The organism is Flavobacteriales bacterium (assembly GCA_025210805.1).
GTDB lineage: Bacteria > Bacteroidota > Bacteroidia > Flavobacteriales > CAJXXR01 > JAOAQX01.
Genome location: JAOAQX010000023.1, coordinates 1 through 57,671, shown reverse-complemented (window position 1 = coordinate 57,671; position 57,671 = coordinate 1). Strand labels below are relative to the sequence as shown.

Genomic DNA, 57,671 nt, shown 5'->3' with positions numbered 1-57,671 from the left:
TTACTATATTATTGCTGTTGTATAGGCCCACACATTTCTATTACAACGATGAAGACCAAGTTATTATCATTAGATCTCGAAGAATATTTCTTGGTAATTTTCTTTTTAAAAGAAATGTTAATCTTGATCTACCCAAAAGAAAAATACGTAGAGCCCGATTACATAGAAAATTTTTAAGACCTTATTTGTCTATAACAATAAACAGTAAACGTTCATTAAAAAGAAGTAGATCTGTAGATTTAATTCTTTTAACAAGAACTGAGCGTAAAGCCGTATTAAGAGGTCTCCAAAGTATAGCCACACACCAAAATGCCGACGAAGAATATGGAAGAACCGTATCAAAATAACTCATCAGAAAATATTGAAAGCATCAAGAATGTTTCTGGGCATTTCAAAGATTGGTTTTTGGATTATGCCTCCTATGTAATTCTTGAAAGAGCCGTTCCAGCCTTAGAAGATGGATTAAAACCTGTTCATAGGCGAATTCTTCATTCTATGAAAGAAATTGACGATGGAAGATATCACAAGGTTGCAAATATCATTGGGCATACCATGAAATATCATCCACATGGAGACACTTCTATTGGAGATGCACTAGTTCATATTGGTCAAAAAAACTTATTAATAGATACGCAAGGTAACTGGGGAAATATCTTTACAGGGGATCGAGCAGCCGCTTCAAGATATATAGAAGCTCGCCTTACCCCTTTTGCATTAGAAACTCTTTTTAATCATAAAATTACCAATTGGTTAAGTTCTTATGACGGAAGAGGAAAAGAACCTGAAGTTCTCCCTGCAAAGTACCCAATACTTCTGTATCATGGTGTAGAGGGAATTGCTGTTGGACTTTCTACTAAAGTAATGCCTCATAATTTTAATGAGCTTATTGATGCAAGTATTGCCATTCTAAAAAATCGTTCTTTTAAACTAGTACCTGATTTCCCAACAGCAGGTTTGGCTGATTTTTCAAACTATAATGATGGGAAAAAGGGAGGAAAAATTAAAGTTCGAGCAAGAATTTCTATAGAGGACAATAAAACACTCAAAATAAGCGAAATTCCTTTTGGGACAACAACATCCTCTCTTATTGATTCTATCCTAAAAGCTAATGATAAGGGTAAAATAAAGATAAAGAAAGTAGAAGATAACACAGCAGAACATGTAGAAATATTAGTTCATTTAGCACCCAATATTTCGCCAGATCAGATGATAGATGCACTTTATGCATTTACAGATTGCGAGGTAAATATCTCTGTATATTGTTGTGTAGTTCATGAAGACAAACCTGTATTTATAGGTGTTTCAGATATTTTAAGATTCAATACACAAAATACTGTTGATCTACTCACTAGTGAACTTAAAATAAAACTGGGTGAAGCAAAAGAACAATGGCATTTCTCTAGCTTAGAGAAAATTTTTATTGAAAATAGAATTTATCTAAGAATAGAAGAAGCAGAAACTTGGGAAGAGATTATTCAAGAAATAAGAACAGGTCTTGAACCCTTTATTGGAAATCTTGAAAGAGCCGTTACCGATGATGATATTGCAAGACTTACAGAAATAAAGATCAAAAGAATATCTAAATATGACTCCTTTAAAGCTGAAGAGAACATTCTCAAGATTGAAGGAAAAATTGCAGAATACCAGCATCATTTGACCAATATTATCGACTATACCATAGATTTTTTCAAAAATATTAAGGAAAAATATGGAAAAGGAAGAGAACGAAAAACTGAAATTACAAATTTCGGAACTATTCAGGCAAATAGAGTGGCAATAGCTAGTGAAAAGCTTTATGTAAACCGTGAAGAAGGTTTTGTAGGAACAGGTTCCTCTATGCGTAAAGAGGAATACGTTTGTGATTGTTCTGATATTGATGATATCATAGTATTTAGAAAAGATGGTACTATGGTAGTAAGTAAAGTAGATGATAAAAAATTCTTAGGGAAAGATATTCTCTATGTCAATGTTTTCAAAAAAGGAAACACACGTAAGATTTATAATGTGATCTACGAAGATGGAGCAACAAAGTTTACTTACCAAAAACGTTTTGCAGTAAAAACCATCACAAGAGATAAAGAATATAGAATTTCTTCAGATCATAAGAAATCTAAAATTCTCTATTTCTCTGCAAACCCAAATGGAGAAGCAGAATTAGTAGAAATAAACCTCAAAACACAGTCTAGAACTCGAAAATTAAAGTTTGAATTAAACTTTGCAGATCTCGCCATTAAAGGTAGAGGAGTTAAAGGAAATCTTGTTTCAAAATTTCCAATCAAAAAAATAGAATTCAAAGCAGAAGGAAACTCCACATTAGAACCTGTAAAAATCTGGTTAGACGAAAGTATTATGAGGCTTAACCGAGAAGAAAGAGGTGAACTTCTAGGGGCTTTTGGACCAAAAGATAAATTGATTGAGATTACTGATGATGGGAAATACCGAGTGATTACTCCAGATTTAACAACGCATTTTGAATCAAATTGGTTAAAAATTGAGAAGTGGCATTCAGAAAAACCAATCACCGCAGTATATTATTATCCTGAAAAGGAAAAACACTATATCAAAAGGTTTGTTGCAGAACCAAGCTCTAAACCATTTACAGAGTTTCTACCCGATGAAAAATGTCGCTTAGAATTTGTGTCTACTGCATGGAAACCTCAATTTCAAATTCATTTTAGGAAACAAAGAGGTAAAGATCTTCGTGAATCCGAAACGATTATTGCTGATGAGTTTATAGAAATCAAAGGCTTTTCTGCCATGGGGAATCAGCTAAGTGGATTTACCATAAAAGATGTGGAAGAGCTAGAATCTATTCCTTATGAAGAACCACAAGTAGAAATAGAGGAAGAGAAAGAGACTCCTACCCTTTTTGATGAAATGGAAGGAAATCCACAAGAAGAATAATTTAAATGAGTGATGATCGTTATATACTAAATCATCACTCTATTTTCATTTATTTCATCTTTCTCCAAAACGCCATCACGTAATCGAATAATTCTTTTGGTGTGAGCGGCAATATCGTCTTCATGAGTTACAACTACCAAGGTGTTTCCTGCATCATTAAGCTCTTGAAATAGTGCCATGATTTCTCTAGAAGTTTTAGAATCTAAATTACCCGTAGGTTCATCAGCAAGAATTATTGAAGGATTATTGACCAATGCTCTTGCAACAGCAACCCTTTGCCTTTGCCCACCAGAAAGCTGATTGGGTTTATGGTCAAGCCGGTCTCCTAAACCTACTTTTTCCAATACTTCTGTGGCTCTTCGTTCTCTTTCCTTTTTAGGAATACCAGAATAAACTAAAGGTAAAGCAACGTTTGCCAAAGTGGTTAACCTAGGGAGTAAATTAAAAGTTTGAAAAACAAAACCTATTTCAATATTTCTAATTTTTGCCAACTCTCTATCGCCTAAGTTACTCACGTTTTTCCCATTAAAAATATAGCTACCAGAACTTGGCGTATCCAAAAAACCTAAAACATTCATTAAGGTAGATTTCCCAGAACCTGAAGGTCCCATAAAAGCTACAAACTCTCCTTTATCAACTTTTAGATCAAGTCCTTTTAGAACCTCTAATTTTTGATCCCCAAGTATAAAATGCTTGTGAATATCCCTAACATCAATTACTGCATCCATCCTACTCAACCATTTTTAATAAAGTTCTGAAGGCAACAAATTTACCTTCGTATTTTACGTTATGTGCTCTTTGTAATTTAGGAGCATCATTTTTCATATAATCCTCCAAAATTTCATGATTTTCACACAAATATTGGATAGAATAAGTAATTCCTTGCGGATCATCTGAAAGTACTTTACAGAATCGATTATCAATAAATTTTCCGGTAGCCATAACCTCTGGAATATGGGTTTCTTTCATCCATTGAAGCCATTCTGTGTGTACAGTTTCTTCGATATTTACGGTAACGTTATAGATTATTTTCATGAGTTTTTTTTAGTTTTTTCAGATTGATTCTTGTTTGACTTGCCCAATAACTTGATGGGTAATCTATCAAGAGTTTTTCATACAATTCTTTTGCTTTGTCTTCTTTATTCAAAGAGAATTGAAATAATTTGGCCTTTTCAAAAAGGGCATTATCTTTTAAAATACTTTCGGGTAAGCCCAAAATAGCATTCAGGTATTTTTCTTCTCTTTCAAAATTATTTTGAGCTTGAGCAATCTTAAAAAGCAAATAATAGGCATCATCAATCAGATAATCTGAATCACTCAACTCTAACAACTTTGAGAGTTTTTTTTGTGCTTCCGTAAACCTTTTTTGATGAAAATACAGATCTGCACGAGCATACATTTGTAAGGAAAAAATATTGGAATCTAAATTTAAACTCTCTTGAATCAACAAAGAAAGCTCCATGGCATTATTCGCCACTACTTTTGAAGTAGCACTCCTTAGTACCTTTAACTGATCAAATGCCCACTGAAAATCTGCTTGGTAAAAACTAACTTTTGCTTTTTTAAACCGAGCTAAATGCCCCAATTTGTCAAATTCGAAATCCTTTTCTACTTGATTATAATAGAGTAAGGCATCCCACATTTGGTTTTTTTCTACCAAAATATCTGCCAAAAGTAATTTACTATTAGCCAGTTCTTTATTTTTATTTAGCGGATACTCTAAGCATTGAATTAGAATATTTGATGCTTTATTAGGATCATTTTTAAAATTCAGATAGGACTTTGCCTCTAGCTGTTGACTAGCAAGATTGCTGCTTCCTCTTGGATATTTTAAAAAATAGGCATCAAATTCTTCAAATAAGAGATTCTGCTCCTCTTCTGTCACGTTTTTTTGAGATTCTAAAGAACGAAAAAGCACACGTAATTTAGCTTCGTGAGCAGCTTTTGTTATATCTTGTTGATGTGTTCCGTCCATCAGGAAATCTAAAGCCGAAATTGCCGAGTTCCACGCTTCATTGGATGCACAAAGTATGGCAAAATTTAAAATTCGATCTCCTCGTAATTTGTGTTTTCTTTCTAAAGATTTCTCTTGTCTAAATGCTCTATCAAATTCTTTTTGATGGGTGAATACCCATATTAATAATTCCTGCATTTTTTGATTCTCCTCCTCTTTTAGAGAAATGAGCGCCTGTTTTTTTATTATCGGGAGTATTTCTGGATAATCAGCAACCGATTTTTGCATATTACCTAAAATACTATTATAACTTCCTGGTGAGTTCTTGATCAAAAGAAAGTAATTACTTACCAATTTTTCTTTTTCTTCTGTATAATTATATAATCTCAACAAATAATATGCTGTTCGAAAATTATATTGCCTAGTCAACTCATCTTCATATAATTTCACAGCATATTCCACAAGATTATTTCTTTCTAGTTTTAAAGAAATTCCTTGAATATTTCTAAAATTAACCATTCCACTTTTAGAAAATGAATCAAAAACACTTTCTGCATCAGATTTTTTTTGAGCCTTAGCCAAAAGAAATTTGTCAAGATGGGCATATAGATCTTTTCGATATTTTTTTAGCCGTTTTTTGTTTATTTTCTCCGCTTTTTGCCAATCCTTTAGAGCATAATAACAATTAAACAATTGCTGATAATAGGCATTTCCTCTATGCTGCTTATAGAGTTTCTCATATATTATTAATGCTTTATCGTATTCTGTTGCCTGAAAATACTTTTGTGCAATATTTGCATCATTTTGAGCAAATGTAGTCCCCACAATAAAGAGAAATACTATTTTTAATCCGTATTTTACAACCCATTTCTTGTCCATAGGATAAAAGTATGAAAATCCCATCTTCTGCCATTCATAATTATTTGCTTTTTGGTTAAAATGAGATAAAATTTTCTATTATTCAACAAAAAACCAGTATCGAATATGTTCAATACTGGTTCTGAGATCATGCTAATCAATTGATAATAAAATATCTACGATTACATCAAAACATCTTCTTTTTCTATTTCACAGATCCATTTTTTAATCTGCTGTTTGTCCTTATTTTTAAAGTACAGGGACTTTGGGAAAATTGTTGCAACAAACTCATATTGTGTATTTAGATCTTTACATGTAAGCTGATCAACATATTCCACTTCTTCCTCTGGAAGCATAAAAAAAGCACCTCCAGTAGTTTTTACAATACGATTTTTCTCAATTTCATAAATTAATGAATCTGCAGTAACATCATCCATACTATCTGGTGTTCCATAAATATGTAAACTGAGATAAGGTTGTGCTGTTTGGTTTCCCATTTGATGAATTAATGCATTGTTTACCATTGCAATATCTCCTGATTGAAAGCTTTCCTTTCTGGCAATTTTTAGATCATTTTCAGCATCCATTCTATAAATATAATGAGATGCATTCCCAAAAACTTGCACAGCTCCCCACTGAGTATATCCATGATTGTGCACTCCAGAGAAATCACCTGGCATCCAAGACATTACCATTACTTCATAATTAGAGCCCTGGTAAACCATTTTTCTACCATATCCTTCGTGCTTAGGATGGTGAAAATCTGCCCAATGCATAAGATCTTTTTCCGCTAATTTTAGCTCCATCAAGAACTGCTTGATAGCAATTGGTGCCAAGTTTTTATCACTTGACAAAAAATCTACGAGCTTTTGTATTTTTTCGTTCATTCCTTAATGAGTTTTTCTAAGATAATCATGTCTAAAAATTGGTTATCTATCATTCCAATTTTATGTTGAATTCCTACTTTTCGATAGCCAAAAGATTTAAAAAATTGAATGCTTCTTTGATTGTCTGCAAATATTTTTGCGGTAAGATGGTAATAATCAAATAAACGTGCCTTCTCAATGAGGTTTTCATGGATTTGAGAGCCCAATCCTTTTCTTGTTTGTTTAGGTTTTAGATAAATAGAGACCTCGGCTGCATGGCGATAACCTTCTCTATCAGAATATTTTTTTAATATTCCCCAACCCACAACTTCTTCTTGTTCTGTGGCAACTAGTAAGCACTCTCTTTGACTAAAATCTTGTACCCACTTAGCGATACTCTCTCTGTTCTTCAAACTTCTATCCATTGTAGCATTTCCTGCTTGGATATAGTGATTATAAATTTCGGCAATTTCTAGAAAATCTCCAGATTTCACCAAATCAATTTTCACTTTATTGTTCATAGATAAACTGATATTTTTTCTCCCAATTAAAACCAGAAATAAAGTCTTTAGCTTTCATCCTTTTTTTACCTTCCAACTGTAATTCATCAACAATAATAACACCATCTTTACAGTTAATATGTATTTCTTTTTGGTGGTGATAAAAGCTACCTATCGAACCTTCAATTGCTCTTTTTTCAAAACGGCAATTGAAAAATTTAATCTGTTTTTTAAAATCTTCTGCCGTCAATTTTGCAAAAGCTCCAGGAAATGGATTCAAACCACGGATATGGTTGTAGACAATTTCTACAGGGCGATCAAAATTTATTTCACAAGTTTTCTTGAAAATTTTTGGAGCATGTTTAAGTTGATTTTCATCTTCAAAAAGTTCATGCTGATTTCGAGTATTTACTTCATCATTGATAATTTTATCCAAAGTTTCCAATACCAATTCTCCTCCTAATTTCATCAGCTTTGAGTAAACAGAACCGACAGTATCTTTCTCTTCTATAGCACATTTTTTATAGTCGATGATTGCTCCAGTATCTATTTTTTCATCGATAAAAAAGGTGGTTACTCCCGTTTCTTTTTCTCCATTGATAACGGCCCAATGAATGGGTGCAGCACCACGATAATGAGGAAGAAGAGATCCATGCAGATTAAATGTTCCTTTGGATGGAATACTCCAAACAATTTTTGGTAACATTCTAAAAGCAATCACCACAAAAATATCTGCATTCCATTGCTGGAGTTGATCAATAAATTCTTCATTTTTGAGTTTTTCTGGCTGTGCCAGTTCTAAGCCATGCTCCACAGCTACTTTTTTTACCGCACTTGATTGAAGTTTCATTCCACGACCTGCTGGTTTATCAGGGGGGGTTACTACCCCAACTATTTGATGATTTTCTTCGATCATCTTTTCAAGTATATAGGAAGCAAAATCTGGCGTTCCCATAAATACGATTCTCAATCCTTTTTTTTCGGTCATTATTCTTCTGTTATTTCTATGATTGAAAAATCATATCTCGAAAATCTTTTCGAATTTGTTCTAAAGTTGCCAATATTTCAGGTATTTCCGAAGAAGTTACCAGTTTCATTCTATAGGGCTTTATTCCTCTTAATCCTTTAAAATAACCTGCATAATGCCTTCTAGTTTCTACAATTCCTAGCACAGGTCCTTTCCATTCTAAAGCTTTTTGGAGGTGTTTTATTGCAGTATCTACTCTTTCATCAATTGTTGGTGGTGGAAGTATATTTCCTGTTTCTAAAAAATGTTTTATCTCTCTAAAAATCCATGGATTTCCTATTGTTGCTCTTCCTATCATCAAACCATCAACAGGATATTCCTCGAGCATTTGAAGGGCTTTTTGAGGAGAATCTATATCTCCATTTCCAAAAATAGGAATTTCTATATTAGGATTTTGAGCAATTTTTGAGATTAAGGTCCAGTCTGCACTACCTTTATACATCTGTTTTCTTGTACGCCCGTGAATAGACAATGCTTTTATACCTACTTCTTGAAGTCTTTCTGCTACTTCTTCTATTTGGATACTGTTTTCATTCCAACCCAAACGGGTTTTAACCGTTACTGGCAAATCTGTATGATCTACAACAGCCTTGGTCATTTCTACCATTTTAGGAATATCTTGTAAAATCCCTGCTCCCGCTCCTTTTCCCACTACTTTTTTTACGGGACAACCATAGTTGATGTCCAAAATATCTGGGCGGGCTTCGGTAACTATTTTTGTTGCCTGAATCATTGAGTCAATATTTCCACCAAAAATTTGGATTCCAACTGGCTTTTCTTCAGGAAGAATATCTAGTTTAATAGTGCTTTTATCTGCATCACGAATTAAACCTTCACTAGAAATAAATTCTGTAAACATCAAATCAGCTCCATTCTCTTTGCATAAAACTCGAAAAGGAGGATCTGAAACATCTTCCATAGGCGCCAATATCAAAGGATTTTTTGGCAGTATTATATCTCCAATTTTAACCACAACTTCTTTTTTTGCAAATATAATTCTTTCATGAAAAAATGAAAAGATTCAAAAGAGTACAATTATTATATTTAAACCCTTATCCTTACCCATGGGTAAATGACACCATAAATGGGATAAGGGGGATGTATAGATAAGAATCAAAAAAAAAGCAAACTATCAAAAAATGATAATTTGCTTTTAAGTTGTTTACAAATAACTTAGTCTATGATCAGCACTTGCCTTATTCCTTGATAACAATTTTCTCTGTAGAGGAATAACTGTTTGTCTTAATCTCAACAAAATAAGTCCCTATCTTTAAATCATCTAACTTTATATTCACTTCTTCGGTTTCAAATTGCTCTTGAATAATCAATCTTCCGAGGTTGTCTGTAATTCTCACTTGGTATGAAACCAAGTCGCTGTTCTCCTGAGAAATTATAATAGTTTCTTTGATGAAATCTATTTGTATCGGTTCCAAAACCTGCACAGAATTTGTCAACTTCGCCTTTTTTACAATCAAAATTTCGTTTTCTATAAAAGTACTTTTCTGTTGGAAATTATTAAATTCAAGGTTTAGATTTTGTTCTTTCCCACCTGAATTTATTTTGAAAGTTAGGTCTTTTCCGTCAATGCTTTTAGCTTCATCTCCAAATATTGTTATAGGTAAATGAGTGTTTTGATAAACTCCTGCTCCTACTAGTTTGTCTCCTACAAAAACACCTATTTCAGCGTGAAGCTCTGGTTTGTTTTGCCAAGTATTTTCAGGAATCATAATGTGCATATTTCTTTGACTTTTAGCTACACCATGATAGAAATTAGCTGTCTTAGGCTGCTGTTTTTTTGCTGACAGAATAGGAGTAGAATTTGCAGGAAATGTAAATGTAGTGTCTTCTAACATTCTTATTTGATAACCCGCACCTACGTTCATGTTTCCAATATTATTAATATTGAAACTTGGCCAATAAACTGCTCCTGCACCATTTTTCACAAGGAAAATATTATTAGAAATACCGCTAAGAACATTTGCTATATTTGCATTATTCTTTCTAGGATACCCAATATAAGACCATCCTTGATTGAGTGTAATTGTGTGTTGTTCTGGCAAAATACTTGTTCCTGTAATCAACAAACTTGTGTCAGCTGTCATATTTATTTTATAAGCTTCTGCAATATTCCACTTATTAATATTATTAACACCTGCACTTGGCCAATAAACTGATCCATTTTCGTCTTTCACAAGGAAAACTCTATTTTCTATTGATTGTAAAACTTGATGAATAGAATCATTGTCTGGAATAACATTGGTAGAAACAAAATTCCATCCTGTCACTAAATCTAAAGTATGAGTAGAACCATTTTCGAATTTAATCGCTTCACTGATTCCATCTGTTTCAAACACGCCTTGATTTGGCTGAGAAGCATTATAAACTGTATTCAAATCATAAGTTAGATTTGTACTTGCTTTCCATAGTTTCCAAACAAAGTTCTCATTTTCTTCAAATCCGTTATCTATGTTTGCCAGTTTTTTGAAAGCAGTAATTGCAGAATTTGATCCATTCCAAATGCTTTTTCCTCCACATTGTAATTGAGCTCCTTTTGTGTAAAAAACGCCAATATAATCTCCTGAATCTAATCCTACACTTAAATCAGAAACATCAACCATATTTTGAATAAGGATCGTGTGGTTATCAGGTGTATTGACTACACTCCAAATACTATCCGTAGGTTGAGTAAACACACATGAACCATCATCGGTATTCGCATTGTTCATATAATTTGATGCTAATGGATTGGTACATCCATTCACAATTGCTACACAACTACCATCATCTACATTGGCATTTGCATTATAATTAAATGCTGTTGAATCCATACATCCCAAAACTTTTGGAATACATGTTCCATTATCCGTATTTGCATTGGCATCAAAATTCAATGCACTTGTGTCAATACATCCATAGACTTTTTCAATACATGATCCATCATCTACATTGGCATTTGGATTATAGTTAAACATAGTGTCATTCATACATCCAAATACTTTAGGAATACATGTTCCATCATTGGTATTTGCATTTGCATTATAATTTAAGGCGGAAGTGTCTATACATCCAAGAACTATTGGTTGGCAACTTCCATCATCAATTGCTGCTTGTGGATGGTAATTAAAGGCTGTTTGATCTGTACATCCCCAGGCATTGATAGATATGGACACAAAAGGATTGTAAGTAGCAGCATTTGCAACGTTTGCAAAACCATTAACTAAATAATTCCCATTTGAAGTAAAGTTATGTGTGATTGGGTTTCCATACTGGATTGCACTTCCATCTCCAAAATTCCAATAAACATAAGAAAAGGCACCCACATTTCCAGTTGCCTGAAAAGTATAGGTAAAGGGTCCTACTTTTGTTGCAATTATCCCTACTCCATTATAAATACAAGAACCATCATCTGTGTTTGCATTGGCATTATAATTTAATGCACTAGCATCCAAACATCCATGATATGGGTAGGTACAAGAACCATCATTAAAAATAGCTGCAGGATTATAATTTAAAGCATTTGAGTCTTTACACCCCACTACTCCTGCTGTAGGTTGAGTTGTATATTTCCATGTATCAGACCATGTTCCGTTTCCACAAACATTTATGGCTCGTACTCTCCAATAATGCTCTTTGTTATAGGTTGCATTAAAAAATGCTTGATGTTCTGAGATCCCAGAAGTTCCAGTATAAACTGGATTTGCAAATGACGTATTTGTATCTATCTGGATTTCATAAGAAGAAGCAAAAAATGCATCATTCCAATCTAAAGAGATTATTTGCGGCTGTAAAACAGCATTATTTGCTGGGGAAGTTAAAAAAGTGATCGATGGTGAGTTTGTCGTAATTTCCAAATTAAACTGTTGAGAATCTACAGAATTTGAAAAATCATTTGTAGCAATTATCGAAAACAATGTATTAGATGCGGTATTATTCGCATTGGTTATTTGAATCTGAACATTTCCATCTGCATTAAGCGTACTGGGAGAAAAAGTGGCATTTGCTCCTACAGGAAGATTGTTCGCTACAAAAGTGATGTTTCCTTGGGCTGTTGCCTTTACATCTACTTCCATTTCAAACTGCGTAGAGTTCGTACCGCAAATTGCTCTTGCGGTATCTCCCACAGGTGAAAGTGTGAAAAAAGGTAATTGATTTAAAATCGTTACAATGCTGGATCCTTGATATGTTTCACCATTATGAGTTATTGTGGCTACAGCTGAAACTGTTCCGTTGAGAACTCCTGTAACTATTCCAGTCATAGGATCGATAACTGCTTGTCCCGTAATGGGCGTTATAGACCAACTTACCGTTTCTCCTGAAAAGGTATCTGGATCCATTGTGTATACCATTTGCAGCGTATCACCATCATTGAAAATTGTATCTATCCCAGACATTGCCGAAACAATCACTCCAGGGTCTGAAGGGGCTTGTGCTTGGGAGTTGTAAGAAAAACTAAATAAAATTGCAAAACAAAATGTGTAAATATACTTCAGCATATTTCGGTTCTTTTTTAATAAAAATAGGTATCCTCACAAATATAGTCAAAAGTATTGAGACAATTAGACTTGGTATTTATAGAATATCACTATAAAAAACGTGATCATTTATTAAATATTAATCGACTAATAAATCATAGACTCCCCGTATTGTGTTTGATGTTGATTTTCATTAATTTACAAATCTCATAACTACAGGTAAATGAACGTTAGAAATTGTTTCACAAGTCTCTTGAATACGTTTTGTCTCTAAAATAGTCTCCTTTTGAAATATTTTAAGAGAGAGAAACAACATAAAAATAGGTATTTAAATAAACCTATTTTTTTCAAAGAATATAAACTTTGATAATTTGATAACTCCCCTTTTTCCATTTCCCACATCTGCCCAGAAAGTCCTTCCTTGTTAATTTTTTCATTTTCCTCGGCATAAATAAATAAAGGTTTTTCTATAATTCCCTGGCTATCATCTTGGGCAATTTTTAGCCATAAATGATAATCCTCAGAATATTTTTGATTTTCAGGAAAACCTCCAGCATCAAGAACAGCTTGCTTTTTGACCATCACTGAGGAAGTAACAAAATAATTTTTCAATAAAAGTTGATTAAAATTTACCTTTCTAAAAGCTCCTGATCCTTTGTCTTGAGCTCTAAGACCTGCTAACATATTCAAATCGGGATTTTGATCAAAACAAACTAATTGCTCTTCAATTTTATTGGGTAGCCAAGCATCATCTGAGTCAAGAAAGGCTATGTATGCTGAAGTTGCCATAGAAACACCTTTATTTCTTGCTACCGAAGGACCTTGATTCTTCTGTAGAAAATAATGGATATTCATTTCAGGGTTTTCTTTATGATATTTGTCAATTACCATGGCAGAATCATCTGGAGAACCATCATTCACTAAGATAATCTCATCTACTTTTCTCGTTTGATTTTTGATAGAATCCAATGCTCTAATAATGCTCTTTTCTGCTTTATATACAGGGATAATTACCGAAACTGTAGCCATTTCTATTTTTGTCTTTTTTTTCAAAATTAATTTGTTCCTTATAATCATAATATTAGCTTCTAAATATCAAGAAACTAAAAGGACTTTTGTCACTTTAGCAAAAAACAAATTATATTTGTTCGTGCACAAAGTAATAACAAACATGGAAATTAACAGCGAAATAGTTGAAAAAAAAATAGCGAAATTCTTCCCAGATCTCGCTCAAGACCCCGAATTGGTTAAGCTAATCATTATGGATGGTCGTTTTTTTGAGTTAGAAAAAGGAGATTCCATTATGGAAACTGGGAAAAACATCAACTTTATACCACTTGTGGTACATGGTTCATTAAAGGTTTTTAAGGAAACTGATGAGGGAGATTTACTATACCTCTATCATATTCAAAAAGGAAACCTTTGTGTAGCTTCTATTCATTGTTTAGGTACACATATTCAATCAAAAATTAGGGCTCAAGCAGTTGAAACAACAGAGATATTTGCTATTCCAGCTACTTTAATGCCTAAATTGATGAGAGATCATCCTTATTGGTTTCAGTTTGTGATAAATTCTTGGCAATCAAAGTTTGAAGAATTACTAGAAACGATTGACAATATAGCTTTCAAACAATTAGATGAACGTTTAATAGACTATCTAAAAAAGCATCAAGCAGTTAGTAATACGTCAAAAATACATGTTACTCATGCGCAAATTGCTTCTGAGTTAGGGTCTAAGAGAGAAGTAATTTCGCGTTTATTGAAAAAACTTGAAAAAGATGGGTTGGTAGAACTTGGTAGAAACAAAATCAAAATCATCAATCTTTGAAAATAAGCCTTGAAGAATTAAATCTTTTGGTTGAAAAATATAATCAACCAAACTTTATTGAGCTTGACCCTATTTCTATCCCACATAGTTTTAAACGAAAAGAAGATATAGAAATGAGTGGTTTTCTTACTTCTGTAATTGCTTGGGGAAGAAGAGATCAAATTCTAAAAAAATCAAATGAACTCATGAGGCGAATGGATTATTCGCCTTTTGAATTTATCAAAAACTTTGAATCTTCGGATATTCAATCACTTGAAGGGTGGTTATACAGAACTTTTCAAACAGAAGATTTGATTTTTTTCCTAACAAGATTTCAAGAAATTTTTTCTAAACAACAAAATCTTGAAGAATATTTTAAAACCTTTATAGCTCCTGAAGAATGTCATTATTCTGGTGCAATTTCTCGTTTTAAAGAAGATTTTTTCTTGCCACAACCCACTCATAGAGCTTCAAAGCATTTGCCAAATCCTTTAAAAGGTTCAGCAGCAAAAAGATTTCACATGTTTTTAAGATGGATGGGAAGGAAAGATGAAAATGGAGTAGATTTTGGTCTTTGGAAATCATTGGATCCACAATTTTTATCCTGCCCTTTAGATACCCATTCTGGTAGAGTTGCAAGAGCCTTCGGTTTATTGAAAAGAAAACAAAATGACTTTAAAGCACTCCAAGAGTTAGATCAAACATTGAGAAAACTCAAGCCCAAAGATCCTGCAGTATTTGATTTTGCACTTTTTGGAGCAGGAGTTGATGGTATTTTATAACACCAAAACACAATAAAAACAAAGACTTTTCGTATTTTTAAAGTTCGGAAAGATGGGTTTTAGTAATATATCGAAATGATACCTACCAGAAAAACTACAATAAGAATGGTATGAATGAAATCGATTCATAAATTCCAATTAAAAAGAACTAAGAATTAAAAAATATTTGAAAGATATGAGCTATAACGCCAAAATACTTTGGGTAGATGATGAAATAGAATTCTTGAAACCCCATATCATGTTTCTTGAAAACAAAGGTTACCAAGTAAAAACTGCAAATAATGGAGAAGATGCATTATCGCTTATTGATCAAGAAAATTTTGACATCATTTTCCTAGATGAAAATATGCCTGGAATGTCGGGAATAGATACTTTGGAAAAAATTCATGATGGTGTTATTACGCCCATTGTAATGGTTACTAAAAGTGAGGAAGAAAGTATCATGGATATGGCAATTGGGTCAAAAATTTCTGATTATTTGATCAAACCCGTGAATCCTATGCAAATTCTTTTGACCATAAAAAAACAACTGGATAGCAATCGATTAATTAAGGAAAAAAGCAACTCAGATTACCAAAAAGAATTTCGATCTTTGAGTATGGATATTTCTATGGCACAATCTTTTGAAGACTGGCTTCAGATTTATCAAAAACTTACCAACTGGGAAATAAAATTACACGAAGCAGAAACTTCAATGTCTGAAATTCTTGAAACGCAAAAAAGAGAAGCCAATCAAGAGTTTTTTAAATTCATTAAAAATCAATACCCAGAGTGGTATGCTTTTCCAGAAGAAGCTCCTACCCTTTCCCATACTGCTTTTAAGAAAATGGTATTTCCAAAACTGAAAGCAGGCAAAAAAACCTGTTTAATTGTTGTAGATAATCTACGGTATGATCAGTATGTAATCATCCGCCCATTATTATCTGAGCTGTTTAATCGCCAAAAAGAAAGATTTTACTACTCCAACTTACCTACAACTACTCAGTACACAAGAAATAGTTTCTTTAGCGGACTGACTCCTTTACAAATACAGAAAAGATATCCTGATAAATGGATGTATGATCATGAGGAAGGAAGCAAAAATGATTTTGAAGAATATTTTTTAGAATTACAATTAGCAAGACTAGGGTTTGATCATGAATTTATGTTTGAAAAAATCTTCAAAAAAGATTATGGAGATATGATTTCAAACGAATTCTCAGACTGGAGTCAAAATCAATTTAACTGTTTGATTTTTAACTTTGTTGATATGCTTTCTCATGCTAAAACGAGTTTAGATATGATCAAGGAATTATCGAGCTCAGAAAAAGCATATAGAGATCTAACACTTACTTGGTTTAAGAATTCTAATTTATATGAAATTCTAAAAAAATTGGCTGCAGCCAAAATTGATGTACTCATTACTACAGATCATGGAATGATTTCTATAGAAGAGCCCATAAAAATTATTGGAGACAAAGAAACCAGTACCAATTTGAGATATAAAACGGGTAAACAGCTCTCATTATCAGAAAAAGAAGTAATGATTGTAACAAATCCAGAGGAACTTCATCTTCCAAAATCTAACTTATCGAGTACTTTTGTATTTGCCAAACCTTATAAATATTTGGCTTATCCAAATAATTATAAGAAATATGTAAACTATTACAAAGACACCTATCAACATGGTGGAATTTCTATGGAAGAAATGCTTTGTCCGTTTATAGAACTATCCAATGAGTAAAAATACAATCTACCCCTGTAATGAACTAAAAGATTTGCAGTCCATTACTCAGCAAATTATTCATTCTCATCCTAAAAATATCATTCTATTAAAAGGAGATTTAGGTGCTGGAAAAACCACATTTATAAAAGAATTTTGTGAGTGTAAAAAAGTGATCGACAAGGTAACAAGTCCCAGTTTTTCTATTGTAAATGAATATTTGACTGAAACAAACACAAAAATTTATCACTTTGATTTTTATAGACTAGAAGATGAAAATGAGGCTTGGGATATAGGAATTGAAGAATATTTTGAAAGTGGAAACATTTGTTTAATAGAATGGCCAGAAAAAATTCCTTCTCTCCTACCAAAAGATCATTCTATTATCGAAATAAAAAAAACAGGAGAAAACAGGAGAGCATATTGTGTAACAATCTAATGATAAAAAATGACGAGTAAAATACTTTATAAATCAAACCTAAGAACAGAAGCAAAGCATCTAAAGTCTGGAAACACCATTATAACAGATGCACCAATAGATAATCATGGAAAAGGAGAAGCATTTTCTCCAACAGATTTATTGGCCACTTCTCTTGCTCAATGTGTATTGACAATTATGGGAATTAAGGCAGCAGATATGCAATTATCTATTGATGATTCCACAGCAGAAGTTACAAAATTCATGGGATCTAATCCTAGAAGAGTTTCCGAAATTTTGATCGATTTTTATATCAAAGGGGACTTTTCTGAAAAAGAAAGAAAAATTCTTGAAGCAGCAGGAAGAGCCTGCCCTGTAAGCAAAAGTTTGCATATAGAAGTAAAACAGAACTTAACGTTCCATTGGGAACAAAAATAATACGATGAAAAAAATTGCCATTTTCCCAGGATCTTTTGATCCCATCACCAAAGGTCATGAAGATATCTTGCTAAGAATGCGTCCTTTGTTTGATAAAATTATTGTAGCCATAGGAAACAATAGTACAAAGAAATATATGTTTGGACTAGAGCAAAGAATGAGATGGATAGAGCAAACTTTTGCTGAATTTGATAATATAGAAACGGACTCTTTTCAAGGGCTAACCGTAAATTACTGTAAAGAAAAAGATGCTAATTTTATTCTCAGAGGTCTTAGGAATTCAAATGATTTTGAATACGAAAAAAGTATCGCTCAAATGAACAATACTTTAGTTCCCAACATTGAAACCATTCTTGTATATACAAAACCTGAATATGCCTCAATTTCTTCTACAATCATAAGAGATATTATCAAAAATGGATCTGACGCTAGTCGTTTTCTTCCCGAAGAAGTGAAGATAACGTCGGATAAGTCTTCTCAATAAATTCTGTTTTTTCTTCCCAAGGAAGCCAGAAAACATTTGTTATATCTTCCTCTTCTTGTGGAACAAGCGCTTGTTTTGAATCGGCAAACATTTGAAACCAAAATGTACGTTTCAAGACAAGTTTTTTGTTATATGGACAATGATAAATATGATAGGTAGAAGGATACTCCTTACCCAAGGAATCTATGATCACTCCTGTCTCCTCCTCTACTTCTCTTAAAGCTGCTTTTTTCTTTTTTTCTCCAGGATCTATTTTGCCTTTAGGCAAATCCCAAAAACCCTTTCTTTTTATTACTAAAAACTCCTCTTTTTCATTGAATATCAACCCTCCAGAGGCTTTTATATACAAAAATATTTTTTTAAATTTTCGCCAAGCTTCTTTTAAATCAACACATTCTAAATCAAGAACTTCAGCCTTGTTTTCTATAAAATTTAGTACCGTTTTATTTAGTTCCAAGGGGTTAGAAAAATTAACATTATTTTGTTTACTTTCCTTTAACAAAATTCTTTTACTCTTTATAAAAACTTCATACATTTGTGGCATGACAAATAGTTTAGATTCAAAAACTCAAACTGCACTTAAAACGGCAGAATTTCTATTGCAAATTAAGGCAATAAAATTACAACCAGCAAACCCTTTTACATGGGCGAGTGGATGGAAATCTCCAATCTATTGTGATAATAGAATCATCCTTTCGCATCCTTCTACAAGAAACTATGTGAGAGAAGAACTCAAAAATCTTATTCTAGACAATTTTAGCAAGCCAGATGTTATCGCTGGTGTTGCCACTGGAGCCATTGCTCATGGAGTACTTATTGCGGAAGCATTGGGTGTTCCTTTTGTATATGTAAGACCAGAACCTAAAAAGCATGGTAGAAAAAACCAAATTGAAGGTTATATTGAAAAAGGACAAAGCGTTGTAGTTGTTGAAGATTTGATTAGCACAGGAATGAGCAGCTTAAATGCATACAAGGCACTCGTAGAGTTTGGATGCGTTGTAAAAGGAATGGCAGCCATTTTTTCTTATGATTTTGATATTGCGAAGAAAAATTTTGAAGATGCAGGTTGTGAACTTCATACGCTTTCAAGCTACCCTTCTTTACTCAAAAAAGCATTAGAAACTGGTTATATTTCAGAAGAAGAACACGAAACACTTGGTGCTTGGAGAGAAAACCCTTCAGAGTGGAATAACTAATCATTTGTTACTATGTTAAATCTACAATCTGATTCCAAACACATTTCTGCGAGTAAGACCGAAATACTAAAAAAATTTGAGAATCTAGAGTTCTTAAAAAATAGTATCCCTGACGAGGTTACAAATCTCAAACTAGATCAAGATACGGTATCGTTTGATATCATGGGAGGAACAACCATTTCCTTAAAAAGGAATAAAGAAAAAAACGATTCTCTTTCTTTTGTTTCTATTGGAAAATTGAATTTTGATTTAGTAATTAATTTAGAAGAAAAAGGTGCACAAACCGAATCTATTGTAGGCTTTGAAGGAAGTTTTAATCCTATGGTAGAAATGATGGCTAAAAAGCCCTTACAAAACTTTATTAATAAACTCAATCAGAAATTAGGAACACTGGATTTCAAAGAATAACAAAGACCACATTAAGAATCATATAACCCTCGAAGAATTTATTTTTCGAGGGTTTTCTTTTTTCAAGAACAATGTATTCTTATAAGTAAACATGAATACTGGAAGCAAGAAAGTACTTGAACAATGACCAACTTAAAATATCTAAAAAAATGTGTGGAATATCATTGTAACTTGACAGCGATTTAATTACATTTGATACAGAAAAAAATTGAACGATTATGGAATTTCGTATAGAAAAAGACACTATTGGTGAAGTAAAAGTACCTGCCGATAAATATTGGGGTGCTCAAACAGAAAGATCAAGAAATAACTTTAAAATAGGACCTTCAGCTTCGATGCCTATTGAAATAGTACATGCCTTTGCTTACCTAAAAAAGTCTGCAGCATACACCAACTGTGAATTGGGAGTATTGTCTGAAGAAAAAAGAGATTTGATAGGAAAAGTATGCGATGAAATTATTGAAGGAAAACTCAATGAGCAATTTCCATTAGTAATTTGGCAAACAGGATCTGGGACTCAATCCAATATGAATGTAAATGAAGTAATTGCCCACAGAGCGCAAGAACTTGCAGGACGAACTATTGGAGAAGGAGAAAAAGTTCTTTTACCAAATGATGACGTAAATAAATCACAATCTTCAAATGATACATTCCCAACGGGAATGCATATTGCCTGTTACAAAAAAATTGTTGAAAACACCATTCCTGGTGTAGAAAAACTTCGTGATACACTTCAAGCAAAAGCTATTGAATTTAAAGATGTTGTAAAAATAGGTAGAACACACCTAATGGATGCAACACCATTGACTATCGGACAAGAATTTTCGGGATATGTTTCTCAACTAAATCACGGTCTAAAAGCATTAAAAAACACCTTACCTCATTTGGCAGAATTAGCTTTAGGAGGAACCGCTGTAGGAACAGGTCTCAACACTCCAGCAGGGTACGATGTAAAAGTTGCCGAGTATATTGCCAAGTTCACAGGATTGCCATTTATCACCGCTGAAAATAAATTTGAAGCTCTTGCAGCACATGATGCAATTGTGGAATCTCATGGTGCAGTAAAACAACTTGCTGTTTCACTAAACAAAATCGCAAACGATATCCGTATGATGGCTTCAGGACCAAGAAGTGGTATTGGAGAATTGATTATCCCTGCAAATGAACCAGGTTCATCAATAATGCCAGGAAAAGTAAACCCTACACAAGCAGAAGCTATGACTATGGTTTGTGCACAAGTAATGGGTAATGACGTAGCTGTTACGATAGGTGGAACTCAAGGACATTATGAATTAAATGTCTTCAAACCTATGATGGCTTATAACCTTCTTCAAAGTGCAGAACTTATTGGTGATGCATCTGTTTCTTTTAATGACAACTGTGCAGCAGGAATTGAACCAAATCACAAAAGAATTGAAGAACTTCTTAATAATTCTTTGATGCTTGTAACGGCTTTAAATACTAAAATAGGGTATTACAAAGCAGCAGAAATTGCCAATACAGCTCATGAAAACGGAACAACTTTAAAAGAAGAAGCAATTAACCTAGGATACGTAACTGCAGAACAATATGACGAATGGGTAAAACCAGAAAACATGACTGGTTCTATGAAGTAATAGCATTTTTGGTGTTACTAAATAAGCCCCAGAAATGTGTTACTTAAAATGAGACATTCAAACACAAAAAGCACAAGTTCTTATAAAACTTGTGCTTTTTTTTATTATTGCTCCTTTTGTTCAAAAAATAAATATTAGCTTAGTGACATTCAATTAATATATCTATGAAAAAAAACATTATCATCAGTCTATCAGCTTGTTTTTTGATACTCCTAGCCTTTTCTTGTAATAAAACAAAGTGTGTGGAGTGTTCTGCAGACAATGTTACAATAGAATATTGTGAAGACAATTATGATACCTCTGGAAAAGCAGGAGATTTAAGCTTTGATCAATTTATACAGAAACTAAAAGACGTAGGTGCGGTTTGTAAAGATCAATAAAAATAAACGCAATTTATCAATAGAAATTAGTCTGGGTATTCTATTCTTAAATGATAAATATTCCTCAGTTTATTTTTGAATACTTTTTTAATCTGTTCAATCTCTCTTAAATTAATATCAGAGTTATTGAATTGACCTTCTAGCATTTGATTATCTAAAATCTTATCAACCAAAGCATTTATTTTTTGCACATCAGGTGATTGAATACTTTTGGAAGCTGCTTCTACAGAATCTGCCATCATAAGTACCGCTGTTTCTTTTGAAAATGGTTTTGGTCCTGGATATCTAAATGCTTCTTCTGTTAATTCCCCTTCAGGAAAATTTTTCAAATACATTCTATAGAAATACTGCACAGTACTATCTCCATGGTGGGTTCTAATAAAATCGATAATCCTTTCTGGAAGTTTGTACTTTTTTGCCAGCTCTATTCCATCTATTACGTGATCGATAATAATTTTAGCACTTTGATTAAAATCCATCTCATCATGAGGATTCACACTGGTATTTTGGTTTTCGATAAAAAATCTCGGATTTTTCATTTTCCCAATATCGTGATATAAAGCTCCTGCACGTACCAATAATGAGTTTCCTCCAATATCAGAAATGGCCGACTCTGCTAGATTTGCCACTTGCAAAGAATGTTGAAATGTTCCTGGTGCTTTCTCTTGTAATTCCTTTAACAGGGGGTTATTTGTATCAGTAAGCTCTAATAAGGAAATATCAGAAACAAGCCCAAATACCTTTTCAATACCATATACTAAAGGATAGGCAATAATAGTAAGCATTCCACTTATCGCAAGTAAAACCAATGGAAAAAGCTCCAAACTTGACCAAGAAGTACTCTGTAATAACTCAATTGAAATATAAGAAACAAGATATACTACAATAATTTTTACAGCAGAAAGGAATAAATCAGAACGTCTATAAAGACTTTGTACTGTTAGAATTGAGGTAATTCCTCCTATCAATTGAAGAAAAACAAATTGAAAACTGTTAGCCACCACAAAACCAATAATCAGAGTAGCAATAATGTGTACAAAAAGCGCTAAACGGGTTTCATAAAATGATTTAAGAATCAAAGGTAAAAGACAAAAAGGAATAGCAAATACCCATTCTGGAGCAAAATCCATTACCATTTTTGTAGAAATTGTCATCACAATGATTGATAGATAGATAAACAACAAATTATTGTTTTGAATCAAAATTTCCTTATAAAACTGTCCAATAAATATAAATAACAATATTAAACTCAAAGAAATCACTAATAACTGCCCTAAAAATAATAAAGCAATATTAACATTATTCGTATTTTTCTTCTCAAATTCCTTTTGATACGATTCCAATTTCTGGAGGAGATTAGCATCAACCACTTGTCCTTTTGAAACGATCAAAGACCCTGGCTCTGTATAATCTTTAAATTGTGGTATTTTTATTAAAATCTGATTTAAGTGCTTATTTGTTAAAGCCTCATCAAACACAATATTTGGAAGGATATACGGCACTAAAATCTCCGGTAATTCACTATTTTCAAAATGAACAGTTTGAACTGTTTTTAATTCGGCAAGAGCCGAAGATAAACTATAATACTTTTTAGGATCAAATCTCTTTACTTTATGGTCATCATTTACCCAAACTGTTCCAGTTGTAGAGGCCTTATTGCTAATAACCCCTTTAGAATATACTTTTTCAAAATATTTAACACCCACCTCTTTGAGCTCTTTAAATGCTAATATTTGTGGTGCATTTTCTGGAATAGAATCTAGGCTTGTGATTTGCTCATAATTCGTTTGCCACCACAATAAAAAAGCATCGATTTTCTCTTTTTTAACTTGATCGTTCTTAGAAAAATACTGCTTAGCTTCTTTCTTAATACTTGTTCTTTCTGCTTCTAATTCCTTACTATTTCTTTCAACAGAAAATGCAAAATCGGCATAGAGGTTTTCGTGTTGCCAAGGTTTGTTTTCCTGAAATTCATACTTAAACCTTATTTCTCGAGGAAGTAGAAAAGTAAGAATGAGGATAGAGAAACCCAAAATGAAAATCTTAGTAACCAGATTTTGTTTAGTAGCTAAAAATGTAAGTATTTTTTTCATACCCTACGAAGATAATAATTTTGTTTCTATGGGATGATTAATCATACTAAAAGAGTATTAAAAAATCATTAGCATAAAAAAAGAGGCTACCTAACTGTATTAGGATAGCCTCTTGAAGTTCTGCTCAAAAAAGATCTATTGATTACATCTATCTGCTGAAAAATCTATTTCAAACTGATTCGTTCCTAATTTTTTCTTAGGGATTCCAAAGTTGTATTTCTTATACTGCTCATTACAAAGTATTTTTTTTACGGTATATTCATTCAGTCCAATTCTTTCCGCTCTTACGTCATAAGAAAAATTCTGACGAAAACTAAACACACCTACCCCATTTTCAAGATTTGTAAAATCAGGATTATCTTGATTTAAAGCATTTTCATTAAACACAATATCTTGATAAGAAGACAAAACAGGAGAATAAGCCCAAAAATCGAAACCTAAACAATAAGTCATCACCTTTGATTGCTGATTCAGCTTCACGCCTAGTAATTCTCTCTCTACATTAGGTTTTTCTGTAAGATCTTTTTCTAAAGCTCTTTGTACATCAATCAATTGCAATTTAGCTACTTTTTCTTCAGAAAACACTACTTTATTGTACAATGGAACTTGAGAAATAATAGTATCTACCTCGTTTGTAAGAGTATTTCTTTCTACATATCCAAGATTGATATACAGAAAACTTCTACCTACTCCACTTTGTTTCCAAGTGATGTTTAAAGGAGTTTCTAATTGTGGTGTTATTAATCCAAAATCCAATACTCCAAATTTTAGATTGCTAGGTTCATCAATTGTGGCTCTTTTTACAAACTTAAAAGGAATTTTATTAAAGATTTTTTCTTTATTTGGATCACTAAATGTAACCTCCAATTGATAAGAATCACCATTGGTAAACGACTGTACTACATAATCCCATTTGTAGACTTTCTTCTTAGTCAATTTTGGATAATCAGGATTAGAACTATCTAAAATAATAGGATCTAATTCATGAACTGTTTTTTGACCATCAGCATTCGTTACAATAACGTTTACAGATGCCTCGTCATCTCCATAATAAAGTTCATCAAAAGTAATATCCTTTAACGCATTCTTTTTCAATGTTTTTTGAACCACCACAAAATGTTCTTTTTCCAAAGGGTTTAAAATCCCATAAACATAGGTGGGTGTATCTTTCTCAGAAAAAATTTCTAGATCATTTTCACAAGAGACAAAAAGCAAGGCGGTTAAAAAACCGAAAAGAATATTTTTCATAAATCGATAAAGTTTGTAATTAGCAAATATATATTTTTTATAGTTTTGTTGTTTACAAAAAAAGAATATATGTCAGTAGCCAAAGGTGAATACAAAAAGGTAACGACCAATGTCGTGCAACTCATGAAGCAAGAAGGAGAAAAGATTTCTATGCTCACTGCCTATGATTTTACAATGGCAGGAATCATTGATACAGCCGGAATAGATATTATTTTGGTAGGAGATTCTGCTTCTAATGTTATGGCAGGACACGAAACAACGCTCCCAATAACGCTAGATCAAATGATTTACCATGCATCAAGTGTCGTTAGAGCGGTAAAACGTGCTTTAGTAGTCGTTGATCTACCTTTTGGATCATACCAAGGAAATTCTAAAGAAGCATTGCATTCTGCAGTAAGGATCATGAAAGAATCGGGTGCTCATGCTGTAAAACTAGAAGGTGGTGCAGAAATTCAAGAATCAATAAAAAGAATCATTTCGGCAGGAATTCCAGTAATGGGACATCTTGGACTCACACCACAATCGATCTATAAATTCGGAACTTATACAGTGAGAGCAAAAGAGGAAGCCGAGGCACAAAAACTAAGAGCGGACGCTAAACTCCTTGAAGAACTTGGATGTTTTTCTGTAGTTTTTGAAAAAATACCCGCAACACTTGCTGCCGATGTTACCAAAACATTGCATATTCCATCAATAGGAATTGGAGCAGGAAACAAAACAGATGGTCAGGTACTCGTATCTCATGATTTACTTGGGATGACTCATGAATTTAACCCAAGATTTTTGAGAAGATACGCAAACCTTTATGAAGATATAGCAACGGCAGTATCAGAATATGTTGGAGATGTAAAAAGTAGTGATTTTCCTAACGAAAAAGAACAATATTAAAGTTGAATTATATTCATTTTTCTTCTTTTTATACCTTTTTCTTAGGATTTCAGCGTAATATTTTGGGAGGAGTCCCATCAAATTTTTAGATTTGTTGAAGCCTAAAAAAAAACTTATGAATAAAACAGTTTCTTTTGTATTTGCTCTACTCATGAGCTTACAGTTTTCTTTTGCACAAGACTCGGGTAATTTTGATAATCTACCTGTATCTGATAAAATAGACTGGATCTATAATAAATCTGGTAGATACAAGAACTATAAAGTAGTTCCTCAGCAAGATTTGAAGAAACTACATCTTCAAGTGATAGACAGTATTAAGCAGTATCATAATAAAATTGATGAGCAAGCTGGGGTGATCGAAAAGCAACTAAAAACCATAGATGACAAACATAATAAAATAGAGGAACTCAAAGTAGAACTTTCTGATTCTCAATCTAAGATTGATAAGATGGATTTCTTAGGGATGCAACTGAGTAAAAGCAACTATAGCTTAATTCTTTGGGTTATTATCGGATCACTTTTGGTTATTCTTATTTATTTCTTTATCCGTTTTAAAGATTCTATCAAAAAAACAAGAGAAGCACGAAATTCTTTAGAGAGTTTAGAAATAGAATTTGAAAACTATCGTAAAAATGCTTTGGATAGAGAGCAGAAAATAAAAAGACAGCTTCAAGACGAAATCAACAAAAATAATAGAGGATAAATTTTACCTTTAATACCCTTTCTGGTATTAAATTATCCTAAAGAATAATAGACTTTCTAATTCATTTTGGGAAGTCTTTTTTTTGATTAGTGTCATTTCTATATATTTGTTTTAAGAACACCAATAAGTTTTAAGATGCCCTTATTTTATTCCAAAGAATTCACGCTAGAAAATCCTTTTCTTTCAGAAGAAGAAGCCAAACATTGCATTCGTGTTTTGAGGCTAAAAAGCGGAAATAAAATTCATATTACCAATGGTTTTGGCGAAGAATTTATTGGAGAATTAGATATTTTAGGCAAAAAAGCACGTTTAGAGCATATAGAAGCGATCCAGCATAAAAAAAATAGAACCTATTCTTTTCACCTTGCCATAGCTCCCACAAAAAATATGGACCGGATAGAATGGTTGGTGGAAAAAGCAACAGAAATTGGTCTGGATGAAATTAGTTTTATCAAATGTCAAAATTCAGAAAGAAATAAACTAAGAATAGATCGTATAGAAAAGAGAATTATCTCTGCACTCAAGCAGTCTAAACAATTTTTTATGCCCAAAATAAACTCTTTTCAAAGCTTTAATGAGTTTTTAAGCCGAGATTTTCATCAAGCAGAAAAGTATATTGCTCATTGTGAAATAAGTTCGAAAAAAGTAAGAATCACCCAGCTTCCCCAAAATAAAGAATACCTTATCTTGATAGGTCCAGAAGGCGATTTCTCTCCAGAAGAAATTAAACTGGCAATAGAAAAAGGATTTTCGGAACTGGATTTATCTGCAAACAGACTCAGAACAGAAACCGCGGGTTTAGTCGCCTGTCAAACTTTGAATACACTTCATTATGTATAAAATTCTCTTTTTATTTATCAGTTTGAGTTCATTTGCTCAAATAAAGTTAGGTGTATTACAGTACCAAGGCGGTGGAGATTGGTATGCAAATCCCACATCTGTAAAAAACCTGATTGCATTTTGTAACGATAATTTACAAACGAATATAGAAAAGGAATATGAATATGTATCTGTAGAAAGTACAGAGATTTTTCAGTTTCCATTTATTCACATGACGGGGCATGGAAATGTTGTTTTTTCGGAAAAAGAAGCGAAAAATTTAAGAAAATATCTTTTGTCAGGAGGTTTTCTTCATATTGATGATAATTATGGAATGGATCCATTTATTCGTCCAGAAATGAAAAAAGTATTTCCTGAACTAGATTGGGTAGAATTACCTGCTTCTCACCCTATTTTTTCGCAAAAATATGAGTTTCCTAATGGTTTACCCAAAGTACATGAACATGACAATAAACCCCCGCAAGCCTTTGCGCTTGTTTGGGAAGGGAGAATTCTTTGTGTATATACTTACGAATGTGATTTAGGAGACGGATGGGAAGACCAAGAAGTTCATAACGATTCCAAAGAAATTAGAGATAAAGCGCTAAAAATGGGTGCCAATATTTTGCAATTTGCTTTTCACCAATAGAAATATGCTTAACGAAAAAGAAAAAGAAATTTTGAGAACCAATCTTCATACATCTGTAAAAGATTGGTTTTTTAAAAAAGATCAAGAAGGGATTTCTTATAAAAAAATTGCAGAACAAATTCAAGCAAGAAAAAAGATTGAGAAAAAGATTCCTTCGTGGTTTGAAAACGAAAATCTTCTTTTTCCTCCCAGTCTATCTCTCGAACAATCATCATCTGAAATTACGGCACTATATAAAGCGAGTAAGCTTCCTAAAGGAAAAAAATTCATAGATTTAACTGGTGGAATGGGAATTGATATTTCATTTTTGTCACAAAATTTTGAACAACTTGTTTACTGTGAGCAAAACGAAACATTATCACAACTATCTAAATATAATTTTGAAGTATTAGGTTTAAAAAACATTGAAACATTTACTGGAAATAGTGTTCTATTTTTAGAAAATAATCATGTAAAGTACGATTGTATTTTCTTAGATCCAGCAAGAAGAAAAGCCGATAAAAAGGTGTTTAGACTAGAAGATTGTACCCCAAATTTATTGGAGATTCAGGAAATGCTATGGGAAAAAACATCCAAAATTTGGGTAAAGCTCTCCCCTATGATCGATCTTTTTTTACTCAAAAAAAGACTTCCTTTCCTCAAGAACATTTTTGTAATATCTGTTCAAAACGAATGCAAAGAAATTTTAATAGAGCTTGAAAAAAATTATTCTGGTAATACCTATATTACCGCTTCCAACTTTCATAATGATTCTTGGTCTGAATATCTATCGGAAAGCACAAAATGGGAAACAAAATGTATGCTCTTAGAACCTCAAAATGAAGAGAAAAAATATATTTATTTACCCAATACATCAATCATGAAAGCGGGTCTTGCTGATATTTATTGTCAAGAGCAGAACTTAGTAAAAATGAGCACGCATACGCATTTGTATTTTGGAAATCAAATGCTTGATCAGTTTCAAGGAAGAATTTTCGAAATAAAGCAAGAGTTCACCTCTAAAAAGGATCTTCAAAAGGCTTTTAAAAACAAGCCATGTGAAATTATTTGTAAAAATGCTAAGGAGAAAGCAGAATTCTATTTTAAGAAATTCAAACTAAAAAAAGGTTCCAATAAAGATTTTCTCATTATTGGAACCCATCAAAATAATAAAGTTTCATTCTTTGAAACCCTTAGGATCCAATAATTTTATTTCTCAAATCGATTTTTGCTTGATTATCGTTACCGAAAAGCCAATTGAGTACATTATCTTCCCAAATATCTTTATAATCTTGCTCGTTTATTTTTTGTTCTTCTAAGGCTAAATCTAAAATTTTACCAGGGTAAGAAGACTGTCTTTCAGACTCCATTTCTCCTAAAGGATAAGGATCATCTAAGCCCATAATTACTTGAGAAATCCCTTGTCTTTTGATCATCAAATCCAATGATTCGGTATCGTGAACCAAAGTATCAAAAAAGATATTAGGATGTCCTACAGCTTTTCTTGGATGGGTATAACCTTCAAATAAATCTGGTCGTCCATCAAAACCTTGAATTCTTCTTCCCAAATTCATTTGAGCCAACTGCCCTCCATGTGCAAAACAGACCCTCATATTTGGAAATTTTTCTTGCATTCCATTTAAAGTATAAAAGTGATAAGCATCCCCACACTGAGCCAGCATCCATACTAAGTGAAACCTCCAAGCCACATTTTCGAGCTTAATCATTTTGTCTCCATCATAAGGATGTATCTCAACAGCAAGTTTATACTTATCTGCTAATTCAAAAATTGGTAAAGTTTCTTCGGCAAAAATATTTCGCCACTGTCCAATTGTATCCATAAAATGCGTAGGCAAACAGAGTACCTTGAGTCCCAACTCATTCACACAACGTTCTATTTCCCACAATGCTCCTTGAATATACCCAGGATGCACCACAAAACCACAAGTAAATTTATCTTGATGATCACTTTGCACTCTTGCGTTAAAATCGTTTTGAAATCTTAAGGCATGTTTCATTTCTTCTAGGCGGAGTCCATTTCCATACAACTGACTTAAATTAAGAACAACGGCATGATCAATTTTGTTTTTCTCCATCCATTCGAGCTTTTCATTGAGAAAAAAACTTGAATCTGTCACAGGTCTTTTCCAACCTTTTTGTAACATATATTCGCGCTCTTCATCTACCCAAAATATCTCCTTATCTTTCATAAATTGAGGAATCTCAGTGGGATAAGGAAGTAAGTGCGAATGCCCGTTTATTCTTAATTTTCTACTCATAATATACTTTTGTAAGTTTTAATCGATACACAAATCTAATGGCTCAATTATTTTTTTAAAATAATATCAGAACCATATTTCTATCGTTATTCGTAATTTAGAACATCTAAAATACTAAACAATGAGAACCTACAAAAAGAATTTGATTTTAAGTTTATGTTTAATTCTTACCTTGACTTTAACTTATAGTTGTAAAAAAGATGATAAGAATGATACGAATCAAGCAAATTTCCAAACCAGCACACCTCCTTTTACCCTGACGGATAAGGACGTAAAGTTTTACAAAGATCATTCGTATGGGAAACATTCTAAAAATAAATTTGATTTTTTTATTCCAAAAAGCAATCAGCCAACACCCTTAATTGTTTATATCCACGGAGGTGGTTTTACGAGTGGGCAAAAAGAAAATGCCTACAATATTCCCACAATAAAGGAAGCAATAAATCAATCTACAAGTGAAGGCATTGCATTTGCTTCAATAAACTATGAATTACTAAAGGAGGTAGATGACAGAGGGGTAATAAAATGTCTGGAAGATGTCAAAGAATTTATTCAATATATAAGACTCAATCATGATAAATACAATATTAGCAAAGCTCATATAGTTTTATCAGGAAACAGTGCTGGTGCGGGTTCTAGCTTATGGTTAGGACTACAAGATGACTTAGCAAAACCCGAATCTTCGCTTGCCCAAGAAACACAATCTACACGTGTAAAAGGAATTGCCGTTTTTGAAACACAATCTACTTATGATCTTAAAAAATGGGAAGACGTATTTAGTGAATATAATTTTTCTATTGATGTACTTGTACAACTAAGCCCGGCTATTGCCCAACGTTTAAATTCGTTTTACGGAATGGCAGATGTAAATCAACTTGAAAACCAAGATATTATAGATTATCGAAAAAGAGTAGATTTTCCTAAATTTGCCAGTTCAGATGATCCAGAGGTTTGGGTAAATAATACGCAACAGCAATTGGTTCCACCTCTTAATTTAGGTATTTTGTTTCATCATGCAAATCATGCAACCTATTTGGAAAATATTTTCCAACAAAATAATGTAGTGCATGATATTGCTGCAGGACCAGGAAATACCAATAAAGAAAGCTTTGTGAATTTTGTAATTCGCACCGCAAAAAAATAACAAATTTGGACAACAGAGAGAAACAGCTTCCTATAATGGAGGCTTTTTATACCATACAAGGAGAAGGGAAATACATGGGAACCCCTTCTTATTTTATCAGATTGGCAGCTTGCGATGTAGGCTGTCCTTTTTGTGATGTAAAAGAAAGTTGGGAAATAGAAGAAAATCAATGGCAAAGTATCAATCACATTCTTTCTAAAATCCCAATAAATGTTCATACAGTTGTGGTTACAGGAGGTGAACCACTCATGCACCACCTTGATGAACTCTGCAAGGCCTTAGCAAAAAGGAATATTAGAGCTCATATAGAAACATCAGGTTCATTCCAGCCTAGCGGAAACTGGGATTGGTTTACATTATCTCCAAAGAAAAGAAAACTCCCTTTAGAAAAAAGTTGGAAGCTGGCAAATGAACTAAAAGTTGTCATTTCAAGAACCAATGATTTCAAATTTGCCCAAGAAAGTGCAAAAAAAGTAACAGAAAATTGCTTGTTATACCTCCAGCCAGAATGGGACAGGAAAGAACAAGTAATGCCTCTAATCGTGGAATTTGTTAAGAAAAACCCACAATGGAAGATCTCTATTCAAACCCATAAATATATGGATATTCCCTAATTCCTTAAAATTCTATTTTATGGAAATTGGGCGTTGATCAATAAAAAACCGAATCAAAGGCAAGAGATAAAAATTGATTTTTGCCTTTGTGTGGAATTTATTTGAAATTAATATTGATGTAAAATAAAAAAGTTCTAAACGAATTAAACCAAAAAAGTTGAAAAAATAATTAACTTGCAGCTATAAAATTTGAAGAAATATAGCATGTTTAACGTTATCCATTGGAATCCAAACGAAGTCATATTTACATTAGGTTCATTTCAACTAAGATGGTACAGTGTCTGTTTTGCAATTGCCTTTATTTTGGGCTATAATATCACCCGAAAAATTTTTGCTAAAGACGGTGTGGGTGATAAAGCAATGGATAAATTACTATTCTACGTAGTAATTGCCACAATTTTAGGAGCAAGATTAGGGCATGTATTGTTTTACGAAGGAATCGACTATATTCTTGCAAACCCTATAGAAACATTTTTACCAGTTTCCTTTAAAGGTGGTTTTCACTTTACAGGTTTTCAAGGACTTGCAAGTCACGGTGGATCTTTAGCTGTGATTATTGCACTTTGGTTGTACGCAAAAAAAGTGGTTCAAAAACCTGCCTCATGGGTTTTTGATCGCCTGACTCCTGCTATTGCTTTAGCTTCTTTCTTTATCAGAATGGGAAACTTTATGAACTCAGAGATTATAGGAAATCCTTCGAATGTTCCTTTTGCAGTAGTCTTCAAAAAAGTAGACAACCTTCCTCGTCATGCATCTCAGTTATATGAAGCCATTGCTTATATTGTCATCTTTTTTATAATGAAAAGAATGGTCAAAGAAAATAAAATGGAACAACCTTGGTATATGTTTGGGTGGATGGTTCTATTAATTTTTTCGGCAAGATTTATTATTGAGTTTACAAAAAAATCACAAGGTGGATTTGAAAGCATCCTAGGACTGTTAAGTACAGGACAATGGTTGAGTATTCCTTTTATTCTTTTAGGATTATTTCTTCTCAAAAAATCGGCACAATATAAACATAACCTTCCCTAAAATTTGCCATGCTTAAGAAACTTTCTCATAGCTTGGTCACCCTTTTCGGTGTATTATGCTTGGTGTTTTTCTTGTTTAATATTATGCCAGGAGATCCTGCACAAATGATGCTCGGTCAGCATCAAAATGAGAAACAACTTCAAGATATTAGACAAAAATATGGGCTCGATTTACCCCTTCATAAACAATTTCTGTTTTGGATAAACGACCTCTCTCCTATTTCTTACCATCACCAAGAGAATGAACATCTTGTACATTACTGGACAGAGGAAAAATACGCTGGAACAATCATTCCCCTTGGAAAACAAAAAGCAATTGCTCTCAAGAAACCATACCTGAGAGAGTCTTTTCAGAAAAAAGGAAAAAAAGTGAGCGATATCATGCTCCCCAAAATATTCAACACCTTTATCTTAGCCTGTTTTTCTATTCTAATTGCCTTTATTTTAGGTGTTTTATTAGGAATATTTCTTCAAAAATCCAATAATAAAATATTGAATAATTTGATTGAAATCTTCACCATGACAGGAATGGCTTTGCCTTCTTTTTTTGCATCCATATTAATTGCATGGTTTTTTGGATTTTATTTATCAGAATATACCACACTCAATATGATCGGTTCCTTATACGAGATGGACGATTATGGAAGCGGAAAATATCTTCAATTAAAAAATTTAATTTTACCTGGTATTACCCTTGGGATTCGCCCTTTGGCAGTAATATCTCAACTCACTAAAACCTCACTAGAACAAGTGATGCAAGAGGACTATATCCGTACGGCATTCTCAAAAGGACTTACAAAAAGTCAAGTTTTGTGGAGACATGCGCTCAAAAATGCATTAAACCCAATCATTACGGCAACTTCAGGATGGTTTGCATCTCTTTTAGCAGGAGCCGTGTTCGTGGAATACATTTTTGCTTGGGATGGAATAGGAAAACTCCTTGTTGAAAGCTTAGAAACGCTCGATCTTCCATTAATTATAGGAATTGTCCTATTTATTGCACTTGTTTTTATTATGATTAATATCTTTGTTGATCTAATTTATCGAGCTTTGGATCCTCGAGTAAAAAACACATAAAAATGAGAAAATACATTCTTGCAGGAAACTGGAAAATGAATACAGATATTACAACAGGTATTCAGCTAAGTCAAGAAATTGTTGATCAATACCCCACAACTTTAGAAAATCAAAGAACCATTCTTTGTCCACCATACACACATCTTTTTCCTATAGAAAAAGAAACTAAAAACACACCTGTAGAAGTCGCTGCACAAAATTGTCATTCAGAAAAATCTGGTGCTTACACTGGTGAAATTTCTGTAGAAATGCTTCAGTCTTTAGGTTTAAAGACAGTCATTCTAGGACATAGTGAAAGAAGAAGCTACTTTGGCGAAACTGATGAAGTATTAAAGAATAAGGTTAATCATGCCCTTTCAGAAGGAATGGAAATTATTTTTTGCATTGGGGAAAGTGAAGATCAGAGAGAAAATGAAGACTTTTTGGCAATACTAAAAAGCCAAATGGAACAAGCGATTTTTCAGCTAAATGAAGAGCAATTCTCCAATATTATTTTGGCTTATGAACCTGTCTGGGCAATAGGAACAGGAAAAACAGCCAGCCCTGAGCAAGCTGAAGAGGTTCATGCCTTTTTAAGAGCTTGTTTAGAGGAAAAATATTCTAAAGAAACGGCCCAAAATACCTCTATTCTCTACGGTGGAAGTTGTAAACCAGCAAATGCAAACGAGATCTTCTCAAAACCTAATGTAGATGGTGGCTTGATAGGTGGAGCAGCATTAAAATCTACCGATTTTATCGCATTAATTAATGCATTGACTACCCAAAAAACGACTCGCTAATGATGATTAACTTTCAAGGAAATTTGATATCTGAAGAAGCCTTTCAATTGTCTCCAGAAAATCGAGCTTTACGTTTCGGCGATGGTCTTTTTGAAACCATGTTATACCAAAATGGGGTTATTCATTTTTATGAAGACCATTATTTTAGAGCAATGGGATCCATGTGCATGATGCGTATGAATATTCCAAAAGCTTGGAATATGGAGTATTTTTATCAACAAATTATTGAGACTATAGAGCACAATGGTTTATTGAATAAAACAGCTAATATCCGAATTCAATTTTACAGAAAAGGTGGAGGTAAATATTTACCAAACGATCTATCTGTCGCATTTTTTATAGAAGTATCCCCTTTAGATGAAAATAAAATTGTTTTCCAAGAAAATGGGCTTAAAGCCGATGCATTTTATGATCACTCAAAAGCTGCTACAGAACTCAGTTCTATAAAGACCAGCAATGCTCTAATTTATGTTTTGGCATCTATTTTTGCTCTAGAAAACAAAATTGATCAAGCATTTATTTTCAATACGAACAAAGAGATTATTGAGTCTCAAAATGCAAATATCTTTGTTCTAAAGGGTGAAGAAGCTATCGTTCCTAGTCCTCAAAAAGGAGCATTAGATGGAATTATGAGAAAACAGCTCATCAAAACTTTGGAAAAAGAGGGATACACCATTAAAGATGATAAATTGAGATTGTATGAACTACAAACTGCTGATGAAATCTTAGTGACCAATGCTATTTTTGGCGTACAGTATATTTCTCAATTTCAAGAAAAACAATATCTTTACTCTAAAGCAAAAGATCTTGCAGAAAAAGTAAGAAATTCAGCCTTTGAAGAACCTTTCAAACAATAAAAAGTATGAGAAAATACCTACTTTCATTATCAATATTGTCAATCATGAGCCTCTTTCACTCTTGTGATGACTATGTAAAAGACTTTATCACCGTGAAAATGGAATACCGTGGGGATCCTGCACTCGATGGATGTGGTTGGGTAATGGTTGTTAGTGAAAGTGAGTATTACAAGGTACATGCACTACCAGAAAACATGAAAAACGAGAAAAAGAGTTTCAGAGTAAATTATTATAAATCTGATTACACTTTTAAAGGATGTTTAAACACCCCTATTCCTTTCATTTATCTTGGAGATGCAAGTGAAATTTACGATTAAAAAACACAATTACCCTATTTTCAATCATTAACAGAATATTTTAAGAAAACAAGCATGAAAATTTTTATTGATACTGCTAATTTAAAAGACATTCAAGAAGCTGAAAATCTTGGAATTTTAGACGGAGTAACTACAAACCCGTCACTCATGGCAAAAGAAGGTGTTACCGATGTAAATACACATTACCAAGCCATCTGTAATATTTGTAAAGGGAAGCCTGTGAGTGCAGAGGTATTTTCTACTCAATGGGAAGAAATGGTGGAAGAAGGAAAAGCACTTTACGCTCTAAACCCAGACCAAATTGTTGTAAAAATTCCCATTACTGAAGAAGGTCTAAAAGCGCTTGTAAAACTCAATGAACTCAATATTCCAACAAATTGTACTTTAGTATTTTCTGTAGGACAAGCACTATTGGCAGCAAAAGCAGGTGCAAAATTTGTTTCACCATTCGTTGGAAGATTAGATGACATCTCTCAACATGGTATGGAACTTATTCACGATATCAAACAAGTATTTGCAAATTATGGATTTCAAACCGAGATTTTAGCGGCCTCTATACGTCATACAAATCATTTGCTTAGCTGTGCACAAGCAGGTTCTGATGTGGTAACTGCTCCGCTTAAATCTATCAAAGGATTGCTTAATCATCCTTTAACAGATATTGGTCTAGAAAAATTTATTGCGGATAGCAAAAAAATAGGTTAACATGATCATTAAATTATACGAAGAAAACCCTAACGAAAGGCAACTAGAAAAAATTGCTAAAATGATTCGTAATGGTGCCGTTTTTATCTATCCTACCGACACTGTTTATGGAATAGGCTGTGATATCACCAATAAAAAGGCTCTTCAAAAAGTAGCAAGAATGAAGGGGCTCAAATTAGAAAAAGCGAATTTTTCTATTGTTTGTCACGATTTAAGTCATTTATCAGACTATATCAAACAAATAGACAATCCTACTTTTAAATTATTGAAAAGAACACTCCCTGGACCCTATACATTTATCTTGAATGCCAACAGTTCAGTTCCTAAAATTTTTAACAGCAAAAAGAAAACAATAGGAATTCGAGTACCTGATTCAAATATCGCCAGAGCTCTTGTTAAAGAACTGGGAAACCCCATTGTATCCACCTCTCTTCGCTCTGATGATGATATATTAGAGTATAGTACAGACCCAGAATTAATCTATGAAAAGTATCAAAATGAAGTAGATTTTATAATTGATGCAGGATATGGAGGAAACGAAGCTTCTACAGTTGTGAATTTAACAAATGGAGATATAGAGATCCTTAGAGAAGGAAAAGGAGAGACAGATTTATTGTATTAATCAAAAAAAGTGAACAAGAATATTCCAAAAATCAAGGGAAAACGTAAATTTGGAATCCAACTTGTAAGCATTTTACTTTTTTGGACAAAGAAAACATAATAATCAAACCATTATGAACGAAGAACTCAGTCTTTGCTATGATGAGGCAAAGGAACAAATGAACAAGGCGATCGATCACCTAAAAAAAGAATTCACAAAAATTAGAGCTGGTAGAGCCAGTACTTTTATGTTAGATTCTGTATATGTGGACTACTATGGAACGCCTACTCCATTGAATCAAGTTGCCAATGTAACTACACCAGATGCCCGTACACTTTCAGTAGCACCTTGGGAGAAAAGCATGTTGGATCCTATTTCAAAAGCGATCATGGCAGCAAATCTTGGACTGAATCCTCAAAACAATGGTGAAATGATTATCATTTCTATTCCTCCACTTACAGAAGAAAGACGTGCAGAACTTGCAAAACAAGCAAAATCTGAAGTTGAAAACTGTAAAGTTGGAATTAGAAACGCACGAAAAAATGCCAATAACTATATCAAACAATTGGTAAAAGATGGTTTAGCAGAAGACATGGGTAAAGATGCAGAAAACACTGTTCAAAAATATGTCAGTGACTTTACCACTAAAGCCGAGACGATTTATTCTGAGAAGGAAAAAGAAATCATGACGGTTTAATAAAATCAAACAACAGCCTCTCTTTTCGAGAGGCTTTTTTTATCACATTAAGTTTTTGTAATGAAAAAAATAATTCTTTCCCTTGCCCTCGTAGCCTGTGGCTTTAATAGCTTTGCACAAAAAGAAAAACAACCCAAACTAGTTGTAGGGATTGTTGTTGACCAAATGAGGTATGACTATCTTTCTAGATTTTGGGATGAATTCTCAGAGGGAGGTTTCAAAAAAATGATTAATCAAGGTTTCAGCTCAAGAAACACACATTATAATTATGTTCCTACCTATACAGGACCAGGACATGCTTCCATCTATACGGGTACTTCACCAAGATATCATGGAATAATTGCCAATAACTGGTATGACAAAAACGCAAAAGAAATGCGCTACTGTGTTTGGGATGAAAATGCCAAAAGTATTGGTGTAAAAAATAGTCCAGCAGGACAAATGTCTCCAAAAAATATGATGGCACACACCTTTGCTGATGAATTGAAAATTTACACACAATTCCAAGCAAAAACCTATGCCGTTTCTATTAAAGATCGAGGGTCTATTTTACCATTAGGACACATTGGAAATGCTGCCTTTTGGTTTGATGGAAAAAATGAATCCATGATTACTTCAAATTTTTATCTGGATAAATCTCCAAAATGGCTTGATAAATTTAACAACAAAAGACTTCCGAAAAAATATTTGAGTAAAAACTGGGAGCCACTGAGAGCGTATCAAGAACTTTATACAAAAGATAATAATTTGTATGAAAAACCTTTTGAAACAGAAACAAAACCTACTTTTCCTCATAAATTACCTGAAATATATAAAGCAAAAGGCGGAAAAACCTTATCTAGTACACCTTTTGGAAATACGTATTTAGTAGATTTCAGTATAGACCTTATAGAAAACAATGAAATAGGAAAAGATCAAACACCAGATTTTTTATCCATTAGTTTTTCTTCTCCTGATAAAATAGGACATCAGTTTGGAACGCAGTCTTGGGAAATAAAAGATACCTATTTAAGGTTAGACAAAGACCTTGAAAGGCTAATTAACTATCTTGAAAAAGAGATTGGTAAAGATCATTTTGTGATGTTTTTGACAGCTGATCATGGTGGAGCATACAATGCTCAATTTCTTAAAGACAATCAATCACCTGCAAACTATTTTGAAACAGAAAGGTTAGAAGAAAAGCTTAACAATCATTGTCAGAAACAGTTTGGAACAGGAAATATCATTGAAAACATCAGTAATCAACAAATATTTTTAAACAAAGAAATACTTGCAAAGAATGACTTGGAAAGAGATGATATTGAAGAATTTTTAATGGAAAAACTCTTGGAATACAAAGGGATTCATCAAGTATTTTTGAGATCTACTCTAGAGCAAGGTCTCAGTCAAGAATACACAGGAAAACTTATACAAAAAGGATTTCAACCAGCAAGATCAGGGGATTTAGCCTATACCTTGAATCCAAACTGGATGGATTATATGCATCATGGAACCACCCACGGAAGCTCCTATACTTATGACACCCACGTTCCTTTAATTTGGTATGGTTGGGAAATTAAAAAAGGGCAATCCTATCGTCGAGCTTCAATAACCGACATTATTTCTACAGTGAGTAGCTTTTTCCATATAGCATCACCCAATGGAGGAACCGGAAAGATACTAGATGTTAGAAAATAAAAAAATCCAAAATATCCACACTTTGGAAGTGTATCTTCGTAAAACACTACCAATTGAAGAAATTTGTGAGACGAAGGAAGGAATTTGCTTTATTTTTAAAGCAAATTCTTTTATTTCAAAGCTATTCTATATCCCATTTCAAACAAATAAATGTATTTCTATTTCAGAATTTTATGAAGAAAATTCACTGATTGTTTGGGAAAATCAATGGACATTTCAGTCACATTTAGTAAAATCTAAAATTCAATCTAAACTAGGAAATATCCCGAGAATTCATGGAAGAAAAACGCAAGTAAGACGTGTAGATAAGCCCACAGCAGCAAGTTTTCTAAAAACCAACCACCTTTTACCTCCTATAACAGGAAAAATCAGATTGGGTTTATATGATACACAAAACACGCTCATTGCTCTTAGTGTTTTTTCATCGGGAATTAGATGGAAAGAAAGAGAAGGACGCTCTTATGAAATCCTTCGATTTTGTAACCATCATCAATACAGAGTTCAAGGTGGTTTCTCTAAAATACTCAAGGCCTTTATTTTAGATAAAAAACCGATACAGCTTATGACATATTCTGAAAAAGGCAGTTATCAAACAAATTTGTATGAAAAATCAGGATTTGATAAATCAGAAGACCCAAAAGAACTCATTTATTATTTAGAAAAAAATCAAACATATCCTCAAAAATATGGAAGCGAAAATGCCATGAAAATAATAGCTTTGGGCAACTATAAATTTCAATGGCATGGCTAAAAAGACTCATTTAATTCCTATCATCACAGGTCCGACAGCATCAGGAAAAACTCAATTAGCGGTTTCTCTAGCCTATGAAACACAAGCAACCATTATAAGTGCAGATTCAAGACAAGTATATCAAGGACTTGATATAGGAACAGGAAAAGACTTGGAAGAATATGAATATAATGGAAAAAAGATCCCTTATGAACTAATTGATATCGTAGCTCCTGAAGAAAGTTATCATATTGAACGTTATAAAAAAGATTTTCTTTCTGTTTGGGAAAATCTTCAAGGAAAAGATCAAAACATCATCCATTGTGGAGGAAGTGCACAATACCTTGATGCGATATACAATCCGGGTGTCTTTACACAAATACCCAAAAACATAAAACTAAGGGAACAACTTGAATCTCAAGAAAAAAAGGCATTACAGGAAGTATTAAAGAACTATAATTTACAATATTCCGTAGATTCCGATTCTCATAAAAGATTAGTGAGAGCCATAGAAATTCATGACTTTTTAAAAAACAATCCCCTACCCCAAAATAACTTACCTAATTTTCAACCCTATTTCTTCATTTGTTTTTCTGATGCCGAAATTAGAAGAGAAAAAATAAACAAAAGATTAAAACAAAGATTAGAAAATGGTCTTATTGAAGAAGTTGATTATTTTCTAAATAAAGGAATTTCGTCAGATAGAATGGATTATTTGGGTTTAGAATATCGTTTTGTGAATGCTTTTTTAGCGGGAAAATATAACAAAACTGAATTAGAACAAAAATTAGCAACAGCCATTCATCAATTTGCAAAAAGACAAATGACCTGGATGAGAAAAATTAAGAAAAATTACGAAAACGTATGGTTTTTAGATTGTGGCAGGCAAAAATCAACGGATTATACAGAATTTGTACTTGACAAAGCTGAAAAAACCTTTAGAAAAACTCAAAGAAATTAAGCTTTTTTATCAAAAGCATTCCTTAAAAATAAACTATATTTGTTACTTTATTTGTGAGCATGAAGCAGAATTTGAATAATAAAATAGTCATTATACCTACCTACAACGAAAAAGAAAACGTTGAGGGAATTATCCATAAAGTTTTTTCTTTTCCTACACACTATCACATTTTGATTGTGGATGATGGATCTCCTGATGGTACCGCGGAAATTGTTAAAGGACTTCAAAAGACCTATCCAGATCGTCTTCACATAAAAGAACGAAAAGGAAAATTGGGACTTGGAACAGCCTATTTAGAAGGTTTTCAATGGTCATTGGATCATGGTTATGACTATATTTTTGAAATGGATTGCGATTTTTCGCATAATCCAGATGATCTAGATAGACTTCTCTATCAAGTGGAACAAACAGATGCAGATTTAGCTGTGGGTTCTCGGTATATGAACAATACTCTGAATGTGGTTAACTGGCCTGTTGGAAGAGTACTCATGTCCTTTTTTGCATCAAAATATGTGAAAATAATTTTAGGAGTTCCTATTTTTGATACCACAGCAGGTTTCAAATGTTACCACAGAAATGTCTTGGAAATGATTGATTTTGAAAAAATCAAATTCATAGGTTACGCATTTCAAATAGAAATGAAATATACAGCTTGGAAACATGGGTTTAAAATTGTGGAAGTCCCTGTGATTTTTACTGATAGAATCAATGGAGTTTCTAAAATGAGTATGAAAATATTCAAAGAAGCTGTTTTCGGAATATGGCTACTGAAGTGGAAAAGTTTCTTTAGAAAGTACAAACAAAAAGATGCATAAAATTTTAATAAAAAACGCTACAATTGTTAACGAAGGAAATGCAATTGAAGCGGATCTTCTCATAGAAGGAGAAAGAATTAAGCAAATCGCAAAAAACATCAACGATTCTGAAGCAGAAATTATTGATGCTAAAGGGAAAATTCTTTTACCTGGAGTGATTGATGACCAAGTTCATTTTAGAGAACCTGGACTGACTCACAAAGCTGAGATAAAAACAGAAAGTGCGGCAGCAGCAGCTGGTGGAATCACCAGTTTTATGGAAATGCCAAATACAAACCCGCAAACACTTACTCAAGAACTTCTTGAGGATAAGTTTAATATTGCAAAAAACAATAGTTACGTTAACTACTCCTTCTTCATGGGAGCTAGTAATGACAATATTGAAGAAGTCCTCAAAACAAATCCAAAAAATGTAGCTGGAGTAAAAGTCTTTATGGGATCTTCTACTGGAAATATGCTGGTAGATAGTACAGAAACATTAGAGAATATTTTCTCTAAAGTTCCCATGCTAATTGCGACACATTGTGAAGATGAAGCAACGATTAGAAAAAACACTCAAAAAGCTATTGAGGAATTTGGTGAAGAAATCCCGATAAGACAACATCCGATAATTCGAGATGAAGAAGCCTGCTATATTAGTTCTTCAAAGGCAGTAGAATTGGCAAAAAAGCACAATGCAAGACTCCATATTCTTCATATTTCTTCGGCTAAAGAAACACATCTTTTCACCAACGAAAAACCACTTTCAGAAAAGAGAATAACCTCCGAAGTATGTGTGCACCACTTGAACTTTGACGACAGTCAGTATGATGAAAAAGGAACTTTTATAAAATGGAATCCTGCGGTAAAATCTCAAGCAGACCAAGACGAATTATGGAAAGCACTGTTGGATGACAGACTAGACATTATTGCTACAGATCACGCTCCACATACTTTAGAAGAAAAATCTAATTCCTACCTAAAAGCACCTAGTGGAGGTCCACTCGTTCAGCACGCACTCCCACTCATGCTAGATGCCGTAACAGAAGGTAAAATAAGCTATGAAAAAGTTGTAGAAAAAATGAGTCACGCTCCTGCTGTATGCTTCCAACTTGAAGAAAGAGGTTTTCTTAGAGAAGGATATTATGCAGATATCGTTTTGGTAGAGAAAAAAGATTGGGAAGTTTCAAAGGACAATCTTCTTTATAAATGCGGATGGTCTCCTTTTGAAGGAAGAACTTTTAAACATGCAGTAACAACGACCTTCGTTAATGGAAAAATCGTTTATAAAAACGGGGAAATCCAAGGAATTGGTCATGGAAAAAGACTCACTTTTGATCGCAAATAAAATCCTTATTTGGGCAATTCTATTTTTATCACTATCTTGTAACAATCAAGATAACAATATAGTAGAATGTAAACTAGAGCAAAATAAACTAAAAGCTGTTTTAAAAGATGTTTATCTCTTTGAAACAGCTTTTAAGAACAGTGCTTTAGTGTCTCCTTATGATAGTTTGAGCCTTGATGAATCTTATGCTTTTATCTACCACAAACACCAAGTAGAAAAAGCAGATATAGAATCGAGTACTGAATGCTACATCAGTAAAAAACAGTTCAAACCACTTCTTGAAGAACTCGAAGCAGATATAAAAAAAGAGGAATCAAATTTCTGGCCCAATGATAGCACAATTACAATTAAACAATAAAACTTATCAAGTAGATTTATCTAAACCAATAGACATTTCTATCCCAATGAATAGTTCAGATTCAGTACTTGCTTGGTATTTGGATCATCTAAAAATTGACCCTGTAAAAATGGGAGATTTTGTTGGAGAAGTTGATTCTGGAGCTTCAGTAAACTTCAGAAATATTCAGTTTAACCCTCACGCCCATGGAACACATACAGAATGTTTCGGGCATATTTCTAGAGGTATGAACACTGTTGATCAATTTATTCAGCCAGGTATGTATGAAGGATCGCTAATTACCGTTGAACTGGAAAATAAAAATGAAGACTTAGTAGTCACAAAAGAAAGAATTCAGAATGCGATTGCTGATACAAACTTAAATACAGCCCTTGTAGTAAGAACATTCCCGAATGATTCTCTTAAAAAGTCCATTAATTACTCAAATACAAATCCTCCATATTTTGAACAAGAAGCGATAGAGTACCTCGTTCAAATAGGTGTAAAACATTTATTGGTGGATCTTCCTTCTATTGACAAAGAAAAAGATAACGGTAAACTCGCAGGACATAAAGCCTTTTGGAATTTTAATGGGAATATTCGAAAGTATCATTCCATAACAGAAATGGTTTTTATTAAAAACGATATTCCAGACGGAAACTACCTCATTAACATAAGTTTCCCAAGATTTGCATCTGATGCTTCACCAAGTAGAATTCTTCTATACCCTCTAACACTGGAGGGAAAACAATAAAACAATTGATATTATCACAACTAAATACAAATAACATAAATACAACAACCCCTTATTGCAACTAAGTTAGCACGCTGTTATCTTTTTAAAAAGATTAATTAGTTTTTTTATTGTTTTAAATACAATTGTTACCATATTCATCAAAATTTGCATAATTTCGAAGTGTTAAGTAATTCTATTTAGGAATTGCTAAACGTTCATATCAGTTTTAGTAGATTGTCTAAAGACAATCTACTTTTTTTTTGCAAACATTTTCACAAAAAAAATCCTTGATGAATTTCATCAAGGATTATATAATATTAAAGCCCTATCCAATAGGTATATTCTTCCTAAAATGCTCCTTTAAACTGTTCTAAAAAACGGGTATCGTTTTCAAAAAACTTTCTTAAATCATCAATTTGATATTTGAGCATTGCTATTCTTTCTAGTCCCATTCCAAAAGCAAAACCTGAATATTTTTCTGGGTCTATGTTTACGTTTTTAAGGACATTAGGATCTACCATACCACATCCCATAATTTCTAGCCAACCTGTACCTTTTGTTATTCTGTAATCAGCCTCTGTTTCTAATCCCCAGTAAACATCAACCTCTGCACTTGGTTCTGTAAAAGGAAAATAAGACGGTCTTAAGCGTATTCTACTTTCTTTACCAAAAAATTCTTGAACAAAATATAGTAAAGTCTGTTTAAGATCTGCAAAAGAAACATTTTCATCAATATATAATCCCTCTATTTGGTGAAAAATACAATGGGCTCTTGCCGAAATTGCTTCATTTCTAAAAACACGACCAGGAGAAATAGTTCTTATCGGAACTTCCGTTTTTTCCATGTGTCTTATTTGAACAGAAGAAGTATGCGTTCTCAACATCCAGTCAGGATTTGTTTGCACAAAAAATGTATCCTGCATATCTCTTGCAGGGTGTTCTTCGGGTAGATTTAAAGCCGTGAAATTATGCCAATCATCCTCTATTTCATTTCCTTCTGAAATAGAAAAACCTATTTTCTTAAAAATGGATACTATTTCGTTTTTCACTAAAGAAATAGGATGGCGAGAACCAAGAGGTAAAGCAATCCCTGGAAGCGTTAAATCTTCGGGACTTCCTTGAAGAATTTGCTGCTCTTCAAAAGAATTTTTGAGTTCTTGAAGACGCTCATTCGCAAATTTCTTTAAAGCATTCAATTTTTGCCCAAAAACTTTCTTTTGATCATTAGGCACATTCTTAAACTCATTAAAAAGTGCGGAAACTAATCCGTTTTTGGCACCCAAAAAGTGAATTCTAAAAGATTCAACATCTTCAATAGATTTCACCTGATAATCAGCTATTTCTTTATGTAATTCGTCAACTTTCTCTAGCATTCTCTCCGATTTTGTTTTAAAGCATATTTCTTGATAAACGACATTTTTCGTGTTTGGCAAATATCCAAAAAAATAGGCATTCAGACCTCCATTATCCCATTAAATCCACAATAAAATCTAGAAGAAGCGGTTTTTTCATGATTCTTCGGTTGTTAATCCTATTATATATTACTATATTTGTTTTTCAACAAGTATTTAGACTATTACATTATGTGGCAGATTTTAAAGAAAATTTCTTTCGTTTTTATTCTTTCAATGTTTATTTTCTCCTGTAAGGAGGCTGATGTTTACAAAGTAAATATAAGTGTAGTGGATTATACCACTAAGTTACCTAAAGAAGGGGTTCATGTAGAATCTACTGTATTCATTGAAAACCCTACAAAAGAATTATTGGATGATATTGAACAAACTAAAAAAAGTGATGCAGAAGGTAAAGTCTCTTTTGAGTTCAAACACGAAGCTAATATTCACTTTAAATTAGCGGTTCAAGAAGAAGGGAAATTCGGTAAAGCAGATATTAAGCTAGAAGCTAATGAAACCATCGAAAGATTGATTTATATCTACCCTACCGAGTAATACATTTGTGGTGTTAATTTACTCACCAGTATAATACCGATACATGGTTAAAACTCTTTGTGAATGCGTGAAACAAAGGCGTATTAACAAGTAATCGATATAATTTCTAAAAAGGTATTGAAGCCTTTTCAAAATAATTTACAATTGCCTCTTTCATGAGCTCCGTTTGTTTTTTGGGACTCAAAGGAGGCATTTCTTTGTTTGGTAAGTAATGAGGCCATCCATCCTCATCCTTTTTATCAAAATCATAATAACCATATTCTGATAAAAGCTTACAAATAGCAATATGTAATAAATCCATCTTCTCTTGTTTAGAAAACTCTCTAAAACCTTGACCAAGCTCTTGAATTCCAACAAAGAATAAAATAGCTTGCATATCTAATTTTTCCTCACCATCGGCAAATTTTTGAGACATAAAATCTACAATTTGCTCCCACTTTTGATTTACTTCCTCCAAATTCATTGAAATAGTTTAATTTTATTGCAAAATTACATTATTCTATAGTATTATGACCGATTTACTCAATTCCTTTACTTGGTTAGATTATGCCATTGCAATCCCAATTATTATAGCAATAGCAAAAGGTTTTTGGAGAGGTTTAATTCTTGAAGCTGCCTCATTCTTTGGTTTGATTTTAGGATTTATTGGAGGCATTATTTTCTTGAGTCAAGTAAAAGATTTTCTACAAAACTATATTCAGCTAGGAAATACCGCCTTAACAGTCGTTGCTTTTATCACGATCTTACTTGCGATTATGCTTGCTATTAGCTTAATAGCAAAACTGGTGGATTATCTATTCGAAATCGCTAACCTTTCTTTTGTTAATAGATTAGGCGGTGCTGCATTTGGTTTTATTTCTTCTTTTATCATTATTGGACTTCTTCTGCTAGTACTCAATTCTTTTATGCCAAATTTAATGACAGACAGCTTGAAAGCTCAAAGTTATTTATATGACCCAATGACTATCATGATTCCTCAAATACTTGATATACTTGGATTAGAGGAAATAGAAGAACTCCTTAGTCCACAAACACTTTCTAATATAAACATTTAAGAAAATGAATATTCATATTCAAAAAGCTGAAGAAAAGCATGCCTCAGAAATTCTTGAGTTAATAAAAGAACTTGCCGTTTTTGAAAGAGAGCCTGATGCAGTAGAAGTTACTTTAGAGGAGTTTATTAGGGATGGTTTTAGTGAAAATAAAATTTTCGATACGCTTATCGCTCTTCATGAATCAAAAGTTGTGGGGATATCTTTATACTTTTTTAAGTATTCTACCTGGAAAGGGAAAACAATGCATTTAGAAGACCTTATCGTTACAGAAAAGTATCGAGGAAATGGGATTGGCGAACAGTTACTAAATACTACCCGACAGATTGCCAGAAAAGAACAGGTAGCACGATTAGAGTGGAATGTACTTGACTGGAATCAACCAGCAATTGATTTTTATCTTAAAAAGGATGCGGATATACTTAAAGAATGGCTTTTAGTAAGAATGGATCGAGAAAAAATTTAGATTTCCTTCTTTTTAGATTTAAAATCGTTTAGGTTTATTTGTAAACTAATAGCATTCATTGGTCCTGCCAAATGATAAGTAGATCTACCGTAGTTTAGTTTATATTTTTTGGCTACTTTAAATGAAAAACCCCAAGAAAAACCAGTCGTTTTACCGACATCTTTTGCCGATAATTCCTCACTTCTTCCAAAATCATAACCCAAACGAACATTAAAATGCTCTGTAAGTAGCAACTCTGCTCCCACACTTAAATGTCTTAAAACGGTATTACCTATAGAGGGTCTATCTTCCGTTACAGAATCATCAAATGAGTTAGTAACATAGTTATCAGGATCATCGTACCTTAAATCAGGAGATTGTAATTGTTCAAAACTAATCATCCATCTAAATGGTGCATGTTCTGGTTTTCCCGAAATATTCACCTCAATATCTAACGGACTTTGTGTATGCGCTTTATCCGAAAATTTATTAAAAACAAAACCCAAATTTCTCACCAAAATGGAGGCTTTAGTTCTTTGATCTTTTGAAATATAAATACCCGAAAAATCAATATAAAATCCTTGAGAATTAAAGCTAGTTATACCAGAATGAATTAGTTTAGCTTGTAAGCCCAAAGCTATTTGTTCATTAATCTTTTTTGAAACCCCAGTTTGTAATACAATGTCATAAGGAGTGAATGTTCCTAGTTGTCTGCCTTCAACATCTGTCTGAATCATGGATCCATAGTTTGCTACTTGTAAAGAAAAGCTTTGGTTTAAACCAAATTTTTTATTTTCACGTGCATATCCTATTTGAGACAAATGAATTCCACTATTTAAAAATACATGATCATAAGAAACGGCTTCAAACATTTTCTCATTAAGTAAGGCTGGATTATACAGAGCTTTCCCTAAGTCTGAATCAAAACTCAACATGGCATTACCTCCAATTGCCAACGAATGAGCATCGGCAACACGATTGAGTATCGAAAAATTCCCTCCTCCTGTTTGAGCAAAACTCTTAGAAAGATTTCCTAGTAAAATAGAAATTGATAAAACAAAAAATATTTTTTGCATAAAATGGATTCTAAAATTCAAATTTATTCAAAATAGGCTGTATTCCTAATCAAATAAAGTACAAATATCCCAACGTTTTGTATTCATAAATATTGTGTACCAGTATTTGATCATACTCATTTTACTCAAATAACCATTTTTTGCAATTTTCACAAAATAATCAACCTTAGGATTGGTTACATTTGCAGTATTAAGACCGAAAACTTTTATGAAGCAATTCAAACTGTCCTATTTATTTTTTTTATCGCTTTTATTTATTCCAAACCTTACTCAGGCTCAACAAATAAAAGCATCCATGTCTCCTAAACAATATATCTATAAAGATTCCTTAACCTTTATCGATTTTTATTTTAAAGTAGATCTTAGGACCCTAAAAATGGCAAATGACAGCTTAGGAGCTTCGCTTACCATGTATTTAAAAGATCCCAATAAAGAGCAATTTGCCTTTATTGACCGTGTAAAAATAAGTAAACATGTAAAAGAAATGAGCGAGGTAGTATTTAAAACTTCCTGTGCTGTAAAACCTTTTGTTTATGATTTCTATATAAAAATAGAGGATTTCAACAATCCTTACGCTACTAGCGAGCATAAGTTTCCTTTTAAAGTTATTGATTTTTCTAAAGAATACTTTAGTGATATTTTACTTGCCAATGAAATTCAAAAAACCAATGAACATAGTAAAATAAAACATCCATTCTATAAAAGAGGAAGAATCATCATCCCAAAAATTCAATCAAAAAAGTATTTTTATAAAGAAAATGAAGATACGCTAAAAGTGTTTTATGATATTTATCCAGAACTTTTAGACAGTACCGAGACTTTTTATCTAGAATCTTTTGCTCATGAAAAACATAGGCCTTTTGCAATAAAGAGAACTTATAGTGTCCAAAAAATGGGTAGAAAACGCTTCTCTCAGTTTCTCACTTTCCCGATAGATCAATTAAGAAGTGGAAATTATGTATTTAAGGCCAAAATAATTAACGAAAATAAAGAAGTGATTTCCGAGACCGAAGTTGAGTTTAGTAAAGTAGGGAAATTAGGAAAAAAAGATTCTAAAGAAAACCAAAATAAACAACAACTTTTTAGAGAAGAATATAAAAAGACATTAATAAAGGAATTCCAGCTAGAAGATGCACATAGAATAAACCTTTTGTTAGGTGCAATGGCAGTACGTTTTCAAGCAGATCGTGCAGGAATTCACAACATAATTGACAATAAAGATATTGCTCAAAAACAAAATTACCTCATCAGTTTTTGGGAACGAAAAAGACCGGTAAGAACAGAAGCTGCAATTAAAAAATTCATAAAACTTGCAAAAGAAATTGAAAGTAAATATGGTAAAAGTCAGCAATATGGTTATCGCACAGACCGAGGAAGAGTAAGAATCCAATATGGTAAACCACAAGATTCTGAAAGAAGAGCATGGACTGCACATAGCAAGGCCTATGAAATTTGGCACTATCATGAAACCGCAATGGGAACAAAAAATCATATTTTTGTATTCACAGAAATAGACGGATCTCAAGAAATACGTCTTCTACATAGTACACAAGATGGTGAACCAAAGGAATTAAATTGGAAGTCTATTATTCAATTAGACCCTTCTTCAACTTTCAATAACCGACAATAATGTTGAGATTTTTACTTAAAATTGCTGATAGAATTGGACATTTACCACTATCTATTCTATATGCGTTTTCTACATTTCTTTACGGATTAATTTACAAGCTGTTTGGCTATCGAAAAAAAGTTGTGAAAGAGAATCTTTTATATGCCTTTCCTGAAAAAACAGCAGATGAACGACTTCAAATAGAAAAGGAATTTTATCGAAGTTTTTTTGATATTATGGTAGAAACACTTTATTGTTCTAGTATTTCGAAGAAAGAGATGGCAAAGAGAGTACAATTAGAAAATCCCGAATTGCTCAAAAAATTATTAGAAGAAAACAGCAGTGCTATTATGGTTTGTGGGCATTTTAATAATTGGGAATGGCTCGGTCGTCAATTTTGTATAGAATCTGACCAAAGAGCTTATATTGCATACAAAGAAATAAGTAATAAAGACTTTGAAGACTATACCTTGAGATCTCGTAAAAGATTTTGTGATCATCCGGTAAAAATGAAAAGTTTTATTCGCTATGTTTTAAAAAATCGTAAACGTCCATTTTTTGGCTACCTTATTGCGGATCAAACTCCACACGTAGATCAAATAGAGTTTACTACAACATTTTTAAATCAAAATACAGCAGTGTATCTAGGGGCAGAAAATTTATCCCAAAAACTTAAATTACCCATGTATTTTTTGAGCATGAAACGACTCAAAAGAGGATATTACAGCTACAAAATAGAATTAGTTTCAGAAAATTATAACGCACCTAAGTTCGAAAACACTAAAAAACATTTAGCTTTGCTCGAACGCCAAATCTTAGAAAATCCAAGCGATTGGCTCTGGACCCACAGACGATGGAAATACACAAGAAAGTAGAAAACAACCCAAAAGAAACCGCCGTAGTTATCCTTAATTACAATGGAAAACATTGGTTTGAAAAATTTTTGGAAAATGTAATCAAGCATTCTCCACAAGCCGATATTTGGGTAATAGATAACGCCTCAACTGATGACTCTGTTGCCTATCTAGAAGAAAAATACCCACACATTCCTTTAGTAATTTTAGACCAAAATTTTGGATTTGCAGGAGGGTATAATGAAGGATTAAAGCAAATAAAAGGATATCCTTATTGGGTATTACTCAACTCTGATATTGAAGTGAGCAAAGATTGGCTCATAGATCCCATAGAGCTTTTAAAGAGTGATGAAAAAATAGCAGCTTGTCAGCCAAAAATATTGGCCTACGATCAAAAAACACACTTTGAGCATGCTGGAGCTGCTGGAGGTTTTATAGATCGTTACGGATATGCTTTTTGTAGAGGAAGAGTAGTAAATGATCGTGAAGAAGATCTGGGACAATATGATGATCAAATTCAAATATTTTGGGCAACAGGTGCTGCTTTTTTTATAAAATCAGAACTTTATACCAAGCATCAAGGGTTTGATGAGACTTATTTTGCACATTTTGAAGAAATAGATCTCTGTTGGCGACTACAAAATGATGGATACGAAATACATTATGCTCCAAACGCTACCGTTTATCATGTAGGTGGAGGAACGTTAAGCATTGGATCACCAAGGAAAACTTTCTTAAATTTTAAGAATAGTTTGGCTATGCTTTATAAAAATCTTCCTAAAAATAAAATTTTGACGACCATTTTCACCCATCTACTTTTTGATGGAATGATTGGAATCCAATTTCTTTTACACGGAAAACCAAAACACTGCTGGGCTATTGTAAGAGCACATTTTGCATTTTACAAAATGATCAAAGATTTAAAAACCAAAAGAACAAACATAAAGACTTTACCAAAGATGATGTTTAAAGGTTCTATGATTCTAGACTTCCTTTTGAAAAAACATCGAACGTATAACCAAATAATGAAAAACACATGATCAGAACACTATTAATTCTTAGCCTTTCGTTGTTACAAATCAATGCTTGGGCACAAATTCCTGCAGGATACTATGATGGAACCGATAATCTCACAGGAAACGCACTAAAGAATAAGCTCAATGACATTATTGACAATCATACAGAACTGTCCTATAATGCCTTAAAAACGGCACTGAAAAACACAGATGAAGATCCAAATAATTCAAGTAACGTAATTTTGTTATATAAAGGAACTTCCCAATCAAAATCAAGTTTTGGAGGTGGAGCAAATGATTGGAACAGAGAGCACGTTTGGGCAAAAAGCCACGGAGGATTTGGAAATAGTAAACCTGTTGGAACAGACTTACACCATATCCGTCCCACAGATGCCAGTGTAAACTCTTCAAGAGGATCTTTGGATTTTGATAATGGAGGAAACGCACACAACGAAGCAACACAATGCAAGTTTGATGGAGATTCATGGGAACCAAGAGATGCCGTAAAAGGAGATGTTGCACGTATGCTATTCTATATGGCTGTAAGATACGAAGGTGAGAGTGGAGAAGTTGATTTAGAACTAAACCAGCAAGTGAATAACGGAAGTGCTCCATACCATGGAAAATTATCGACACTTTTACAATGGCATGCACAGGATCCTGTAGATGCTTTTGAAACAAACAGAAATAACGAAATTTACGGTTATCAAAACAACCGAAACCCTTTTGTGGACCACCCAGAGTTTGCAAATAAAATTTGGAATCCAGTTTCTGTAGAAGAATATGAACCTACTTTGTGGTTTTATGATCAAAACCATTTGCTAAGTTTAGTGAATGAACAAGCCGAAATTCGCGTTTTTGATGTTCTAGGGAAACAAGTATTACCCGTAAAAAAGCAAAAAGTAAGCTTAGAAAGTATCCAATCAGGTGTATATTTTGTACGAATACAGGAAGGAAAAAATTCTTTTTATTTGAAAATCAACAAACAGTAAAAAAACTGTAAATTATTCTTGTAAAAAACTTTGTAAAGTAGCCGAAATTCGTACTTTTGTCATCGGCAAGTCTTATGCAATCAGCTCCTGCTGAACTCCCCCAGATCTTGATCGAAGCAAGGGTAGGTGGTCGTAGCGATGTGACATAAGTAGCTTGCCTTTTTTTGTGCCTTTTTTTTCTAAATAACAACCTCCCTACTTCTTTTTTTGTTAACTTCAACTTCAATATGAGTTGACCTATTCTTTACCTTAAATTGATACATTCGTTGGATTCCAATTTTTGGTAAACTAAAAACAAAAAATCTTAGGCAAATGCCTTCAATAAAGAAAAAAATATGCTCATCAATAGAGAACTAAGTTGGCTTTCATTTAATGAAAGAGTATTACAAGAGTCAGAAGATCAAAATAATCCATTAATTGAAAGGATGCGTTTTTTGGGTATATTTTCCAATAATCTTGATGAATTTTATCGTGTTCGTGTGGCATCTGCCAAAAGAATTGTAGAAGTCACAAAAAACGAGAAAGAAAAAGAAGAGAACATTCTTCTTCTCAAAAAGATCACAAAGAAAACCATTGAACTCCAAAAACGATTTGACAAAGTATTCTTTACAATTCTCAAAGAGCTTAGAAAAAAGAATATTTATTTAGATAATGACAATACGATCTCTGGAGAATATCTAGATTATATTGAGAGTTATTTTCAAGAAAACTTGAAGCACGATATTTTTCCGATCCTGCTAAAAAACCTAAAGAATATTCCAAGTCTTAATGATGAAAAAATATATCTTTTAGTAGATCTGGCTCATGAAGATAAGGAAAAATCGGCTCATGCAATTGTTGAAATACCTTCAGATAGAAGTCGTTTTGTTATCCTTCCAAAACAAAAAAAAGAAGAAAAAACAGAAATTGTTTTACTTGATGACGTCATTAGACTAAACCTTCACAAAGTATTTGAAACTTTGCCTTATGAAGTAAAAAGTAGTTATACCTTTAAAATCACTCGTGATGCTGAGCTTGATTTTGATAATGAATACTCAGAAGGAATGCTTGCAAAAATCAAAAAGAGCCTTCAGCAAAGAAAATCAGGTGACCCTGTACGCTTTGTTCACGATAAAAAAATGCCTAAAGATATCTTAGAGAAACTTACTAAGGCATTAGATATTGATGAAACAGACTCGGTAATACCAGGTGGAAAATACCACAACTTCAAAGATTTTATTGGATTTCCTTCACTAGGAAGAAAGGATTTAAACTTTGAACCCTTCCCTCCTATCAAACATCCAAAAATAAAGGATGATAAATCAATCTTCCCTCAACTCAAAAAGGAAGATATACTGCTTCATTATCCCTATCACAGCTTTGATCACTTTATAGATATGCTCCAAGAGGCGTCTATAGATCCTAAAGTGAAAAAAATTCAGATTTTCATTTATCGTCTCGCTTCTAATTCCAAAGTTGCAAAAGCATTAGTAAACGCAGCCAGAAATGGAAAACAAGTAACGGCTGTAATAGAATTAAAAGCTCGGTTTGATGAAAGTAATAATATCGAGTGGACAAAGTACTTACAAGACCGTGGCGTGAGAGTATTACACGGTTTTGAGGGATTAAAAATACATACAAAACTTTGCGTAATAACCAGAAAGGAGTCTAATGAACAAACTTATTATGCTGCAATAGGAACAGGTAATTTTAATGAGAAAACTGCTAAAATTTATTCTGACGTACTCCTTTTTACAGCAGACAAAAGAGTAACAAAAGAAGTTGTAAGTTTATTTGACATTGTAGAAGGAAGATTTAACGCTAGCTATCATCGTCATATTGTCTTGTCTCCACGGAACACAAGAAATAAAATGGTGCGATTAATAAACTTTGAAATTCGTCAAGCAAAAATGGGTTCTAAAGCGAAAATTAGGATCAAACTGAACTCTTTAGTAGATGAAAAACTGATTACCAAACTCTACGAAGCCAGTCAAGCAGGTGTTAAAATAGAGATTATCGTTAGAGGAATTTGTTGCCTTGTTCCTGGAGTGAAAAAACTTTCTGAAAATATTAAAGTTATCAGTATCTTAGATCGTTTCCTTGAACACACAAGAATCTATTATTTTTATCATGGAGGAAATGAAAAGTACTATATTTCTTCAGCAGATTTTATGGTTCGAAATTTAGACCGAAGAATTGAGTTAACTTGTCCCATTTATGACGAAAAACTCCAACAAGAACTCAAAGATTTTTTCAAAATACAATGGAAAGATTCTGTGAAAGCAAGAATAATAGATAAAGATCAGAATAATCTTTATGCAAAATCTACAGAAAAAGAACCTTTGAGAGCACAATACGAACTTTATAATTACTTTAAACTAAAAGCCAATGGTAAGTAAAAAACTTGCTAGTATAGACATCGGATCTAATGCCATAAGACTGTTGATAATGACAGCAAATGAAACAAAAAATGGAACAGTTTTTAAAAAAAACTCACTCATTAGGGTCCCTATTAGATTAGGACAAGATGTTTTTACTGATGGGAAAATATCTGAAAGAAACTATCAACGTTTCATAGAAGCTATGCAAGGTTTTCAGCATATAATGAAAGCACATGAAGTTGCTGTTTACCGTGCATGTGCTACCTCAGCAATGAGAAACTCTGCAAATGCAAACAAACTTCTCAAAGAAACCAAAGCAAAAACAACTTTGGATATCGATATTATAAATGGAGAAGAAGAGGCTAAAATTATTTATCAAACTCATATAGAAAATATGCTTGATGAAAATGCCTCATTTCTTTATATAGATGTAGGTGGTGGAAGTACAGAAATTACCATTTTTGATGGCAAAAGGGCTAAAGCAAGCCGTTCCTTCAAAATTGGAACAATAAGACTACTAAATAATCTAGTAGAAGAAAAAAAGTGGACTGATTTTGAAAACTGGATTAAAGAAAACACTCAAGATATTTCGAACTTAAAAGCTATTGCATCAGGTGGAAATATTAATAGGGTCTTTAAAATTTTGGGAAAAAAGAAATGGACTCCTATACAATTATCAGAAATGTTAAGAATAAAAGAGGAGATATCATCTGTCAACTTTGAAGAAAGACAAATTCAATTCAATATGAATCCTGATAGAGCAGATGTTATTTTACCTGCTCTAGAAATATATTCTAAGGCATTTGAGGTGTCAAGAATCAAGGAAATTTTTGTCCCTAAAATAGGATTGGCAGATGGGATTATTCGAAATTTATATCTTCAAGAAAAAAAAGTGAAATTTTTATTATAATATAGATTTCTGAGTTACAACCCCTTTCAAAAAAGCCCTTCAAAAAAAAACTATTTTTATTCGGGAAAGCCTTGTTTGATTGGAATTTTTACCTATATTTGCCACGCTTTACTGATAAAACGAACAGTAAACAACACAAAAACGATCTTTAAAAAATTAGTAAACACTATTGTCTTTTACGTAAAAAAGCATAAAAAGACATGAATTTATTTTTCAACTCAGTTGATTAGAATCTCCAAATAATTTGGAAATAATTACTGAATTGAGCTTATAAAAAAATAAGTTGGTCTGGTAGTTCAGTTGGTTAAATATCCCGATTATCATCGGGAGTGGTCGCTGATCCGAGACTTATAAAAAAATAAGTTGGTCTGGTAGTTCAGTTGGTTAGAATACCTGCCTGTCACGCAGGGGGTCGCGGGTTCGAGTCCCGTCCAGACCGCTTTTTTAATTCAGAGAATAGATTACTAATTAATACACAACATAAGTTGGTCTGGTAGTTCAGTTGGTTAGAATACCTGCCTGTCACGCAGGGG

59 protein-coding genes, 1 tRNA gene and 1 other RNA gene (1 of these 61 running past the window's edge) are annotated in these 57,671 nt (G+C 33.0%); 45 read left to right on the top strand and 16 right to left on the bottom strand.

The features are described from left to right. Positions 1-347, top strand: partial view of a hypothetical protein gene (locus N4A45_08230; protein MCT4665204.1) — the 3' portion only. 166 nt of this gene lie to the left of the window's left edge; the window shows 347 of its 513 coding nt (coding positions 167-513); the start codon falls outside the window, past its left edge; the stop codon is at positions 345-347. Then, positions 325-2,904, top strand: coding sequence for a DNA gyrase/topoisomerase IV subunit A (locus tag N4A45_08225; GenBank protein MCT4665203.1), 2,580 nt, complete (start codon positions 325-327; stop codon positions 2,902-2,904). The genes N4A45_08230 and N4A45_08225 overlap by 23 nt, the downstream gene beginning before the upstream one ends. A gap of 26 nt (positions 2,905-2,930) precedes the next feature. Here N4A45_08225 and N4A45_08220 read toward each other — a convergent pair whose 3' ends face one another. The 9 genes from N4A45_08220 to N4A45_08180 form a co-directional block, all read right to left on the bottom strand. Beyond that, complete coding sequence (locus N4A45_08220; GenBank protein ID MCT4665202.1) at positions 2,931-3,632, bottom strand: ABC transporter ATP-binding protein; 702 nt, start codon at positions 3,630-3,632, stop codon at positions 2,931-2,933. Between the two features lies 1 nt (position 3,633). Continuing rightward, a complete protein-coding gene (locus N4A45_08215; protein MCT4665201.1) occupies positions 3,634-3,939 on the bottom strand; it encodes a DUF4286 family protein in 306 nt (101 codons plus the stop codon). Next, on the bottom strand, positions 3,923-5,737 hold the full coding sequence (locus N4A45_08210) for a hypothetical protein (protein MCT4665200.1): 1,815 nt from the start codon (positions 5,735-5,737) through the stop codon (positions 3,923-3,925). Before N4A45_08210 ends, N4A45_08215 begins: the two co-directional genes overlap by 17 nt. A gap of 161 nt (positions 5,738-5,898) precedes the next feature. After that, positions 5,899-6,603 (bottom strand): cysteine dioxygenase family protein, encoded by a 705-nt coding sequence (locus N4A45_08205; GenBank protein MCT4665199.1) that lies wholly within the window; start codon positions 6,601-6,603, stop codon positions 5,899-5,901. Next, positions 6,600-7,103: a GNAT family N-acetyltransferase gene (locus N4A45_08200; protein ID MCT4665198.1), complete on the bottom strand. Its 504-nt coding sequence runs from the start codon at positions 7,101-7,103 to the stop codon at positions 6,600-6,602. The genes N4A45_08205 and N4A45_08200 overlap by 4 nt, the downstream gene beginning before the upstream one ends. After that, positions 7,093-8,070, bottom strand: coding sequence for a methionyl-tRNA formyltransferase (gene fmt / locus N4A45_08195; GenBank protein MCT4665197.1), 978 nt, complete (start codon positions 8,068-8,070; stop codon positions 7,093-7,095). The genes N4A45_08200 and fmt overlap by 11 nt, the downstream gene beginning before the upstream one ends. 16 nt (positions 8,071-8,086) lie before the next feature. Further along, complete coding sequence (gene dusB / locus N4A45_08190; GenBank protein ID MCT4665196.1) at positions 8,087-9,082, bottom strand: tRNA dihydrouridine synthase DusB; 996 nt, start codon at positions 9,080-9,082, stop codon at positions 8,087-8,089. Between the two features lie 223 nt (positions 9,083-9,305). Next, entirely contained in the window at positions 9,306-12,602 is a 3,297-nt protein-coding gene (locus N4A45_08185) for a T9SS type A sorting domain-containing protein (protein MCT4665195.1), read from the bottom strand. Positions 12,603-12,851: 249 nt separating this feature from the next. Further along, the gene (locus N4A45_08180; GenBank protein ID MCT4665194.1) at positions 12,852-13,634 is read right to left on the bottom strand and encodes a glycosyltransferase family 2 protein; all 783 of its coding nucleotides are present in this window, start codon (positions 13,632-13,634) and stop codon (positions 12,852-12,854) included. A gap of 118 nt (positions 13,635-13,752) precedes the next feature. Between N4A45_08180 and N4A45_08175 the strand changes: the two genes are divergently transcribed. The 6 genes from N4A45_08175 to coaD all read left to right on the top strand — a co-directional run bounded on the left by N4A45_08175 (position 13,753) and on the right by coaD (position 18,212). Further along, complete coding sequence (locus tag N4A45_08175; protein ID MCT4665193.1) at positions 13,753-14,409, top strand: Crp/Fnr family transcriptional regulator; 657 nt, start codon at positions 13,753-13,755, stop codon at positions 14,407-14,409. Then, positions 14,406-15,170: a TIGR02757 family protein gene (locus N4A45_08170; protein ID MCT4665192.1), complete on the top strand. Its 765-nt coding sequence runs from the start codon at positions 14,406-14,408 to the stop codon at positions 15,168-15,170. Before N4A45_08175 ends, N4A45_08170 begins: the two co-directional genes overlap by 4 nt. A gap of 175 nt (positions 15,171-15,345) precedes the next feature. Beyond that, positions 15,346-16,893 (top strand): bifunctional response regulator/alkaline phosphatase family protein, encoded by a 1,548-nt coding sequence (locus N4A45_08165; protein MCT4665191.1) that lies wholly within the window; start codon positions 15,346-15,348, stop codon positions 16,891-16,893. Continuing rightward, positions 16,886-17,311, top strand: coding sequence for a tRNA (adenosine(37)-N6)-threonylcarbamoyltransferase complex ATPase subunit type 1 TsaE (gene tsaE / locus N4A45_08160; protein ID MCT4665190.1), 426 nt, complete (start codon positions 16,886-16,888; stop codon positions 17,309-17,311). The genes N4A45_08165 and tsaE overlap by 8 nt, the downstream gene beginning before the upstream one ends. Positions 17,312-17,320: 9 nt before the next feature. Next, a complete protein-coding gene (locus N4A45_08155) occupies positions 17,321-17,728 on the top strand; it encodes an OsmC family protein (GenBank protein ID MCT4665189.1) in 408 nt (135 codons plus the stop codon). A gap of 4 nt (positions 17,729-17,732) precedes the next feature. Then, positions 17,733-18,212, top strand: coding sequence for a pantetheine-phosphate adenylyltransferase (coaD, locus tag N4A45_08150; GenBank protein MCT4665188.1), 480 nt, complete (start codon positions 17,733-17,735; stop codon positions 18,210-18,212). On the opposite strand, the gene N4A45_08145 is transcribed toward coaD, so the two are convergent. Beyond that, positions 18,157-18,747, bottom strand: coding sequence for an NUDIX domain-containing protein (locus N4A45_08145; GenBank protein ID MCT4665187.1), 591 nt, complete (start codon positions 18,745-18,747; stop codon positions 18,157-18,159). The two genes, coaD and N4A45_08145, sit on opposite strands and share 56 nt — an antisense overlap. Positions 18,748-18,754: 7 nt before the next feature. Here N4A45_08145 and pyrE point away from each other — a divergent pair, with 7 nt between their 5' ends. The 4 genes from pyrE (at position 18,755) to N4A45_08125 (ending at position 21,812) form a co-directional block, all read left to right on the top strand. Next, positions 18,755-19,408, top strand: coding sequence for an orotate phosphoribosyltransferase (gene pyrE, locus N4A45_08140; GenBank protein ID MCT4665186.1), 654 nt, complete (start codon positions 18,755-18,757; stop codon positions 19,406-19,408). 12 nt (positions 19,409-19,420) lie between these two features. Further along, on the top strand, positions 19,421-19,816 hold the full coding sequence (locus tag N4A45_08135) for a hypothetical protein (GenBank protein ID MCT4665185.1): 396 nt from the start codon (positions 19,421-19,423) through the stop codon (positions 19,814-19,816). 218 nt (positions 19,817-20,034) lie between these two features. Next, positions 20,035-21,432 carry a class II fumarate hydratase gene (gene fumC, locus N4A45_08130; GenBank protein ID MCT4665184.1) on the top strand — a complete coding sequence of 466 codons (1,398 nt, stop codon included), beginning with the start codon at positions 20,035-20,037 and terminating at the stop codon, positions 21,430-21,432. A 164-nt stretch (positions 21,433-21,596) separates the two neighbouring features. After that, a complete protein-coding gene (locus N4A45_08125; GenBank protein MCT4665183.1) occupies positions 21,597-21,812 on the top strand; it encodes a hypothetical protein in 216 nt (71 codons plus the stop codon). Positions 21,813-21,838: 26 nt separating this feature from the next. On the opposite strand, the gene N4A45_08120 is transcribed toward N4A45_08125, so the two are convergent. Continuing rightward, positions 21,839-23,905 (bottom strand): HDIG domain-containing protein, encoded by a 2,067-nt coding sequence (locus N4A45_08120; GenBank protein ID MCT4665182.1) that lies wholly within the window; start codon positions 23,903-23,905, stop codon positions 21,839-21,841. Positions 23,906-24,040: 135 nt separating this feature from the next. Beyond that, positions 24,041-25,153 carry a hypothetical protein gene (locus N4A45_08115; protein ID MCT4665181.1) on the bottom strand — a complete coding sequence of 371 codons (1,113 nt, stop codon included), beginning with the start codon at positions 25,151-25,153 and terminating at the stop codon, positions 24,041-24,043. 69 nt (positions 25,154-25,222) lie between these two features. Here N4A45_08115 and panB point away from each other — a divergent pair, with 69 nt between their 5' ends. The 5 genes from panB (at position 25,223) to N4A45_08090 (ending at position 29,398) form a co-directional block, all read left to right on the top strand. After that, positions 25,223-26,041 (top strand): 3-methyl-2-oxobutanoate hydroxymethyltransferase, encoded by an 819-nt coding sequence (gene panB, locus N4A45_08110; protein ID MCT4665180.1) that lies wholly within the window; start codon positions 25,223-25,225, stop codon positions 26,039-26,041. A gap of 115 nt (positions 26,042-26,156) precedes the next feature. Then, positions 26,157-26,744 (top strand): hypothetical protein, encoded by a 588-nt coding sequence (locus N4A45_08105; protein ID MCT4665179.1) that lies wholly within the window; start codon positions 26,157-26,159, stop codon positions 26,742-26,744. 135 nt (positions 26,745-26,879) lie between these two features. After that, positions 26,880-27,584 carry a 16S rRNA (uracil(1498)-N(3))-methyltransferase gene (locus N4A45_08100; GenBank protein MCT4665178.1) on the top strand — a complete coding sequence of 235 codons (705 nt, stop codon included), beginning with the start codon at positions 26,880-26,882 and terminating at the stop codon, positions 27,582-27,584. Continuing rightward, positions 27,577-28,212, top strand: coding sequence for a DUF4159 domain-containing protein (locus N4A45_08095; protein MCT4665177.1), 636 nt, complete (start codon positions 27,577-27,579; stop codon positions 28,210-28,212). Before N4A45_08100 ends, N4A45_08095 begins: the two co-directional genes overlap by 8 nt. A gap of 4 nt (positions 28,213-28,216) precedes the next feature. Beyond that, entirely contained in the window at positions 28,217-29,398 is a 1,182-nt protein-coding gene (locus N4A45_08090; protein ID MCT4665176.1) for an RsmD family RNA methyltransferase, read from the top strand. On the opposite strand, the gene N4A45_08085 is transcribed toward N4A45_08090, so the two are convergent. Then, the gene (locus tag N4A45_08085) at positions 29,385-30,470 is read right to left on the bottom strand and encodes an amidohydrolase (GenBank protein ID MCT4665175.1); all 1,086 of its coding nucleotides are present in this window, start codon (positions 30,468-30,470) and stop codon (positions 29,385-29,387) included. The two genes, N4A45_08090 and N4A45_08085, sit on opposite strands and share 14 nt — an antisense overlap. A 121-nt stretch (positions 30,471-30,591) precedes the next feature. Between N4A45_08085 and N4A45_08080 the strand changes: the two genes are divergently transcribed. From N4A45_08080 to N4A45_08000, 17 genes are all read left to right on the top strand, one after another. Continuing rightward, the gene (locus N4A45_08080) at positions 30,592-31,614 is read left to right on the top strand and encodes an alpha/beta hydrolase (protein MCT4665174.1); all 1,023 of its coding nucleotides are present in this window, start codon (positions 30,592-30,594) and stop codon (positions 31,612-31,614) included. A 5-nt stretch (positions 31,615-31,619) separates the two neighbouring features. Further along, the gene (locus N4A45_08075) at positions 31,620-32,228 is read left to right on the top strand and encodes a 7-carboxy-7-deazaguanine synthase QueE (protein MCT4665173.1); all 609 of its coding nucleotides are present in this window, start codon (positions 31,620-31,622) and stop codon (positions 32,226-32,228) included. Between the two features lie 204 nt (positions 32,229-32,432). Beyond that, entirely contained in the window at positions 32,433-33,260 is an 828-nt protein-coding gene (lgt, locus tag N4A45_08070; GenBank protein MCT4665172.1) for a prolipoprotein diacylglyceryl transferase, read from the top strand. 8 nt (positions 33,261-33,268) lie between these two features. Next, a complete protein-coding gene (locus tag N4A45_08065) occupies positions 33,269-34,336 on the top strand; it encodes an ABC transporter permease (protein MCT4665171.1) in 1,068 nt (355 codons plus the stop codon). Positions 34,337-34,338: 2 nt separating this feature from the next. Beyond that, positions 34,339-35,115 carry a triose-phosphate isomerase gene (gene tpiA / locus N4A45_08060; protein MCT4665170.1) on the top strand — a complete coding sequence of 259 codons (777 nt, stop codon included), beginning with the start codon at positions 34,339-34,341 and terminating at the stop codon, positions 35,113-35,115. Continuing rightward, positions 35,115-35,972 carry an aminotransferase class IV gene (locus tag N4A45_08055; GenBank protein ID MCT4665169.1) on the top strand — a complete coding sequence of 286 codons (858 nt, stop codon included), beginning with the start codon at positions 35,115-35,117 and terminating at the stop codon, positions 35,970-35,972. Before tpiA ends, N4A45_08055 begins: the two co-directional genes overlap by 1 nt. Before the next feature lie 5 nt (positions 35,973-35,977). Beyond that, positions 35,978-36,289, top strand: a complete 312-nt coding sequence (locus N4A45_08050; protein MCT4665168.1) for a hypothetical protein — start codon at positions 35,978-35,980, stop codon at positions 36,287-36,289. A 54-nt stretch (positions 36,290-36,343) separates the two neighbouring features. After that, complete coding sequence (fsa, locus tag N4A45_08045; GenBank protein MCT4665167.1) at positions 36,344-36,994, top strand: fructose-6-phosphate aldolase; 651 nt, start codon at positions 36,344-36,346, stop codon at positions 36,992-36,994. 1 nt (position 36,995) lies between these two features. After that, on the top strand, positions 36,996-37,616 hold the full coding sequence (locus N4A45_08040) for an L-threonylcarbamoyladenylate synthase (GenBank protein MCT4665166.1): 621 nt from the start codon (positions 36,996-36,998) through the stop codon (positions 37,614-37,616). Between the two features lie 112 nt (positions 37,617-37,728). After that, positions 37,729-38,292 carry a ribosome recycling factor gene (frr, locus tag N4A45_08035; GenBank protein ID MCT4665165.1) on the top strand — a complete coding sequence of 188 codons (564 nt, stop codon included), beginning with the start codon at positions 37,729-37,731 and terminating at the stop codon, positions 38,290-38,292. A gap of 60 nt (positions 38,293-38,352) precedes the next feature. Further along, positions 38,353-39,969: an alkaline phosphatase family protein gene (locus tag N4A45_08030; GenBank protein ID MCT4665164.1), complete on the top strand. Its 1,617-nt coding sequence runs from the start codon at positions 38,353-38,355 to the stop codon at positions 39,967-39,969. Continuing rightward, positions 39,956-40,720 carry a hypothetical protein gene (locus N4A45_08025; protein ID MCT4665163.1) on the top strand — a complete coding sequence of 255 codons (765 nt, stop codon included), beginning with the start codon at positions 39,956-39,958 and terminating at the stop codon, positions 40,718-40,720. Before N4A45_08030 ends, N4A45_08025 begins: the two co-directional genes overlap by 14 nt. Beyond that, a complete protein-coding gene (gene miaA, locus N4A45_08020; protein ID MCT4665162.1) occupies positions 40,713-41,660 on the top strand; it encodes a tRNA (adenosine(37)-N6)-dimethylallyltransferase MiaA in 948 nt (315 codons plus the stop codon). The genes N4A45_08025 and miaA overlap by 8 nt, the downstream gene beginning before the upstream one ends. 59 nt (positions 41,661-41,719) lie before the next feature. Continuing rightward, positions 41,720-42,475 (top strand): polyprenol monophosphomannose synthase, encoded by a 756-nt coding sequence (locus N4A45_08015; GenBank protein ID MCT4665161.1) that lies wholly within the window; start codon positions 41,720-41,722, stop codon positions 42,473-42,475. Continuing rightward, the gene (locus N4A45_08010; GenBank protein MCT4665160.1) at positions 42,468-43,802 is read left to right on the top strand and encodes a dihydroorotase; all 1,335 of its coding nucleotides are present in this window, start codon (positions 42,468-42,470) and stop codon (positions 43,800-43,802) included. The genes N4A45_08015 and N4A45_08010 overlap by 8 nt, the downstream gene beginning before the upstream one ends. Continuing rightward, positions 43,771-44,160: a DUF4296 domain-containing protein gene (locus N4A45_08005; protein ID MCT4665159.1), complete on the top strand. Its 390-nt coding sequence runs from the start codon at positions 43,771-43,773 to the stop codon at positions 44,158-44,160. The genes N4A45_08010 and N4A45_08005 overlap by 32 nt, the downstream gene beginning before the upstream one ends. Further along, positions 44,132-44,893 (top strand): cyclase family protein, encoded by a 762-nt coding sequence (locus tag N4A45_08000; protein MCT4665158.1) that lies wholly within the window; start codon positions 44,132-44,134, stop codon positions 44,891-44,893. The genes N4A45_08005 and N4A45_08000 overlap by 29 nt, the downstream gene beginning before the upstream one ends. A gap of 329 nt (positions 44,894-45,222) precedes the next feature. Here N4A45_08000 and pheS read toward each other — a convergent pair whose 3' ends face one another. Beyond that, complete coding sequence (gene pheS, locus N4A45_07995; GenBank protein MCT4665157.1) at positions 45,223-46,248, bottom strand: phenylalanine--tRNA ligase subunit alpha; 1,026 nt, start codon at positions 46,246-46,248, stop codon at positions 45,223-45,225. Between the two features lie 210 nt (positions 46,249-46,458). Between pheS and N4A45_07990 the strand changes: the two genes are divergently transcribed. After that, complete coding sequence (locus N4A45_07990; protein ID MCT4665156.1) at positions 46,459-46,824, top strand: hypothetical protein; 366 nt, start codon at positions 46,459-46,461, stop codon at positions 46,822-46,824. A 106-nt stretch (positions 46,825-46,930) separates the two neighbouring features. On the opposite strand, the gene N4A45_07985 is transcribed toward N4A45_07990, so the two are convergent. Further along, the gene (locus N4A45_07985; protein MCT4665155.1) at positions 46,931-47,287 is read right to left on the bottom strand and encodes a hypothetical protein; all 357 of its coding nucleotides are present in this window, start codon (positions 47,285-47,287) and stop codon (positions 46,931-46,933) included. A gap of 46 nt (positions 47,288-47,333) precedes the next feature. Here N4A45_07985 and N4A45_07980 point away from each other — a divergent pair, with 46 nt between their 5' ends. Continuing rightward, positions 47,334-47,879 (top strand): CvpA family protein, encoded by a 546-nt coding sequence (locus N4A45_07980; GenBank protein MCT4665154.1) that lies wholly within the window; start codon positions 47,334-47,336, stop codon positions 47,877-47,879. A 10-nt stretch (positions 47,880-47,889) separates the two neighbouring features. Further along, entirely contained in the window at positions 47,890-48,342 is a 453-nt protein-coding gene (locus N4A45_07975; GenBank protein ID MCT4665153.1) for a GNAT family N-acetyltransferase, read from the top strand. Here the strand turns inward: N4A45_07975 and porQ are convergent. Beyond that, positions 48,339-49,397 carry a type IX secretion system protein PorQ gene (gene porQ / locus N4A45_07970; GenBank protein ID MCT4665152.1) on the bottom strand — a complete coding sequence of 353 codons (1,059 nt, stop codon included), beginning with the start codon at positions 49,395-49,397 and terminating at the stop codon, positions 48,339-48,341. The genes N4A45_07975 and porQ overlap by 4 nt on opposite strands. Positions 49,398-49,605: 208 nt before the next feature. Here porQ and N4A45_07965 point away from each other — a divergent pair, with 208 nt between their 5' ends. The 8 genes from N4A45_07965 to N4A45_07930 all read left to right on the top strand — a co-directional run bounded on the left by N4A45_07965 (position 49,606) and on the right by N4A45_07930 (position 57,577). After that, complete coding sequence (locus N4A45_07965; protein ID MCT4665151.1) at positions 49,606-51,027, top strand: GWxTD domain-containing protein; 1,422 nt, start codon at positions 49,606-49,608, stop codon at positions 51,025-51,027. After that, complete coding sequence (locus N4A45_07960; protein MCT4665150.1) at positions 51,027-51,881, top strand: lysophospholipid acyltransferase family protein; 855 nt, start codon at positions 51,027-51,029, stop codon at positions 51,879-51,881. Before N4A45_07965 ends, N4A45_07960 begins: the two co-directional genes overlap by 1 nt. After that, on the top strand, positions 51,860-52,900 hold the full coding sequence (locus tag N4A45_07955; GenBank protein MCT4665149.1) for a glycosyltransferase family 2 protein: 1,041 nt from the start codon (positions 51,860-51,862) through the stop codon (positions 52,898-52,900). The genes N4A45_07960 and N4A45_07955 overlap by 22 nt, the downstream gene beginning before the upstream one ends. Next, complete coding sequence (locus N4A45_07950) at positions 52,897-53,868, top strand: endonuclease (GenBank protein ID MCT4665148.1); 972 nt, start codon at positions 52,897-52,899, stop codon at positions 53,866-53,868. Before N4A45_07955 ends, N4A45_07950 begins: the two co-directional genes overlap by 4 nt. Before the next feature lie 63 nt (positions 53,869-53,931). Next, positions 53,932-54,031: signal recognition particle sRNA small type (ffs, locus tag N4A45_07945), an RNA gene on the top strand. Between the two features lie 172 nt (positions 54,032-54,203). Continuing rightward, the gene (gene ppk1 / locus N4A45_07940; protein MCT4665147.1) at positions 54,204-56,246 is read left to right on the top strand and encodes a polyphosphate kinase 1; all 2,043 of its coding nucleotides are present in this window, start codon (positions 54,204-54,206) and stop codon (positions 56,244-56,246) included. Beyond that, a complete protein-coding gene (locus N4A45_07935; GenBank protein MCT4665146.1) occupies positions 56,236-57,138 on the top strand; it encodes an exopolyphosphatase in 903 nt (300 codons plus the stop codon). Before ppk1 ends, N4A45_07935 begins: the two co-directional genes overlap by 11 nt. Before the next feature lie 365 nt (positions 57,139-57,503). Next, positions 57,504-57,577 (top strand) — tRNA-Asp (locus tag N4A45_07930). Positions 57,578-57,671: the final 94 nt, after the last annotated feature.

Coding starts and splice junctions, on each gene's coding strand:
- N4A45_08055 (MCT4665169.1), top strand. CDS start 35,115: ATGATGATTAACTTTCAAGGAAATTTGATATCTGAAGAAGCCTTTCAA.
- N4A45_08065 (MCT4665171.1), top strand. CDS start 33,269: ATGCTTAAGAAACTTTCTCATAGCTTGGTCACCCTTTTCGGTGTATTA.
- N4A45_08185 (MCT4665195.1), bottom strand. CDS start 12,602: ATGCTGAAGTATATTTACACATTTTGTTTTGCAATTTTATTTAGTTTT.
- N4A45_07960 (MCT4665150.1), top strand. CDS start 51,027: ATGTTGAGATTTTTACTTAAAATTGCTGATAGAATTGGACATTTACCA.
- N4A45_08100 (MCT4665178.1), top strand. CDS start 26,880: ATGCCCTTATTTTATTCCAAAGAATTCACGCTAGAAAATCCTTTTCTT.
- N4A45_07985 (MCT4665155.1), bottom strand. CDS start 47,287: ATGAATTTGGAGGAAGTAAATCAAAAGTGGGAGCAAATTGTAGATTTT.
- N4A45_08090 (MCT4665176.1), top strand. CDS start 28,217: ATGCTTAACGAAAAAGAAAAAGAAATTTTGAGAACCAATCTTCATACA.
- coaD (MCT4665188.1), top strand. CDS start 17,733: ATGAAAAAAATTGCCATTTTCCCAGGATCTTTTGATCCCATCACCAAA.
- N4A45_07955 (MCT4665149.1), top strand. CDS start 51,860: ATGGAAATACACAAGAAAGTAGAAAACAACCCAAAAGAAACCGCCGTA.
- N4A45_08225 (MCT4665203.1), top strand. CDS start 325: ATGGAAGAACCGTATCAAAATAACTCATCAGAAAATATTGAAAGCATC.
- N4A45_08010 (MCT4665160.1), top strand. CDS start 42,468: ATGCATAAAATTTTAATAAAAAACGCTACAATTGTTAACGAAGGAAAT.
- N4A45_08135 (MCT4665185.1), top strand. CDS start 19,421: ATGTTAAATCTACAATCTGATTCCAAACACATTTCTGCGAGTAAGACC.
- N4A45_07935 (MCT4665146.1), top strand. CDS start 56,236: ATGGTAAGTAAAAAACTTGCTAGTATAGACATCGGATCTAATGCCATA.
- N4A45_08120 (MCT4665182.1), bottom strand. CDS start 23,905: ATGAAAAAAATACTTACATTTTTAGCTACTAAACAAAATCTGGTTACT.
- N4A45_08215 (MCT4665201.1), bottom strand. CDS start 3,939: ATGAAAATAATCTATAACGTTACCGTAAATATCGAAGAAACTGTACAC.
- tpiA (MCT4665170.1), top strand. CDS start 34,339: ATGAGAAAATACATTCTTGCAGGAAACTGGAAAATGAATACAGATATT.
- porQ (MCT4665152.1), bottom strand. CDS start 49,397: ATGCAAAAAATATTTTTTGTTTTATCAATTTCTATTTTACTAGGAAAT.
- N4A45_08080 (MCT4665174.1), top strand. CDS start 30,592: ATGAGAACCTACAAAAAGAATTTGATTTTAAGTTTATGTTTAATTCTT.
- N4A45_08125 (MCT4665183.1), top strand. CDS start 21,597: ATGAAAAAAAACATTATCATCAGTCTATCAGCTTGTTTTTTGATACTC.
- fmt (MCT4665197.1), bottom strand. CDS start 8,070: ATGACCGAAAAAAAAGGATTGAGAATCGTATTTATGGGAACGCCAGAT.
- miaA (MCT4665162.1), top strand. CDS start 40,713: ATGGCTAAAAAGACTCATTTAATTCCTATCATCACAGGTCCGACAGCA.
- N4A45_08050 (MCT4665168.1), top strand. CDS start 35,978: ATGAGAAAATACCTACTTTCATTATCAATATTGTCAATCATGAGCCTC.
- N4A45_07965 (MCT4665151.1), top strand. CDS start 49,606: ATGAAGCAATTCAAACTGTCCTATTTATTTTTTTTATCGCTTTTATTT.
- N4A45_08040 (MCT4665166.1), top strand. CDS start 36,996: ATGATCATTAAATTATACGAAGAAAACCCTAACGAAAGGCAACTAGAA.
- ppk1 (MCT4665147.1), top strand. CDS start 54,204: ATGCTCATCAATAGAGAACTAAGTTGGCTTTCATTTAATGAAAGAGTA.
- fumC (MCT4665184.1), top strand. CDS start 20,035: ATGGAATTTCGTATAGAAAAAGACACTATTGGTGAAGTAAAAGTACCT.
- N4A45_08155 (MCT4665189.1), top strand. CDS start 17,321: ATGACGAGTAAAATACTTTATAAATCAAACCTAAGAACAGAAGCAAAG.
- N4A45_08175 (MCT4665193.1), top strand. CDS start 13,753: ATGGAAATTAACAGCGAAATAGTTGAAAAAAAAATAGCGAAATTCTTC.
- panB (MCT4665180.1), top strand. CDS start 25,223: ATGTCAGTAGCCAAAGGTGAATACAAAAAGGTAACGACCAATGTCGTG.
- N4A45_08000 (MCT4665158.1), top strand. CDS start 44,132: ATGATAGCACAATTACAATTAAACAATAAAACTTATCAAGTAGATTTA.
- N4A45_08085 (MCT4665175.1), bottom strand. CDS start 30,470: ATGAGTAGAAAATTAAGAATAAACGGGCATTCGCACTTACTTCCTTAT.
- N4A45_08210 (MCT4665200.1), bottom strand. CDS start 5,737: ATGGACAAGAAATGGGTTGTAAAATACGGATTAAAAATAGTATTTCTC.
- N4A45_08220 (MCT4665202.1), bottom strand. CDS start 3,632: ATGGATGCAGTAATTGATGTTAGGGATATTCACAAGCATTTTATACTT.
- N4A45_07990 (MCT4665156.1), top strand. CDS start 46,459: ATGTGGCAGATTTTAAAGAAAATTTCTTTCGTTTTTATTCTTTCAATG.
- pheS (MCT4665157.1), bottom strand. CDS start 46,248: ATGCTAGAGAAAGTTGACGAATTACATAAAGAAATAGCTGATTATCAG.
- fsa (MCT4665167.1), top strand. CDS start 36,344: ATGAAAATTTTTATTGATACTGCTAATTTAAAAGACATTCAAGAAGCT.
- N4A45_08105 (MCT4665179.1), top strand. CDS start 26,157: ATGAATAAAACAGTTTCTTTTGTATTTGCTCTACTCATGAGCTTACAG.
- frr (MCT4665165.1), top strand. CDS start 37,729: ATGAACGAAGAACTCAGTCTTTGCTATGATGAGGCAAAGGAACAAATG.
- pyrE (MCT4665186.1), top strand. CDS start 18,755: ATGACAAATAGTTTAGATTCAAAAACTCAAACTGCACTTAAAACGGCA.
- N4A45_07950 (MCT4665148.1), top strand. CDS start 52,897: ATGATCAGAACACTATTAATTCTTAGCCTTTCGTTGTTACAAATCAAT.
- tsaE (MCT4665190.1), top strand. CDS start 16,886: ATGAGTAAAAATACAATCTACCCCTGTAATGAACTAAAAGATTTGCAG.
- N4A45_08165 (MCT4665191.1), top strand. CDS start 15,346: ATGAGCTATAACGCCAAAATACTTTGGGTAGATGATGAAATAGAATTC.
- N4A45_08025 (MCT4665163.1), top strand. CDS start 39,956: ATGTTAGAAAATAAAAAAATCCAAAATATCCACACTTTGGAAGTGTAT.
- lgt (MCT4665172.1), top strand. CDS start 32,433: ATGTTTAACGTTATCCATTGGAATCCAAACGAAGTCATATTTACATTA.
- N4A45_08145 (MCT4665187.1), bottom strand. CDS start 18,747: ATGTATGAAGTTTTTATAAAGAGTAAAAGAATTTTGTTAAAGGAAAGT.
- N4A45_08030 (MCT4665164.1), top strand. CDS start 38,353: ATGAAAAAAATAATTCTTTCCCTTGCCCTCGTAGCCTGTGGCTTTAAT.
- N4A45_08205 (MCT4665199.1), bottom strand. CDS start 6,603: ATGAACGAAAAAATACAAAAGCTCGTAGATTTTTTGTCAAGTGATAAA.
- N4A45_07980 (MCT4665154.1), top strand. CDS start 47,334: ATGACCGATTTACTCAATTCCTTTACTTGGTTAGATTATGCCATTGCA.
- N4A45_08115 (MCT4665181.1), bottom strand. CDS start 25,153: ATGAAAAATATTCTTTTCGGTTTTTTAACCGCCTTGCTTTTTGTCTCT.
- N4A45_08015 (MCT4665161.1), top strand. CDS start 41,720: ATGAAGCAGAATTTGAATAATAAAATAGTCATTATACCTACCTACAAC.
- N4A45_08200 (MCT4665198.1), bottom strand. CDS start 7,103: ATGAACAATAAAGTGAAAATTGATTTGGTGAAATCTGGAGATTTTCTA.
- N4A45_08095 (MCT4665177.1), top strand. CDS start 27,577: ATGTATAAAATTCTCTTTTTATTTATCAGTTTGAGTTCATTTGCTCAA.
- N4A45_08005 (MCT4665159.1), top strand. CDS start 43,771: ATGGAAAAAGACTCACTTTTGATCGCAAATAAAATCCTTATTTGGGCA.